The organism is Gemmatimonas phototrophica, assembly GCF_000695095.2.
Taxonomy (GTDB): Bacteria; Gemmatimonadota; Gemmatimonadetes; order Gemmatimonadales; family Gemmatimonadaceae; genus Gemmatimonas; species Gemmatimonas phototrophica.
Genome location: NZ_CP011454.1, coordinates 1,091,461 through 1,149,131 on the forward strand (window position 1 = coordinate 1,091,461; position 57,671 = coordinate 1,149,131).

The 57,671-nt window shown below is 64.5% G+C and carries 42 protein-coding genes and 1 pseudogene (2 of these 43 only partly in view); 11 read left to right on the plus strand and 32 right to left on the minus strand.

Features of this window, described 5'->3' with window-relative positions; genetic code table 11:
- Window positions 1–604 carry the end of a RagB/SusD family nutrient uptake outer membrane protein gene (locus GEMMAAP_RS04530; RefSeq protein ID WP_145979001.1) on the plus strand. The gene continues 899 nt to the left of window position 1, outside the view, so only the last 604 of its 1,503 coding nucleotides appear in the window; its start codon lies off the left edge, out of view; it ends in the stop codon at window positions 602–604.
- Between the two features lie 106 nt (window positions 605–710).
- Here the strand turns inward: GEMMAAP_RS04530 and GEMMAAP_RS04535 are convergent, their stop codons facing one another.
- From GEMMAAP_RS04535 to GEMMAAP_RS04545, 3 genes are all read right to left on the minus strand, one after another.
- Window positions 711–1,211, minus strand: a complete 501-nt coding sequence (locus GEMMAAP_RS04535) for a hypothetical protein (RefSeq protein ID WP_026850068.1) — start codon at window positions 1,209–1,211, stop codon at window positions 711–713.
- Between the two features lie 121 nt (window positions 1,212–1,332).
- Complete coding sequence (locus GEMMAAP_RS04540) at window positions 1,333–2,640, minus strand: 3-deoxy-D-manno-octulosonic acid transferase (RefSeq protein ID WP_026850067.1); 1,308 nt, start codon at window positions 2,638–2,640, stop codon at window positions 1,333–1,335.
- Between the two features lie 29 nt (window positions 2,641–2,669).
- Entirely contained in the window at window positions 2,670–3,440 is a 771-nt protein-coding gene (locus tag GEMMAAP_RS04545) for a DsbA family protein (RefSeq protein ID WP_082821060.1), read from the minus strand.
- Window positions 3,441–3,820: 380 nt separating this feature from the next.
- Between GEMMAAP_RS04545 and GEMMAAP_RS20715 the strand changes: the two genes are divergently transcribed.
- The 3 genes from GEMMAAP_RS20715 to GEMMAAP_RS04560 all read left to right on the plus strand — a co-directional run bounded on the left by GEMMAAP_RS20715 (window position 3,821) and on the right by GEMMAAP_RS04560 (window position 6,086).
- Window positions 3,821–4,690 carry a TPM domain-containing protein gene (locus GEMMAAP_RS20715; RefSeq protein ID WP_162493363.1) on the plus strand — a complete coding sequence of 290 codons (870 nt, stop codon included), beginning with the start codon at window positions 3,821–3,823 and terminating at the stop codon, window positions 4,688–4,690.
- The gene (locus GEMMAAP_RS04555; protein ID WP_145979002.1) at window positions 4,674–5,408 is read left to right on the plus strand and encodes a nucleotidyltransferase domain-containing protein; all 735 of its coding nucleotides are present in this window, start codon (window positions 4,674–4,676) and stop codon (window positions 5,406–5,408) included. Before GEMMAAP_RS20715 ends, GEMMAAP_RS04555 begins: the two co-directional genes overlap by 17 nt.
- A gap of 114 nt (window positions 5,409–5,522) precedes the next feature.
- Window positions 5,523–6,086, plus strand: coding sequence for a LemA family protein (locus GEMMAAP_RS04560; protein WP_026850063.1), 564 nt, complete (start codon window positions 5,523–5,525; stop codon window positions 6,084–6,086).
- A gap of 248 nt (window positions 6,087–6,334) precedes the next feature.
- Here the strand turns inward: GEMMAAP_RS04560 and GEMMAAP_RS04565 are convergent, their stop codons facing one another.
- From GEMMAAP_RS04565 to dnaE, 8 genes are all read right to left on the minus strand, one after another.
- Window positions 6,335–7,282 carry a PilW family protein gene (locus GEMMAAP_RS04565; protein ID WP_026850062.1) on the minus strand — a complete coding sequence of 316 codons (948 nt, stop codon included), beginning with the start codon at window positions 7,280–7,282 and terminating at the stop codon, window positions 6,335–6,337.
- Entirely contained in the window at window positions 7,282–7,713 is a 432-nt protein-coding gene (locus tag GEMMAAP_RS04570; protein WP_075071424.1) for a type IV pilus modification PilV family protein, read from the minus strand. The genes GEMMAAP_RS04565 and GEMMAAP_RS04570 overlap by 1 nt, the downstream gene beginning before the upstream one ends.
- Window positions 7,710–8,288, minus strand: a complete 579-nt coding sequence (locus GEMMAAP_RS04575; protein WP_158514732.1) for a pilus assembly FimT family protein — start codon at window positions 8,286–8,288, stop codon at window positions 7,710–7,712. Before GEMMAAP_RS04575 ends, GEMMAAP_RS04570 begins: the two co-directional genes overlap by 4 nt.
- A 10-nt stretch (window positions 8,289–8,298) precedes the next feature.
- Window positions 8,299–10,170, minus strand: a complete 1,872-nt coding sequence (locus GEMMAAP_RS04580; RefSeq protein WP_026850059.1) for a pilus assembly PilX N-terminal domain-containing protein — start codon at window positions 10,168–10,170, stop codon at window positions 8,299–8,301.
- A gap of 180 nt (window positions 10,171–10,350) precedes the next feature.
- Complete coding sequence (gene metG / locus GEMMAAP_RS04585) at window positions 10,351–11,883, minus strand: methionine--tRNA ligase (protein ID WP_043581069.1); 1,533 nt, start codon at window positions 11,881–11,883, stop codon at window positions 10,351–10,353.
- A gap of 48 nt (window positions 11,884–11,931) precedes the next feature.
- A complete protein-coding gene (locus GEMMAAP_RS04590; protein ID WP_158514733.1) occupies window positions 11,932–13,125 on the minus strand; it encodes a PSP1 domain-containing protein in 1,194 nt (397 codons plus the stop codon).
- 78 nt (window positions 13,126–13,203) lie between these two features.
- A complete protein-coding gene (locus GEMMAAP_RS04595; protein WP_026850058.1) occupies window positions 13,204–14,172 on the minus strand; it encodes an acetyl-CoA carboxylase carboxyltransferase subunit alpha in 969 nt (322 codons plus the stop codon).
- Window positions 14,173–14,202: 30 nt separating this feature from the next.
- Window positions 14,203–17,700, minus strand: coding sequence for a DNA polymerase III subunit alpha (dnaE, locus tag GEMMAAP_RS04600; RefSeq protein ID WP_026850057.1), 3,498 nt, complete (start codon window positions 17,698–17,700; stop codon window positions 14,203–14,205).
- A gap of 7 nt (window positions 17,701–17,707) precedes the next feature.
- Between dnaE and GEMMAAP_RS04605 the strand changes: the two genes are divergently transcribed.
- The gene (locus GEMMAAP_RS04605; protein WP_082821063.1) at window positions 17,708–18,787 is read left to right on the plus strand and encodes an aminopeptidase; all 1,080 of its coding nucleotides are present in this window, start codon (window positions 17,708–17,710) and stop codon (window positions 18,785–18,787) included.
- Window positions 18,788–18,897: 110 nt separating this feature from the next.
- Here the strand turns inward: GEMMAAP_RS04605 and GEMMAAP_RS04610 are convergent, their stop codons facing one another.
- Window positions 18,898–21,753, minus strand: a complete 2,856-nt coding sequence (locus tag GEMMAAP_RS04610; RefSeq protein ID WP_026850055.1) for a M16 family metallopeptidase — start codon at window positions 21,751–21,753, stop codon at window positions 18,898–18,900.
- Between the two features lie 211 nt (window positions 21,754–21,964).
- Complete coding sequence (locus GEMMAAP_RS04615) at window positions 21,965–24,073, minus strand: ATP-dependent helicase (protein WP_053334259.1); 2,109 nt, start codon at window positions 24,071–24,073, stop codon at window positions 21,965–21,967.
- A 630-nt stretch (window positions 24,074–24,703) separates the two neighbouring features.
- Here GEMMAAP_RS04615 and GEMMAAP_RS04620 point away from each other — a divergent pair.
- Window positions 24,704–28,084, plus strand: a complete 3,381-nt coding sequence (locus GEMMAAP_RS04620; protein WP_026850054.1) for a beta strand repeat-containing protein — start codon at window positions 24,704–24,706, stop codon at window positions 28,082–28,084.
- Window positions 28,085–28,252: 168 nt separating this feature from the next.
- Window positions 28,253–28,774, plus strand: coding sequence for a DUF3192 domain-containing protein (locus GEMMAAP_RS04625; RefSeq protein ID WP_145979003.1), 522 nt, complete (start codon window positions 28,253–28,255; stop codon window positions 28,772–28,774).
- Window positions 28,775–28,860: 86 nt separating this feature from the next.
- Here GEMMAAP_RS04625 and lipB read toward each other — a convergent pair whose 3' ends face one another.
- From lipB to lipA, 9 genes and pseudogenes are all read right to left on the minus strand, one after another.
- A complete protein-coding gene (gene lipB / locus GEMMAAP_RS04630) occupies window positions 28,861–29,562 on the minus strand; it encodes a lipoyl(octanoyl) transferase LipB (RefSeq protein WP_053334258.1) in 702 nt (233 codons plus the stop codon).
- Between the two features lie 244 nt (window positions 29,563–29,806).
- Window positions 29,807–31,210, minus strand: coding sequence for a dihydrolipoyl dehydrogenase (gene lpdA, locus GEMMAAP_RS04635; RefSeq protein ID WP_026850052.1), 1,404 nt, complete (start codon window positions 31,208–31,210; stop codon window positions 29,807–29,809).
- An 81-nt stretch (window positions 31,211–31,291) separates the two neighbouring features.
- Window positions 31,292–31,729, minus strand: a complete 438-nt coding sequence (locus GEMMAAP_RS04640; RefSeq protein WP_026850051.1) for a type II toxin-antitoxin system VapC family toxin — start codon at window positions 31,727–31,729, stop codon at window positions 31,292–31,294.
- Window positions 31,726–32,049 (minus strand): type II toxin-antitoxin system Phd/YefM family antitoxin, encoded by a 324-nt coding sequence (locus GEMMAAP_RS04645; RefSeq protein WP_075071428.1) that lies wholly within the window; start codon window positions 32,047–32,049, stop codon window positions 31,726–31,728. The genes GEMMAAP_RS04640 and GEMMAAP_RS04645 overlap by 4 nt, the downstream gene beginning before the upstream one ends.
- A 61-nt stretch (window positions 32,050–32,110) precedes the next feature.
- Window positions 32,111–35,914 (minus strand): hypothetical protein, encoded by a 3,804-nt coding sequence (locus GEMMAAP_RS04650; protein ID WP_026850050.1) that lies wholly within the window; start codon window positions 35,912–35,914, stop codon window positions 32,111–32,113.
- A 262-nt stretch (window positions 35,915–36,176) separates the two neighbouring features.
- Window positions 36,177–37,499, minus strand: coding sequence for a pyruvate dehydrogenase complex dihydrolipoamide acetyltransferase (locus tag GEMMAAP_RS04655; RefSeq protein WP_026850049.1), 1,323 nt, complete (start codon window positions 37,497–37,499; stop codon window positions 36,177–36,179).
- Window positions 37,500–37,524: 25 nt separating this feature from the next.
- Window positions 37,525–38,535, minus strand: a pseudogene (locus GEMMAAP_RS04660) (pyruvate dehydrogenase complex E1 component subunit beta); the annotation flags it as partial.
- Entirely contained in the window at window positions 38,519–39,538 is a 1,020-nt protein-coding gene (gene pdhA, locus GEMMAAP_RS04665) for a pyruvate dehydrogenase (acetyl-transferring) E1 component subunit alpha (protein WP_043581066.1), read from the minus strand. The gene pdhA and the pseudogene GEMMAAP_RS04660, both read right to left, overlap by 17 nt.
- A gap of 43 nt (window positions 39,539–39,581) precedes the next feature.
- Window positions 39,582–40,493 carry a lipoyl synthase gene (lipA, locus tag GEMMAAP_RS04670; RefSeq protein WP_026850046.1) on the minus strand — a complete coding sequence of 304 codons (912 nt, stop codon included), beginning with the start codon at window positions 40,491–40,493 and terminating at the stop codon, window positions 39,582–39,584.
- Between the two features lie 184 nt (window positions 40,494–40,677).
- Here lipA and GEMMAAP_RS04675 point away from each other — a divergent pair, with 184 nt between their 5' ends.
- A complete protein-coding gene (locus GEMMAAP_RS04675) occupies window positions 40,678–40,893 on the plus strand; it encodes a hypothetical protein (protein WP_026850045.1) in 216 nt (71 codons plus the stop codon).
- Window positions 40,894–40,936: 43 nt separating this feature from the next.
- Here GEMMAAP_RS04675 and GEMMAAP_RS04680 read toward each other — a convergent pair whose 3' ends face one another.
- Window positions 40,937–42,925 carry a glycosyltransferase family 2 protein gene (locus tag GEMMAAP_RS04680; protein WP_026850044.1) on the minus strand — a complete coding sequence of 663 codons (1,989 nt, stop codon included), beginning with the start codon at window positions 42,923–42,925 and terminating at the stop codon, window positions 40,937–40,939.
- A 171-nt stretch (window positions 42,926–43,096) separates the two neighbouring features.
- Between GEMMAAP_RS04680 and GEMMAAP_RS04685 the strand changes: the two genes are divergently transcribed.
- Window positions 43,097–43,663, plus strand: coding sequence for a hypothetical protein (locus GEMMAAP_RS04685; protein WP_026850043.1), 567 nt, complete (start codon window positions 43,097–43,099; stop codon window positions 43,661–43,663).
- Window positions 43,660–45,468 carry a BamA/TamA family outer membrane protein gene (locus tag GEMMAAP_RS04690; RefSeq protein ID WP_026850042.1) on the plus strand — a complete coding sequence of 603 codons (1,809 nt, stop codon included), beginning with the start codon at window positions 43,660–43,662 and terminating at the stop codon, window positions 45,466–45,468. The genes GEMMAAP_RS04685 and GEMMAAP_RS04690 overlap by 4 nt, the downstream gene beginning before the upstream one ends.
- 8 nt (window positions 45,469–45,476) lie before the next feature.
- Here GEMMAAP_RS04690 and GEMMAAP_RS04695 read toward each other — a convergent pair whose 3' ends face one another.
- Genes GEMMAAP_RS04695 through GEMMAAP_RS04725 form a run of 7 tightly spaced genes read right to left on the minus strand, consistent with a single transcriptional unit; the run spans window position 45,477 to window position 53,476 of the window.
- On the minus strand, window positions 45,477–47,006 hold the full coding sequence (locus GEMMAAP_RS04695; protein ID WP_026850041.1) for a peptide MFS transporter: 1,530 nt from the start codon (window positions 47,004–47,006) through the stop codon (window positions 45,477–45,479).
- Window positions 47,003–48,007, minus strand: coding sequence for an ABC transporter ATP-binding protein (locus GEMMAAP_RS04700; protein WP_043581064.1), 1,005 nt, complete (start codon window positions 48,005–48,007; stop codon window positions 47,003–47,005). The genes GEMMAAP_RS04695 and GEMMAAP_RS04700 overlap by 4 nt, the downstream gene beginning before the upstream one ends.
- Window positions 48,004–49,026, minus strand: a complete 1,023-nt coding sequence (locus GEMMAAP_RS04705) for an ABC transporter ATP-binding protein (protein WP_043581062.1) — start codon at window positions 49,024–49,026, stop codon at window positions 48,004–48,006. Before GEMMAAP_RS04705 ends, GEMMAAP_RS04700 begins: the two co-directional genes overlap by 4 nt.
- Window positions 49,023–49,901, minus strand: a complete 879-nt coding sequence (locus GEMMAAP_RS20900; protein WP_053334256.1) for an ABC transporter permease — start codon at window positions 49,899–49,901, stop codon at window positions 49,023–49,025. Before GEMMAAP_RS20900 ends, GEMMAAP_RS04705 begins: the two co-directional genes overlap by 4 nt.
- On the minus strand, window positions 49,898–50,863 hold the full coding sequence (locus GEMMAAP_RS04715) for an ABC transporter permease (RefSeq protein WP_145979005.1): 966 nt from the start codon (window positions 50,861–50,863) through the stop codon (window positions 49,898–49,900). The genes GEMMAAP_RS20900 and GEMMAAP_RS04715 overlap by 4 nt, the downstream gene beginning before the upstream one ends.
- A 41-nt stretch (window positions 50,864–50,904) precedes the next feature.
- A complete protein-coding gene (locus tag GEMMAAP_RS04720; protein WP_158514734.1) occupies window positions 50,905–52,620 on the minus strand; it encodes a peptide ABC transporter substrate-binding protein in 1,716 nt (571 codons plus the stop codon).
- 55 nt (window positions 52,621–52,675) lie between these two features.
- Window positions 52,676–53,476 carry a lipoate--protein ligase family protein gene (locus GEMMAAP_RS04725; protein ID WP_053334255.1) on the minus strand — a complete coding sequence of 267 codons (801 nt, stop codon included), beginning with the start codon at window positions 53,474–53,476 and terminating at the stop codon, window positions 52,676–52,678.
- Between the two features lie 269 nt (window positions 53,477–53,745).
- On the opposite strand from GEMMAAP_RS04725, the gene gcvP reads away from it, so the two are divergent.
- Window positions 53,746–56,652 carry an aminomethyl-transferring glycine dehydrogenase gene (gene gcvP, locus GEMMAAP_RS04730; RefSeq protein ID WP_026850038.1) on the plus strand — a complete coding sequence of 969 codons (2,907 nt, stop codon included), beginning with the start codon at window positions 53,746–53,748 and terminating at the stop codon, window positions 56,650–56,652.
- A gap of 281 nt (window positions 56,653–56,933) precedes the next feature.
- On the opposite strand, the gene gcvH is transcribed toward gcvP, so the two are convergent.
- On the minus strand, window positions 56,934–57,320 hold the full coding sequence (gene gcvH, locus GEMMAAP_RS04735) for a glycine cleavage system protein GcvH (protein ID WP_026850037.1): 387 nt from the start codon (window positions 57,318–57,320) through the stop codon (window positions 56,934–56,936).
- An 83-nt stretch (window positions 57,321–57,403) separates the two neighbouring features.
- Window positions 57,404–57,671, minus strand: partial view of a dephospho-CoA kinase gene (coaE, locus tag GEMMAAP_RS04740; protein WP_026850036.1) — the final stretch only. The gene runs 344 nt beyond the window's last position; only the last 268 of its 612 coding nucleotides appear in the window; the start codon falls outside the window, past its right edge; the stop codon is at window positions 57,404–57,406.

Genomic DNA, 57,671 nt, shown 5'->3' on the forward strand with positions numbered 1-57,671 from the left:
GCGTCTCGTGAACCGTATGGCCCCGAACGTTCCGGCCAAGTACGCCGGCACCAACGTGGCCCCGGTGCCTGTTGACCGTCGTTTGGGCGCGGTGACCACGCCGTGCACCGGCGCCGGTCAGCCGGCGGCTTGCCTCACCGGCATCACCACCGATTACGTGTATCTCGGCACGGTCATTGGTGACCCGGCGCGCGGTATCTACATGCAGTCGCCGTATTACCACCGCCGTTGGCGCGAAGTGTCGTTCGCGGTGGCCGGTTCCACCAAGGCCGGCAAGGCCATGCCATACGTGCTCGCTGCCGAAAACGATCTCATGATCGCCGAAGCGCTGGTGCGCACGAATGGTGACCTCAACCGCGCCGCGACGCTCGTGAACAAGACGCGTGTCACGCGTGGTGGTTTGGACCCGGTTGCTGCGAACTCCGCTGCGCTGCTCGCCGCCATCAGCTACGAGCGCGACGTGGAATTGCTCAACACGAACGGCTTGACGTTGTTTGATGGCCGTCGCCTCGAGCAGATCCAGGCGGGCACGTTCCGTCAGATCCCGATTCCTGCCAAGGAACTCGAGACGCTGCGTCTCCCCATCTACACGTTCGGCGGCTGAGCCTGACGTTCAGAGAACAGAAGGCCCCGGCAGAAATGCCGGGGCCTTCTTGTTTGTGGTGCACTGGGGCAACCGCGAACGGTATATCCTGCCACGACGGCTCGCCTTACTTGTCGTTCAACTTGAGGTTGGCACAGGCAATCACGCTTTCCAGCCCGGTGCCACCACGGTACACGTTTACGTGAACCGTCGATGAGTTCGGCGGAATGGAAAGCTGCATCTCAGGAATGTCGAGTTCGCCACGACCATTGGTACTCATCTCGATACCCTGAAACTGGGCAACGGGCATGAACGGTACCGATCCGCTCCCGCAGCGGCCAGGATTCACAGACCAGTTCAGGATCTCGGTCTGGTTCAGGCTGGTGTTGATCATGAGCGTGACCTTGGCCCGATCGTTGGATTCACGGGTCGCGATCTTGATCTGGCCAAAAACACGCTGTGACCCACGCATGCCAACGCCACCGGACGTCTGCTGAATGGGGCGGAACGGCCCTTCGTAGACCCGTGCCTGCATCACCTTGATGGAGTCCTGGGCCTGGACCGTTACCGTCACCCCACAGAGCGCCAGCCCTGCGATCACTCCAGGGAAATACACATTGCGTGACATCACGAAACTCCTGTTCTGACCGAGAAGGGGGACTGCACGTACTCGTCAGCGGTTGCGGAGAGTCCCGATACGTCGCTCCACACCACACCGCCCTAAAATAACCCGCGCCGCGCCAATCGTTTCAGCCAACGCCGACCGACAGATACTCGGCCACCAGCGAGACACTGCGCTGGGTTGCTCCACGTTCCCGCGCCACAATCTCCTGCGCTGCGTGACCCGCCTCCGCCCGTGCCGTCTCGTCCCGCAGCCAGCGCACCAGTGTATGCCGCATGGTCTCCACATCGTGTACTTCGGCGGCTCCCCCGGCCTGGAGCAAGAGCCCCGCTTCACGGCTCATGTGGTGCCCCGGGCCAAAGACCACCGGCGCCCCAAACGCCGCCGGCTCAATGGCCGAATGCAACCCAGCCGAGTGAAATCCTCCACCAACGTACGCCACGTTGGCGTTGGCATAGAGGTCGCCCAGCACGCCCACCCGGTCTACGACAATGACATCAGCCGTGCGCTCATCGCCCACCCGTTCAATATCGCTCAAGGTGGCGGCCCGGAATCCTGCTGCACGGGCCCAGCGCAGCAATGAGTCCACATGGCTTGGGGTGGGTTCGTGCGGAGCAATGATGAGCCGAACGTCGGGGATTTTCTTGCGCAGCTGTTCCCACGCCGGCAACAGCACCGTCTCGTCCGCCGGCCAGGTGGAGCCCGCCACCACGGTGGGACGCGAACTTGCCGTGGAGGATACCGGCGCGCTCCTCCGGCTCACCCGTTGCGCGCGCTGCCACACCTGATCAAACCGCGTGTCGCCGGTGGTTACGATGCGTTCGTATTGCACCCCCAGCTCTACGAGCCGAGCACCATGGTCCGCATCAATCGCTCCCACGCGCGCAAGAGCGCCATAGGCGTCGTGCAACAGTGCCCCCGAGAGTACACCGCGTCGCCCCGATGATGCTGCGAGCGTTGCGCTCAGCATGAGCACGGGAATACCACGCGCAGCCGCTCGCTCCACCAGTACTGGCCACACATCGAGCTTCACAAATACCAGCACCGACGGCCGTAACGCGTCCAGCATGGCGTCAGCGTCGTGGGCCGAATCGAAGGGCAGATAGCCGGTAAGGTCGGCGCCAATCGAGGCCGCAAACGATTCCGCGCTGGGCGAAAAGAAGGAATACGCCAGCTGTACCTGCGGGTGCTCCTCTCGCAGGGCATGAGCGACCGGACGGGCCTGCAGGCCTTCGCCCACGGATGGGGCGTGCATCCACACCAACGGCCGCTGCGTGTCGCGAGTTTGTGCTGCTTGCTGGCGCCAGCGCGCTAGCACACCGCGACGTGCGCGTAGCGAACGCCAGACCTTGTGGGGAGCGTCGGGTGCAATGAGGGCGGCAGCACGGGCGAGACTCACCGCGCCGGCGTACAGGGGGCGGAGCAGCGGATTCATGCGTCAGCGCACACGCGCGAGCCAGCGACTCAGCGCGAAGTGGCGCCTTTGGCCGCTTTTGCCACCGCCAATGCGGTGTCGATGGCCTTCCGGAAGTCCTTGTAGGGCATGGCGCCCTGCACCAGGAAGCTGCCCACAATGAACGACGGCGTCGACTGCACACCGGCCTGGTTGGCCTGCGCGATGTCGTTCGACACCAGGGCGGCAATGGGCGCCGAGGTACGGCACTTGTCGAAGGCGGGCACGTTGAGCGTCATGTCCTTGGCAATCCGCGAGAGCAGCGGTGACACGTCGCCCATGGTCTTCACGGTGTTGTAGCTCGCGAAGAGTGCGTCAGCATACTCCCAGAATTTCCCCTGCACGCCGGCACACAGCGACGCCTGCGCCTCGGCCCGCGCGTGCGGATGGATGCTCTCCAGAGGCAGGTGCATGTACGCAAACCGGATTTTCCCCGGATTGATGTAGTCACGCTTGAGCTGCGCCATGGAGGAGTCGTGCCACTGTTTGCAGTAGGGGCACTGGAAGTCACTGACCATGACCACCCACATGGCCTGCTCCGGGCCCAGCAGTCGGCTCTTATCGGCGGCCTGCATCATGGCCATGTTGGCCAGGGAGTCGGTGCCGGCGCCTGACAGGGACGGCGCACTGGTTACGGCGGAAGCGGGCGTTGCGGCGCCCTGCCCGGCGCTGGCGCTGGAGTCCATCTGCCGCGATGCCGCATCGGCCCGGCCACACGCCACGACCGCGCCGAGGGTCAACGTCAGGGCGACGGACCGGAAAACTGTAAGGGTGCGAGACATACCTGAAGCCTAGCGCCCAAGCCCATCCGGCGCATCCGGTACGTGCTGCGGGCCGCGGCGAGGTACGGTGTGGGGGGCGGTGCGGGCGCCGGGCCACCCCGGTCGTGGTACCGACGTGCGGGGCCACCGCCCCAAAGGCGCCGGTGTGGGGTACTCCCAACCGGACGCCAGCACCCGCCCCAACAAAGCGGACGCCAGCACTCGCACCTCTCATCGTCGTGGTCATCTCGACACTCTCACATTCGATATCCATCGCATTGTCTCGACTCGCAAAGTTCTCACATCGTCGTCCCACCTCTGGAGTCTCGCTGCCCGTGCGATTCTGACACTCCTGGCGTCCACAGCGCGTAGTACCTGTAGACATGCCTATACTTCATAGTGTGCCAGCTTCTGAGAACACGCTGATCAATCGCGCCTGCTCCCGCGCCGTCCGTATGGCGGCGTTGCTGACCGTGGCTTGCCTGGGCCTGCTGCCGCTCCGCGTGATGGCGCAGCCTCCGGCCTTGCCGCAGCCGGTTGGCTATGTGAACGATTTCGCCAACGTCATCTCTCCCGATGCCGAGGCGCGGTTGGTGTCGCTTGCCGAGCGGCTCAACGCGGCCACGCGCGGCGATATGGTGGTGGTCACCCTCCCCGATCTCGGGGGGCGTCCGGTGGAGGAAGTGTCGCTGCGCCTCGGCCGCGAGTGGAAGGTGGGCGCCAACGCGCAGATTGGGGATGCCGCGCGCAACGCCGGTGTGATCATCCTGATCGTGCCCAAGGAAACCGCGACAGATGGTCGCGGCCGTTGCCGCATTGAGGTGGGGCAGGGCGCCGAGGGGTTCATTACCGACGCGACCGCGGGCGAGCTGTGCCGCGAGCAGACCGACCGCTTCCGCGCCCAGGACTATTCGGGCGCCCTGGAGGGGTTGTCGTTTGCCGTGGCTGATCGATATGCGGCGGCGTTCAACGTCACGTTGGATGGACAACCGCGAGAGGTTCGTCGGTCGTCGCGCAGCCGCAATCAGGACGGCGGATTCCCGATCGTCCTGGTCATCATCATCGTATTCTTTGTGCTCAGCTCATTGGGCGGAAATCGCCGTCGTGGCTGTGTGGGATGCATTCCCATTCCGGTTCCGGGCCCCGGTGTGTTCACCGGTGGGTCCAGTGGCTGGGGCGGTGGTGGTTTTGGCGGTGGCGGTGGTGGTGGATTTGGCGGCTTCGGTGGTGGTGGTGGATTCAGCGGAGGTGGTGGTGGCTCAGACTGGTAAGCAGCCGGGACAGACGATGACGCTCGAGGCCCTGGTGGCCCAGTTGCGTCAGGCCCACGGTGATGCCCTGCGCGCGGTGGTGCTCTATGGCTCTGCGGCGAGCGGAGAAGACATTGCCGGGAAATCCGACATCAACGTACTGCTCATTGCCGATACGTTGCCGCTGGCGACGCTGCGTGCGCTGGGGCAGACCATGCGGGGCTGGCAGGAAGCGGGCAATCCGCCGGTGTTGGAGATGACGGCGCAGGAGTGGCAGTCGTCGGCCGACATCTTCCCCATGGAGTACGCCGACATTCTGGAGCGGCATAAGGTGCTCTTTGGCACGTTACCGCTGGAAGGCGTTGTGGTGCAGGCGGCGGATCTGCGTTTGCAGGTGGAGCAGGAAGCCATGGGCAAGCTGTTGCGGCTGCGCCGCGGCGTCATGGTGGCCGGCACGGATACGGAGCGACAGCAGGAGCTGCTGCGCGCCAGCCTCAGCACGCTGCTGGTCATCTTCCGGGCCGTCATGCGCCTGCATGGCGAACAGCCACCACGGGACGCCGGGCAAGTGGTGTCCTGGATAGGGGCGCGCTGCGGCTTTGCCGTAGAGTCGTACGACCGGGTCGCCGCGCTCAAGCGTGGCACGGTGCTCCCGGCGGGTGAGACCGAAGGGGTGCTCGAGGGGTATGTAGCCGGTATGACGGCGCTGGTGGCGTATCTCAACCAGTACGCCGGCTAGCTCCGGTCCAGCTGTAACCCGCGTGCCGCGGTGTCCGTAGTGTATCACACGTTCACATCTGTCATTTCCAAGGAGCAATCCGTGTCGTTTCTCCGTCAGTCCCGTCGTCGCGCCATGATGGTCGCGCTCACTCTGCCGCTCGCCCTTGGGGCGTGCGGGTACAACACGATTCAGTCGTACGACGAGCAGGCGGCGCAGGCCATGAAGAACATCGATGCGCAGCTGCAGCGTCGTGCCGATCTCATTCCGAATCTCGTGAACACGGTGAAGGGTTTCGCCGCCCAGGAAGAAAAGGTGCTCACCGAGGTCACGCAGGCCCGTGCCGGTCTGATGGGGGCGTTGCAGAAGCCGGGTGGTACCAATCCGGCCGAGCTGGCGAACGCCAATCAGCAGCTCACCGGCGCGCTGGGGCGTCTCACGGTGGCCGTGGAAGCGTATCCTGAGCTCAAGTCCAACGAGAACTTCCTGCGCCTGCAGGATGAGCTCACCGGCACCGAGAACCGGATTGCCGTGTCACGCACCGACTATAACGGCGCGGTGCGGCAGTACAACGAGTATATCCGGAAGTTCCCGGCCGTCATGACCGCCAAGGCCACCGGCGCGAAGCCCCGCGAATACTTTGAAGTCACCGACGCCGCATCGCGCGCTGCGCCAACGGTCGACTTCGAGAAGAAGTGAGATCTGAGCTCGCCGAATCGAGAATCAGAGGTCAGCGGTCTGATTCGCGAGTGTGCGATGGAAATCGAAGGTGAGAGTGTCGAGATAACCACGACAATGAGAAGTCCGAGTGCTTCATCCGCTGTAACAGCGGACCAGCACTCGGACTTCTCATTGTCGTTTTTGTCTCGCCGCTCATTGTCGATATCCATCACAACTCGCGACTCGCACCTCTCAACGTCTACGTCCCGAATCTGCGAGCTGACATCTCACATCCTGTTCTTCTCATAAAGCAGGTTGCGCGGGGCTACGCGCCATTCGTACCAGCGTGCGATGGGTTGCCCATCGTTCACCGTCGGATCACTTTTGGTGCTGCGAATCTTGGCCCGCACCTTCACGCCAATGATATCGTTGCCATCGTTGGTCGTATCGGCATCAATGCCATTGTAGGTCCCGTGTTCGGCGCCGGTGGTGAAGAGCAGCTTTGCCTGGAACGCCTCGACGTTGCCGGCCATTGTTGCGCCAACGGGCTGTCCACTCAAGTCGAGTTTGCTGGCCCGCATGAGATATTGCCGCGAGGGGTCCCGCCAATACATCACCAGATTGGCCTTCTGAATCGAGGTGCCCGCACGCATGAGCAGCAGACTGTCCAGCCCTGACGGTCTGTTCACCAGCTTCTCAATGGGGAGGAAGTTTACCCGGAAGAGATTGTTGGGGCGACTCACTACGGACGTGAGCAACAACAGCCGGCGGGTGCTTCCCACCTGCAATCGTGCCAGATCGCCCGACTCCAGATCAAACGCGCCGTTCACCCGCTGAAAATCAATGCAGGTTGCGCCGCACGTTCCACCCGGCGGGTACGTGGGTAGCGTGTCGCCATCGTTGTAAATGGGATACACGCCGGCCTCCGTGGGCTCGTATGGCACGGAGAGAATGGAAATGGTATCGCCGTACGTGTCGACCGAGGCAAAGACCGCGGTGCTTGTGAAGGCTATGCCCGCTTCCTGAACATCGCGTGCCAGCGAGAGCCCCACGAAGCGGGCGTCACGGTCTACCGTTTCGCGCACCGTCCATCCGCGTCGGGTGGTCCAGCTCTGCACGGAGAACGCCACGGCCCCACTGATGACCACCATGGCGACCGTGAGCGAAATGAGGACTTCCGGCAACGTGAAGCCGCCACGACGCCGACCACGGGCAGGAATACGAGGCGTAGACATCAGTTGGCTCCGGAGAGGCCGTTCCCGCGGAACAGCGACGTGGTGAGTTTCACCGGCTGCGTGGCGCGCGGGTAATCCAGGCGGACTTCAATCTCCACCAGATTGTTGCGCGTTTCGCGCACCGTCATGGTACGGACATAGGCGCCTGTACTGCTGGCCACCCCATCCGCGTTCAACCGCACGGCCCCTTCGCTTTCCACCAGCCATGGATCGCGAGTGCGCACTTCCTCCACGTAGCTGCGGGCCAGCGCAATGGCGTTCGTGCGGTTTTGGGCCAGCGTTTGCAGCGTGATCGTGGAGGCGTTGGCGGTCCCCAACGCCGATACCCCGACAATGAGCAACACCATCGCCACCATCATCGAGATGAGCGTAAAGCCTTTCCGTGCCCGACGTGCACGCGGCAGGCGCCGCCGCTGCGCATGAGCTGTCATTTCCATCCCTCCCCCCCTCGCCACGTCCAGAGTCGTGTGTTGCCCGACGGGGCCACGGAGATGGCCACCACGGCATCCCGTTCACTCTCGCTTTGCAGGTACACCACGCCGCCGGTCCCCTGGGGCGTCACCAGGCCGCGGGAATCGAATTCCACCCGACTATCGGCAAAGGTGATGGCTCCGCCCGATGGATCATCCGGAATGGATGGCAGCGACCCGCGACCGTACACCACGCCGCGGGGCAGGGCACGCTCACCAAAGCCGCGCAGCTCCTGCCACTCCACGGCAATCTCGCCAATGGTGCCATCGTCGTTGTGATCGAGGTAGCCACCATACGCTTTCAGCGACTGCCGGAACGCCACCCGTGAACGCTGCCGTGTAGACAGCGCGCGCGTGCGCGTGACGTCGATATCCTGCGCGAGTTGCGTGCCGGCCAACTGCACGGCTGTCGCGCCGCTCATCCGGAAGCGGGGCGCGACAATCCCCATGGTGATGCCCACGATGCATACCACCACGACCAGCTCAAGAATGGTGTAGCCACGCGGATGCCGGGACGTCAAAGGAGCTCGGGTCATGGTCATCACCTCAGTACAGCGGCCGGAACGCCGTCTGCAGAACGGTCCCCACCGATGGCGTGCCAGGCGGCAACCGCTCGGGGAACCGGAAATTCACATCGAAACTCCATTGACGCGTGGGCGCGGAGTAGTAGTTGCCCCCCGAGTTGTTGCCCCACAGGCCGGTGGCAAACTGGCTGGTGAAGAGCGAGACGAGTGATCCGGTGTAGCGGAAGGTGACCCCGCCCCAATTCTCGAGAAAGCGCGGAAAGTTTTCGAGCCCACCACCGTACTGCTGCGCGCCACCGGCGCGCATCCAATCCGCCACAGTGGCCGAATGCCCGGCGAGCAATGCGGCGTTCACCGTCGTGGGGCGCGCGGTATTCTGATCGGCTACCTGCTGGTTCACATCACACCACCCCGCGCTGCTACCGGTGCAGCGCGTGCCCGATGGCCACGTGGTGCGTGCATCCATGTTGGGGTTGGGCGGGTGCGACAGAAAGGTGATGGCGTCGCTGATGAGGGCGGCGGGGCGCCAGATCGTGGTGTTGTAATCTCCCAGGATGTACATGGGCCGGTCGGTGGCAACCGTCAGTCCACCGGTATCGGAGGACACACGTGACTTGGGCAACTGGGCGCCCTGGCGCAGGCGTACCGCCACGAAGTCCCGGCGCGTATCGCCGGCGTTGGCGTTGATGACATTGATGTACAGAATGCGCGGTGCGCGGCTCGCGGGAGCCGAATCACTCCAGATGCGCAACGAGTCCATGTGGATGTCAATCAGATCCGGGCGTACGGCCGTGGTCACGCCGGCAACGCGCGTATCTTCGCGCCCCTCATAGAACGCATCGCGGCGCGGCTTGAAGATCTTGCGGCACATGGCCACACTGGGCAGCGCCAGTCCGGCACTGCGCTCCTGCACGATGTTGTCGCAGAAGTCGTCCTTCATTTCCGTGGTATCATTCGTGGCGGTAAACAGCGACGCATCCACGGTGATATACCAGTCGGCCTTCCACGCCATCTTCACGTCCTGCACCATGGCGTTGTCGGTCCCGAGCCGCGGCTGCACGAGCGTGATGGGCGGCGTATTCACCGGCAGCGGCAACTTGAGCGGCCGAACGCCATGCGCCCCCGACATGAGCCGATTGTTGAACCGCTGCTGACTGCGAATCTTGAACTGCGGATTGGAATGGCTGCGCGAGTCGAAGTCGAGCAGTACCGGGGTGCCCGCTTCGTTGTTGATGCGCACGCCGTTAAGGCGTTCGGCACGATCCTTCCGTTGCCAGAACACACTGTCCGGTGTGGTGAGATTGCTCTGGAACGTGGCACTGGCCGATGACACGTACAGGTTGCCGTTGGTATGCACCCAACCCACGAAGGTCATGGGCGCGCCCGGGAGCACTTCCAGATCGCCTTCGTAGAAGACACCGAACTGGAAGAGCGGAATCGTCTGGGCGTTCACCGACAGCACCGTCGTGGCGCGATTGCCCGACGTGTCGCGCGCCGTGACCTCGATGTCGATGGGCTGATTGAGCGAGTACAACCCGCTGAAGGGCCCCGACGTGATGGTGCGGGTGATGGGAGCACCAGTGGTACGGGTGCTCTGTGTCATGCGGTAGCCGGTCACTTCCGGCCGCTGTATGGCCGCAATGTCTTCGCCGTTGATGATGCCATCCTGCATGGCGGCGTCGAGTTGCGACATCACGTCGTCCGCGCCCCCCTCCGCTGCGTACGAGGCGCGTGCCCCGCGATAGTCAGCGTTGGAGGTGCGGGAAATGGTCGTGACGGCCGATAACCCGGCCAGCACGATCACGGAGAACATCACCAACATGAGCAGCACGACTTCCAGGGCCATGCCGCGCCGGGGGCGCGTGATGGGGCCGGACACTCGACGAACGGTCATAGGAATCTCCTGCGCAAAGGCGTCACACAGGAAATACGACGTTCTCTTCATGATGCAACATTCATGAACTGGCATGCATAACACACTAAAACGCAAAAGCGCGCCACGTAACGCTCGTGGCGCGCTTTCTGATAGACATTGCTTGTGGTGTAACGGGCCCCGAAGGGGCAAACTCGCCGGTCAGGGCTGTGGACGCGGGAACAAGGGATCGCCCTTGGTGACCCGCCAGCCGGTGACGTCCAGCGTGTCCAGGGCATCAAAGCGCTGATCGGCGACCGCCCCCTGGCCACCCAACTGCGCCCATACCTGTTGCGTCTTGGTTGGCATAAAGGGGGCGAGCAACACCGTCTGTCGGGCAATGCGACGAATCAGCGAGGCCAGAATCTGCTCGAGCTCCGCACGCCGTGCCGGGTCCTTGGCCACGCCCCAGGGGACGGTCGCGGCGGTGTACTCATTCGCTCGCGACGTCATGCGGTAGACGGCCGTGATGCCATCGTGCAGCAGCCATCCATTCTCGCCGTGCATGGCGGCATGATACGCCGCGATATCCTCATCATCGCCCGCCTCAACCTCGGGACGGGTGGATGCCGGAACCACGCCATCGCAGTACTTCTCCACCATCGCCATCGCACGACTGGCCAGATTGCCGAACGCGTTGGCCAGGTCACTGGTGTACCGCTCTTCGAAGCGCTCCCACGAAAAGTTGCCGTCGCCATCGAAGGGCACTTCGCGCAGCAGCACATAGCGGAAGGCATCGGCGCCGTAGCGATCGATGGCTTCGTGCAAGTCCAGCTTCACCCCGGCGCTCTTGGAGAATCGCTCGCCCCCCAACTGCACAAAGCCATGCGCCCACACCTGTTTGGGCAACGGGAGTCCGGCCGCCTTCAGCATGGCGGGCCAGATCACGACATGGAAACGCGTGATGTCCTTGCCAATGATGTGCAGATCGGCTGGCCACCGTGTCTCATAGCCCGCATCGGGGAAGCCCGTGGCGGTGAGATAGTTGGGAAGGGCATCAAACCACACATAGGTGCCCTGCGTCTCGCCGTTCGACAGCGCGAGCGGAAACGGCACCGCCCAATCGAGTCGGGCGCGCGACGCCGAGATATCCTCGAGTCCCTGCGCCAGCAGCCCCAGAATTTCGTTGCGGCGACTCTCCGGTTCGCAGAACGACGGGTTGCTCGCCAGCAGCTCCTGCAGGAATCCCTGATACTTGGACAACCGGAAGAACCAGTTGCGCTCCTCCACCTCTTCCATGACCCGGGTGGGGTGCAGTACGCACTTGCCGTCCACGATATCGGCATCCTGCTTGAACGCCTCGCACCCGACGCAATACATCCCCTTGTACGACCGCTCGTAGAAGTCGTCGGGGCTGTGTTCGGCGATGCGGCGGATCAGCGCCGCCACCCCCGCCTTGTGATGCGCTTCGGTGGTCCGGATGAACTGATCATACGACACGTCCAGCTTGGCCCACGTGCCCTTGAAGCGCTCAGCGATCTGGTCGGTGAACGCCTGGGGCGCCACGCCCTCCTTGGCCGCCGTCTGCTGCACCTTCTGCCCGTGCTCGTCCATGCCAATGAGCAAGTGCACGTCGTCGCCACACAGGCGCCGGTACCGGGCAATCACGTCCGCGCCAATCTTCTCCAGCGCGTGTCCAAGGTGCGGGTCGCCATTCGCATAATCGATGGCGGTAGTCAGATAGAATCGAGCCATGGCACCAATCTAAGCCACCGGCCTCCCGGTGAGGCACCGGGCCGATGCCTAATCGCTGTCGCCGTCGCTGTCCCCGTCCCCGTCCTCTCCCTCGTCCACCGACCCGTCGGCCGCGTCCCCATCCGTCTTGCGGCGCTCCTCTGCCGCCCGAAGGCGTCGGCCGCCACGGCGGCCGCGGCGACGCTTCCGCCGCGGGGACCCATCCGCAGACGGGGCCTCGTCGTCATCCGGGCCAGCGTCTGCCTCAGGCTCACTCACGGCCGGCGCCGGTTCAACCGCGGCTACGGTGGCCGGCAGTTCGGGAAGAACAGGAGCAGGGGCGGACATGGGGCGCGGCGGCAGCAGATCCATCATGGACACGGCCTCGTACTCCGCCGTGTCGAGCATGGAGATGGTACCGGTGTCCATCATCGGGTCGGAGGCGGCGGCACCCTCGTGCGCCGTATCGCTGGCCGATTCCACCAGCACGGCCGATGCTTCGCCACCGACTTCCGATTTGAGTTCAGCCAGTGGAATGATCCGGGTGTCCCCTTCCACGCTGCGCAGCGTGACGCGCTCATGAAAGATGTCGCATGACACCACCTTCTCCTCGCCGCGCGACGTGACCAGAATCTTCCCTTCCTTGGGGAATTTCCGGCGGCTCTGCACGTAGAACTCGTGCTCGTAGCGCAGGCAGCACATGAGTCGCCCGCACGCGCCGGAAATCTGCTGCGGATTGAGTGACAGCTTCTGGTCTTTGGCCACGCCAAGATTCACCGGGCGCAGGTCTGGCAGCCACGATGCCGAGCAATATTCGCGACCACACCGTCCAATGCCGGAGAGCCGTTTGGCTTCGTCGCGGACGCCGATCTGCTTGAGCTCAATGCGCGTCTTGAATTGCGCCGCGAGGTCACGCACCAGACCACGAAAATCCACCCGTTTTTCGGCGGTGAAGAAAATCGTGAGCTTTCGACGGTCCCACTGCCATTCCGCATCGGTGAGCTTCATGACCAGGCCGTTGGCCTTTACCCGCTCCATGGACGCGCGGCGCGCCAGCTCATTCTCTTCCGTGAGGACGCGCTCCAGCTGTTCGTCGGCCTTGGTGGCGAGACGCAGCGCCTTCCGCGGTGGCGGCGCCGTGCCGCAGCCATGGGCGCACCCGTTGCAACGTACCGCCGCCAGTTCACCGGTACTGTGCACGCGCCCGAAGTCTTCGCCGCGATCCGCCTCGACAATGACGGCCGCGCGAAGCGGGGGCGGCACCTCGCCGTCCCACGAAAAAAACTCTTTCCGGTTCCCCCGGAATGCGACTTCAATGAGGTGTCCCACAACCACCAACGCCTATTCGGTAAACTGACCCATGCGCAGAAACTTCTCCCGACGACGTCGCACGAGCTTGTCCGGCTTGAGGCGTCGCAGCTCCTCAATGTTGCGCATCAGGCTGTCGCGCAGCGATCTGGCCGTGGCCACATGATCGGCGTGTGCCCCACCGGCCGGTTCCTTCACGATTTCGTCGATGATGCGCAGTTCGAGCAAATCGTTGGCGGTAATGCGCAGCGCTGTCGCGGCCTTTTCGCGCATCTCCGGACTCTTGCCATCCTTCCAGAGAATCGCGGCACATCCTTCCACGGAAATCGTGGAATACACCGAATTCTCCAGCATGAGGACGCGGTCGGCTACACCAAGAGCCAGTGCACCACCTGAGCCACCTTCCCCAATGACCGTGGCCACAATGGGGACCTGCAGATTGCTCATCTCCAACAGGTTGCGGGCAATGGCTTCACTCTGGCCGCGCTCTTCGGCGCCAAGACCAGGCCACGCGCCGGGCGTATCGATGAACGTGATGACCGGCACCTGAAACTTCTCGGCCAGCTTCATGAGGCGGAGCGCCTTGCGGTACCCCTCCGGATGCGGCATGCCGAAGTTGCGCTTGAGATTTTCCTTGGTGTCGCGGCCGCGCTCGTGGCCAATCACCATGACCGTTTCGCCGTCGAGGCGGGCCCACCCGGCCATGATCGCGGCATCCTCACGGAACAGCCGATCGCCGTGCAGCTCAATGAAGTCGGTAAAGACGTGCTTGAGGTAATCGGACGTGAACGGGCGACGCGACAGACGCGCCACCTGCACCCGTTGCAACGGCGTGAGGTTCTGATACACCTGAACACGCACCTCGGCCAGTTTCGACTGCAGTGGCGCGATTTCGCGCGACACATCGATCGACTGTTCGGAGGCGAGTCGCTTGAGCTCCTCGATCTGTTTTTCGAGTTCCGCAATGGGGCGCTCGAACTCGAGAACCGGGGCAGCAGCCATGGCTATCCTGGAAAGATCACGTGATGCCCGTCAGCCACCGGTGCGCACAAGACGCACCCGGTCGGCGCCAAGCAGCGCGCGAAGGTCGGAAAGAATTGCGGCAGACGCCGTGACGGTCAGCGATTTGGATCGGAATCGCACCGATCGGCCATTCGCGTCGCACCAGCGGAGCTCCAGCGGGGCCGATCCTTCATTGGCTTCCACCTTCGCCCGAACGTCGTCCATGATTGCAGCGGGAAGATCCAGCCCGGGGGCCAGATCGATCGCCACGGCCACTTCACCGTTGGCGCGCACTTCCTCGAAGCGCGTCACACCTTCCACGATGAATGTGGCGTTTTCGACACCCTGGTCCTTCTTGGAGTACCCGCCCTTAAGCAGGAGGGGAATGTCCGGACGCACCCGCTCCGCGATCACCCCCCAGGCCTCCGGAAAGACCAGCACCTCGGAAGATCCGGAAAAATCCTCGACTGTCAACCGGGCAAACTCATTCCCCGACCGCTTCGAGATCTGTTTTTTGATACTGGTCACCACCACCCCGATCATGACCGCCTCCGGGACCCACGTTCCCAGCTGCGCCACGGTGTGCGTGGCAAAGAGTTCGCACTCTGTTCGGTATTTCTCGAGCGGATGTCCCGAAATGTAGAAGCCCAGCAGCTCCTTTTCGCGCTGCAGGCGCTCGCTTTCCGTCCAGGTGGGGATATTGGGCAGGGTGGGAGCCCCTGATTTCCTGGGCGTGTCGCTGGCGTCCGGCCCGCCGCCCAGCAGATCTCCAAACAGAGAACCTTGCCCCTTCTCCGCCTCTTCCTGCTGCAGCGCGGCCTCGGAGATGGCGGCATCCAACGCCGCAATGAGCTGCGCCCGATGCCCACCCAGCCCATCGCAGGCGCCGGCAGCAATGAGCGCTTCAAAGACCCGCTTGTTGCACAGACGCAGGTCCACCCGCGAACAGAGGTCGTACAAACTGGTGAAGGGCCCGTCCTCACGCGCCGCCAGCAGGGAATCGATGGCGCCGCGCCCCACATTGCGGATTGCTCCCAGGCCAAAACGAATGCGCTTGTCCGCCACCACCGTGAAGCGCCATCCCGATTCGTTCACGTCCGGGGCCAGTACGTCCAGCCCCATTTCGCGCGCTTCGGCAATGTACTTGATGACTTCTTCGGTCTTCCCGATGTTCGACGACAACAGGGCCGCCATGAACTCGGCGGGGTGATGCGTCTTGAGGAAGGCGGTGTGGTACGCGACGACGGAGTAGGCAACGGAATGACTCTTGTTGAAGCCATACCGTCCGAACGTCTCAATCTGTCCGGCCAACTCCTCAATGATCTTGGGGTCGTAGCCCTTCGCGATCGCCTTCTCGGAAAACTTGCCGAGCTCCTTCTTGATGAGCTCCGCATCCTTCTTGCCCACGGCCTTTCGCAAGACGTCGGCTTCTGCCAGCGAAATGCCCGCCAGCACCTGAGCAATACGCATCACCTGTTCCTGATACGTGATGACGCCGTACGTATTGGAAAGAATGGGCTCCAGCTCGGGGAGCGCGTACACCGTGGGCTCTTCGCCCCGCTTTCGCCGGATGTACACATTGTGCATACCGGCGTCGAGCGGCCCTGGTCGCAACAGCGCGTTGGAGGCAACGAGGTCGTCAAACCGGTCGCAGCGCATGCGCTTGAGCACGTCGGTCGCGAGCGGTGATTCAAACTGGAAGACGCCGCCGGTCCGCCCGGCCCGCAACACCTGATACGTTTTTTCGTCAGTGAAGCCGCGCTCCTCGAGCGTGACTTCCACCCCTGTGCGCTGCTTGATCGCCTTGATCGTGTCGGTGATCACGGTGAGCGTCGTCAGCCCCAGAAAGTCCATCTTGAGCATGCCGGCCTTCTCCAGCGCCGTCATGTCGTACTGGGTCACGATCACCCGCTCGTCGCCGTCACCGCCGGATCCCTTCGACGCCTGCGTGCAGATGGGCACAAACTCATCCAGCGGGCCTGGTGCAATCACCACGCCGGCCGCGTGCACGCCCGTATGACGGGACAACCCTTCGAGCTTGATGGCAAAGTCGAGCAGCTGCCGGTAGCGCTCATCCTGATAGAGCTGCTTGACTTCCGGCACCTGCGTAACGGCTTCCGCTACCGTGAGCGAATTGTTCGGGGCGTTGGGAATGAGCTTCGCCAGCGCGTCGGTCTCCGCCGGTGAAAAGCCAAGCGTGCGCCCCACGTCCTTGACCGCCGCGCGCGACTTCATCGTCCCGAAGGTGACGATCTGCCCTACGCTGTCCTTCCCGTACTTCTGTCGCACATACTCAATGACTTCGCCGCGTCGTTCGAAACAGAAGTCCACGTCCACGTCGGGCATGGACACGCGCTCCGGATTGAGGAAGCGCTCGAACAGCAGGTCGAACTCCAGCGGACATACATCGGTAATGCGCGTGGCGTAGGCCACCAGCGAACCGGCCGCTGATCCGCGCCCCGGACCCACTGGAATGCCACGATCGCGCGCCGCCTTGATGAAGTCGGCCGTAATCAGGAAGTAGCCGGCGTAGCCGGTCTTCGTAATGACGCCCAACTCGTAATCCAGCCGTTCCTGCACGTTGGCCGGCAGCGGACTGCCATACCGCTCCTTGGCGCCATCCGTGGCCAACTGCACCAGCAGGTCGTTCTCGGTGGCCACACCCTCGGGCAGCGGGAACGACGGCACGTAATACTTCTTGGCAAACTGCACGTCCACGCTGTCGGCAATGGCCAGCGTGTTCGTGAGCACATCCTCGCGACCGGGAAAGAAGGGACGGATTTCGTCGGGACTCTTGAAGTAGAGCCCGTCGTCGTACTGCATCCGCTCCTTGTCGTTCCGGTCCTTCCCGAGGCCAATGCACAGCAGCACATCGTGCGCGTCGTGGTCCTCATGCTTGAGGAAGTGCGCATCGTTGGTGGCAATGACCGGCAGGCTCAGATCGTCCGCCAGCCCCAGGATCTTCGCGTTGAGACGTGCCTGTCCTTCGCTGGTGTGCGCCTGCACTTCCAGGTAGTAGCGGTCCTTGAACACATCCGCATACCACTCGGCCGCCTTCCGCGCTTCCTCCATGCGGTCGTCCATCAGGTGCCCGGCCACTTCTCCGGCCAAACAGGCGGACGACACAATGAGCCCTTCGGAGTACTTCGCCAGCAACTCGCGATCAATACGCGGCTTGGTGTAGAAGCCTTCGGTATAGGCCAGCGACGTCAGCTTGACCAGATTCTTGTAGCCCACCAGATCGCGGGCAAGCAGTACGAGGTGGTAATACGGCTTCACCCCGGGGGCAGGGCGCCCGCGCTGCTTGCGGTCACCCGGCGCCACGTAGGCTTCCATGCCAAGGATGGGCTTCACACCCGCCTTTTTCGCCTTCTCCTGGAACTCCCAGGCGGCGTGCATGTTACCGTGATCGGTGATCGCGAGCCCCGGCATTTCGTAATGCTGGGCGCGCTTGATCAGATCCTCGATACGGTTCGCGCCGTCAAGGAGCGAATATTCGGAGTGGCAGTGCAGGTGAACAAACGACATACCTCAAATGATACCTCAGCACGGTAGGCCGTGGCAGATCTTGCGCCGGCTGCTCAAACCACTTGGTACCGTCGCCGCCGCCGCGGTGGTGCTCTTCCTTGGCGTCACCCCCATGGGATGCTACATCTCCCGGGCGGCGTATGAAGAAGCGCGCATCCTCGCCCGACGGCAGCCCATTCCGAAACTCGTAGCCCGCGAGAGCACTGAACCTGCGCTGCGCGCCAAACTGGCTCTGGTGCTCGAGGCCCGGCAGTTTGCCGTCGATTCGCTGCGCCTCGATGCTGAAGAGAGCTTCACCACCTTCTCCCAGCTTGACCGGGATACGCTCGTGCTGGTGGTCTCGGCCGCCTATCGCGACCGGCTGGCGCGCAAAACGTGGTGGTTCCCCGTGGTGGGAAGCTTTCCGTACAAGGGGTTCTTCGACTTCGCCCAGGCCCAACGCACCGCGGAGCAACTGCGCAACGAGGGTTTCGATGTCACCGTGGGGCCCTCCAGCGCTTTCAGCACGTTGGGCTGGTTCAACGACCCGCTGGTGAGCACCACCGTCAAGGCCGACAGCGTCACGCTGGTGAACACCGTACTGCACGAACTGCTGCACACGACGTTCTTTGCCAAAGGGCAGGTGTCGTTCAACGAATCCTTCGCCACGTTTGTGGGCGGGCGAGGCGCCGAGCACTTCTTCCGCGCCAAGGGCGACAGCACGTTGCTCAAGCGGGCGCAGGATGACTGGCAGGACGATCTGGTACTGGGCGCGTTCTGGGAGCGCACGGCCAAAGAAATTGACAGTGTCTTCGCCACGCTTCCCGATTCGGCGAAGGCCCTGCGCATCGCCTCACGCGATACCGTGTACGCCCGCGCACGCCGCCGACTCGTGGACACCGTAGGCCCGCAGCTCAAAGGCTACCCGGCCGGCTGGGTGGAGCGTGTGCCGCTCAATAACGCCGTGCTGCTGTCGCGCCGTGTCTATGCGGAGCGCCTCGATCGCTTCGACTCGGTCTACGCCGCGGCCGGTGGTGACATCAAGGAAGCCATTCGGCGGGTCATTGCGGCGCACAAAGATTCGGTGCGATTAGCCGGGGGGCGGTGAACCGATGGCACGAAGGCATCCAAGGCATCCGAAGCATCCAAGTTTACTGATCTTCTTGGATGCCTCGGATGCCTTGGATGCCTTCGTGCCATCGGTTCCAGGAGCCAGGATTACTTCGACGTCTCCGGCAGCAACACAAACCGTGCCCGATTGGACTCGACCAGGAACTTCTGCGCGGCGGCCGAGAGCTTCTCCACGGTCAGCCCGTTGATGAGGGTGAGATAGTCACCCATGGTGTCGAGCGGGTCGCCGTTTTCCACCCGGGTGCGCATGGTGTTCAGCCAGTAGCCGTTCTGCTTCTGCGACACTTCAAATTCGCGGCGCTGCTGCTCCTTCACCCGCTCCAGCTCGGCGGCGGTGGGGGGCGTGGTGCGCAGCTTCTGCATTTCGTCGCGCACGGCGGCAAACATGGTGTCGGCCTTATCCGGCGCCGATCCGTATTGAATGGCCACCTGCCACTCCTGCCGCAGGCGACGGGAGAACGCCGAGGTGACGCTCACCGAATACGTCCCTCCCAACGATTCCCGCAGGCGATCGAGCAGGCGCATCTGCAACAGTTCGCCAAGCGACGACAACACATACGAATCCTCGCGATTCCAGGGTGCCGAGCCGGCCATGAGCACAATGGACTGGCTCTGCGGAGCGATCCCCTTCTTCACGGCCTTGTCGATCACTCCGGCAAACTGCGTGGGACCCACATCACGCGGCGTTTCCTTGCGTCCCGCAGTGGGGAGCGCGCCCAGCCACTGCTCCACCAGCGGCTTGAAGGTGGCAAGGTCAACGTTGCCTACGAAGAAGAAGGTAAAGTCACCGGCATCGCTGAACCGATCCTTGTAGATCGTAAGCAGTTCGTTGATGTCCAGTTCCTTGAGCATCTCCATGGAGAGCGGACGGGCGCGTGGGTGCCCACCGGCCAGCGTCTGCTGAATGGTGTCGCTGAACACCGCCATGGGGTTGGCGTCCTTGTTCTTCAGGAACTGCTCGAACTGCTGCAGCTGCGCCTTGAATACCGTGCTGTCGGCGCGCGGGGCGGTGAAGCGCAGGTAGATGAGCTGCATCAGTGTTTCGAGATCCTTCGGCGATGCCGCACCGGACATGCCTTCGCTCAGATCACTGATGGACGGAGTGGCCGAGGCCACTTTGCCAGTGAGCTTCTTGCGCAGATCAATCGTGGAGAAGCTGCCCACGCCACCGGCGGCAATGATGGACGGAGCCAGCGACGTCTTGAAGGCATCCTTGTCGGCCACGAGGCTCGCGCCTCCTGGACTGAACGACGACATGAGAATCTGGTCGGCGTTGAAGTCGGTGGGTTTGATGAGCACCCGCACACCATTCGATAGCGTCCAGTCGGTGATGTTCTGCGCGGCAATACGCGCTTCCTTCACCACCTTGCCGGCGGACGGGGTCGTGGGCACCAGAGCCCCTTCGGCTACCGTTTCCACCCACGGCGTGATGTTGGAGGCGACCACCGTACCAAACACGGCCCGTACTTCGCTTTCGGTGGGAACCCGCAATCCATCCTTCTCCGGGACCGTCACCGTGACCACGCGGTTGGCGGCGCCACCGCGCGCATTGGCTACCGCATTCACCTCAGCCAGCGTAATGGTGGGCAGCAACTTCTGTACGGCGGCGTATTCAAAGGCAATGCTCGGCGCGCCCTCACCGCTCAAATAGTTGGCGATGTACTCATCCACGAAGGCCCCACTGGGCGTCTTGTCACGCTCGGCAAAGCTGCGCTCGTAGCTGCGCAGGGTGTTGGTGCGCGCCCGCTCCAATTCGCTCGCAAGGAAGCCATGACGCTGCACGCGCTCCGCTTCGGTGAGCAGCGCCTGCAACGATTCGATGATCTTCCCTTCCTTGGCCCCGGCGTCGAGCGCATTGAGCTCGCTGCCACGCACGAACCCACCGCTGCTCGCGCCAGCGCCGGTAAAGGGCGTTTCCGGCTTGAGCGACAGCTCCTGAAAGCGCTGGTTGATCATGCCATTGTACAGGCGATTGATCAGATCCTCACGCATATCGCCAACGGTGCGCGTGCTCTTGCCAGGACGCTTCCACAACACTCCCACGCTCGACGTGGTGAGTTCCTTGTCCGTGGCGATGGTGACGAGGGTACTGTCGTGCGTCGGGACCGACGCCAGCGTGCGCGGGCGTGGCGCGGTACGCTTGGGAATTCCGCTGAACGTCGAACGGATAAGGCGTTCCAGTTCCGCCGGGTTGGCGTCGCCAACGGCAATCACCGCCATGAGGTCCGGTCGATACCAGTCGCGCCAGAACCGCTTCACCGGGCCCGGGTTGGCCTTTTCGAGAATCTCCGGTTTGCCAATGGGAAGCCGTTCGGCGTACCGGGAGCCGCGGAAAATCACGGGAAATTGTTTGTCACGCAGACGCTCGCCGGCACCCAGTCCATTGCGCCACTCGGAAAGCACCACCCCGCGCTCGGCCACGACTTCCGCGCTGTCGAACAGCACCCCGCTGGCTACATCGCCCAGGAAGCGAAAGCTCTTGGGGAGAATGCCGGCGCTGTCGGTCGGCACCGGGAGGATGTACACCGTTTCGTCAAAGCTCGTGTAGGCATTCAGGTCGGCACCGAAGCGCACGCCAATGCTCTCGAGATACTTCACGATGTCGTTCTTGGCGAACGACTTCGTGCCGTTGAAGGCCATGTGCTCCACGAAGTGCGCCAGTCCGCGCTGGTCATCATCTTCGAGAATGGAGCCGGCATTGATGACGAGTCGCAACTCGGCCCGCTTCTCCGGCTTGGCATTCTGCCGGATGTAGTAGCGAATGCCGTTGGGAAGCGTCCCGACCGTAACCGCCGGGTCCATGGGGAGTGGTGCGGTGAGCGCAAACGAGTCTGTCGCCGCGGGTTTGGCTGTGGGTTTGGCGGTCTGTGCCGTCAGTGCCACTGGCGCGGTGATCAACGCCAGCATTGCAGCAATCCGCTGTGCCGAGAGTGCGACTTTCATTCAGAGTGTTCCTGCTGACTGTGTTGGAAAACATTGGGGACCCGTGAACGATACACACGTGTCACGGTTTGCGGGGGCCCATTCGGTATTGGTCTCTGGCTTGGTTAGAACTGCCTTACGAGGACTGCTCCGATGTGGCGGACAGGGCCAGTCCTCGCAATGCAGTTCAGCGGTGCCAGCCCAGCAGCCGTAAGCAGCTCCGGCGCACCAATCAGAATTTGCCGCGTAGCAGCGCCCGCAAATCCACAATTGGCTCGATGACAGCCCCCTCGCGCGGGCCCGGCAGTGCCTGATGCGGGGGATTTGCATCGCCAAGGGTGACGCGTTGCATCGTCTGCCGCACGCCCTGGTCGAGAAAGCGCGTGAGCTGCGAAAAGGCAAAGTCGGCGCCCATGCGGGTGGCGTAGCTCTGCAACGGGTAGGTCACATAGAGCTCGTTGCGGGCGCGCGTCATGGCCACGTACAGCAGCCGCCGCTCTTCCTCCACCTGCGCTTCGTCGCTGGCGGCGCGGGCCATGGGGAAAATGCCGTCGGCGGCATGAATGACGAACACCGCGTCCCACTCTTTGCCTTTGGAGGAGTGCACCGTGGAAAGAATAAGTGCGTCGTCTTCGTCGGTGCTGCCCACGGCCAGATCCTGCGTGGCGGCTGGCGGTTCGAGGGCCAGGGCGGCAAGAAAGGACGTGCGGTCGGCGTAGCCGGCGGCGATAATCTCGAGTTGGTCGAGGTCGGCCAGTCGCGGCGGCGCGTCGTCGTAGGTCCCCTTGAGAATGGGGTCGTACAGCTGCCGCACCAGGCGAATGCTTTCTCCCGGGCTGTGCGGACGATCCTGCTTTTCGACCCGTCGCATCCCGTCAAAGAGCGCCGATACCGCGAGCAACGCCGGACGGGAGCGGGCGGCGGCCCGCACGCCGCCAATGGCCATGGGCTCCCAATGGTGGGCCATGAGCATGTCCACCGCGGCGCGGGCCGTGGCGTCCCCAACACCGGGAAGCAGGCGCAGAATGCGATACCAGCTCACCTCGTCCCGCGGATTTTCCAGCACCCGCAGGAACGCCAGCATGTCCTTGATATGCGCGGCCTCGAGGAACTTGAGCCCGCCCCACTTTTCGTACGGAATGCGGCGATTGGCCAGTTCGATTTCCAGGTCGGCGCTGAGGAAGCCGGCACGAAAGAGTACGGCCATTTCGCGCAGGGGCGTGCCCTGTTCGTGCAACTCCAAGATGCGGTCTACCACGAAGGCCGTCTGCGCCGCCTCATCGCGCACCGTGACCAGCCACGGCGCTTCGCCGCCATCGCGCTCGGTCCAGAGGCGCTTGGAATAGCGCTCGGTACTCCGGGAGATGATGGTGTTGGTGGTCTCGAGAATGGGCGCCGTGGAGCGGTAGTTCTGCTCCAGCGTCACGATGCGCGTGCCGGGAAACTGGTGCGGGAAATCGAGGATGTTTCGAATGGTGGCGCCACGAAACGCGTAGATGCTTTGCGCGTCGTCACCCACCACCGTGATGTTGCCGTTGGTGCAGAGCCCCCGGAGAATGCGGGACTGCAGCGGATTGGTGTCCTGGTACTCGTCCACCAGCACATGGTCGTAGAGCGCCCGGATCTGCTCGGCAATGGGCGGCGCCTGCTCCAACAGCAGGGCCCACGACAGCAGCAGGTCGTCGTAGTCCAGCAGGTTGCGTTCGCTCTTGCGCTTCACATAGTCGGCAAAGCAGCGCTCGATGTCGCCCGCCCAACTGATGAAGTGCGGCCACTGTTCGCCGAGGATGTTGGCCACCTCCTGCGACGTGTTGACGTGGCGGGAGTAGATGGAGACGAGCGTTTCCGCGCGCGGGAAGCGGGGCGCGCCACGGGGCGCGTTTTTGAGGTCCCCGTAGCCGAGGGCGGCGCGGGCCAGCCCCATGAGGTCGCCGGCGTCCGACTGGTCGAGAATGGTGAAGTCGGCCGGAAGGCCGGCAGCGGGGCCGAATTTTCGCAGCAGGCGGTGGGCAATGCCGTGGAAGGTGCCGCCCTGGACATGCTGGGAATCGGAGCCGACCAGCCGTTCGCACCGGCTGAGCATTTCCTGCGAGGCGCGACGGGTGAAGGTGAGCAGCAGGATGCGGCCGGGGGGCACACCGCGGTGAATGAGGGCGGCCACCCGGTGAATAAGGGTCCGCGTTTTCCCCGACCCGGCGCCGGCGACGACGAGGAGCGGCGAGTCCCCATGGCTGGCGGCGGCGGCCTGAGCGGCATTGAGGGCCGGGCCGTCGGGGGAGGGCGCCGGAGGAACAATGCGTCGGGCCGGGAGCGGCGTATGGATGCGGGGCAGGTCGGCCATGTACTTATGTAGTATGGGCGTCGGCGCCCGGAGTGGTAGGGTCGTCTGGCACGGGGGGGCATAGGGGGGCGTAGGCAGCGGGAAGAATTCCCGTTGTGTGACGTTTGACATGCCCGGCCGTCTTAGGCGAATGATAGCCCTTCTGCGAGGGGTATACGGTGTTTGTTTGGAGCTGGATGTGGATAACCTCACCGCAGTGGGGTGTTGTGACCGGATTGTGATAGCGGTGGTGGAGACCGGGGACCCTTTGGCGCTTGACCGTGCCGGAGGTCTGCCCTAGGTTTCCCGTCTGCTATTGTCGGGAGGAGTGTGTGCGTCATCCCATCCTGGGGTGTGCGCGCCATTTCGTGTCGACGATAGGTGTTGGGCTCGTGTGTTGACGGAGCTTGGACCGTACAGCGCGAGAGTAGGTGCAGGACTGCGCAAGCAGGTTGTTCGGGCGTCACGCTGTTTCGTACGACACTGAGCTCTTTTCGGCCGCTCCCCGATCCGAGGTCAGGTCCCCTGCGAAGGAGAGGTGACGACGCGCACGCCAGATCGGGTGAGCGCGTACCAGATGCAGTTCGTTGTCATGAGGCACCCGACCTTACTGACGGCAGCTACCTCCACGACCTCGAAAGAGGGGGATGAATGCAACTCTTTTCTCGGAACAAGGCGCTCAGCGTCCTGAGCCTCGGCGCCCTGGCGGCGCTCGGTGCTTGCGGCGATGACGTCACGGTGCCCGCCCCGGTGAATCCGCCGGTAGTGGTCACCATTTCGCCGTCCAATGCCAACGTGAACGTTGGCGCTTCCGTCGACCTCGCCGTGGCCATCACGGGCGGCACGACGACCCCGACGCTGACCGGCTGCGCGACGAGCAGTGCGGCAGTGGCGACGGCCGCGGTGCAGGGCGGTACGGCCTGCCGCGTGACCGGCGTTAGCACGGGTTCGGTGTCGATCACTGCCACCACGTCGGGCGGCCAGACGGCTGCCGCGTCGGTGACGGTGAACGCGCCGGTCGCGGCCATCTCGGGCATCGCGATCACGCCGGCTGCAGCCAACCTCCAGGTTGGTGGCACGACGACGATCACGGCTAACCCGACCACCACGGCGCCTGGCGCCGTTGTCGCTCGTGCGTATGTCTCGAGCAACACCGCGGTCGCCACGGTGACCTCGGCTGGTGTCGTTACGGCTGTGGCCCCGGGCCAGGCCACGATCACCGTGAGCCTCACGGGCACGGGCACGGGCCTTTCCACGGCCAACGTGACGGGCCAGGTGGCCATCACGGTTACCGCGCTTCCGCCGTCGGTGACGGGCGTGACGGCGACGCCGACCTCGGCGACGCTCATCACGGCTGGCACGCAGCAGATCACCGCTACGGCCACGTACGCCGCTGGCAACACGGGCACGATCACCTACGGCACGAACGCTCCTGGCGTCGCGACCGTGAACGCGTCGGGTCTCATCACGGCGGTTGGCCCGGGTGCGGCCATCATCACCGTGACGGCCTCGTCGGCTGGCAACGCGTCGTTCGGCGCCGCCTCGGCCACCGCGCAGATCCCGGTGACGGTCAACGCTCCGGCGCAGGTCTCCATCGCGAACATCACGGAAGGCACCACGAACAACCCGGTCAACATCAACAACGTTGCCGGCCAGATTCAGGTGCAGCTGAACCTCGTGACGAACAACAACAACGTCTCGTCGGTTTCGCTCTACGTCTGTGACGCTGCGGTGAACTGCACCATGACGGCCTCTCCGGCCGCTCAGCAGAACTTCGGTACGGCCGGCGCGGCCAACGGTCAGATCAACCTGTTCATCAACACGGCTGATTTCACCACGGACTTCGCGACCGCCACGGCCAAGTTCCTCAACGGTCAGAAGAACCTGATCGCGGTGCTCAACGTTGCGAACTCGAACGCCAACAGCAACCTGGCGATCCTGAACTTCAACAACACCGACGGTTTCGCGGCCAAGCACACGGCCCCGACGCGCTCGGCGGTGAACGCCTCGTCGAACACCACGTTCTTCGGTGGCCCGGACGCTGCTGGTCGCGGCCGTATCCAGATCGCTCCGGTGATCTACACGGCTGGTCGCTCGCTGGTGTCGGTCACGGCCGGCCTCACGGGCGTCTGCGGCGGCACGATCACGTTCAACTCGACGAACGCGTTCCCGATCGACTACACGTATGGCTACGCCACCACGGGTAACAACATCACGTGCGGCAGCGAATCGAACCCGAACGCTGATCCGGACGTGACCGCTCGCGTCGTTGCCTCGATCGACAACGCCCAGAACGCCGGCCCGTCCGCGTCGATGGCTTCGTCGTTCCGCACCACGACGTCCAGCATCCCCGCGGTGACCGCTCCGGCGATCATCCGTGTGGACTACGACACCCCGTCCATCGACTACGCCTTCGGCTCGGAGCTCCTCGCCCCGACCGGTGGTGAGCTCGGCTGGGTGAACGCGGCGTACAGCTTCGCCACGGGTGACATCGACGACAACGGCGTTGGCCCGCGTGCCAACAGCACGATCGTCTACGGCTTCGCCGGTTGCGGCACCAGCACCTACACCACGTTCACCACGAACACGGGTGCTGACATTGCCGAGTGCACGACGGACTTCACCGGTGGTTTGGTGAGCGGCGTGAACACGCGTGGCCCGTACACGGCCCGCGCGACGGGTCAGGACCTCCTGTCCAACGAGTCGTCGGCCACGACGGACAACTTCGGCGTCGACAAGACGAACCCGGCCCTCCGTTACACGGCCTCGTCCGACTCGCTGACGATCTACAACGGCACGGTTCCGACGGTCGGAACGGCTGCTGACACGATGTTCTCCTCGGAAGCGCTCGACGAGCGCGCCGGCTTCGCCTCGACGGCCGCCGTGCACATGCTCTCGCGTGCCAACCAGGCGCTCAACGCCGGTTCGTGCGTCGTTGGCACGGGCACGATCGGTTCGGCTTTCGTGACGGCCCCGGGCTGCACGATGGCGGCCGCTGCCTTCACGGGCACGGTCCTGGTCGACGGCTACAAGCCGATCGCCCCGGTGACCTACAGCTTCCTCGCGGGTGCTGAAGGCTACTGGACCTACCGCGTCCGCGTCACGGACCGCGCCGGCAACATGACGACTCGTGAATACCGCTACGCGCTCATCAACACGTCGACCCCGACGATGACGGGCATGGGCATTCCGAGCACGATCACGGCCGCTGGCACGAACACGTTCACGCCGAACTTCACGGAAATCGTGGAATCGCGCCTGAACAGCTTCCGCGTCGTCTACGGCGCTGGCGACACGCTGACGTTCCCGGCCACCGCGACGTACTCGCTGTGGGACGACGTCATCGGCTCGAACGGCAACACCACGATGGGCAAGCCGTTCACGTCGGGCGTGACGTTCTATACGAACATCCAGACCACGACGTCGACCAACACGATCGGCGATACGGCCTCCACGCGTCCTGACTCGGCCCTGGCCGCGGTCACGAACGTTGGTGGCATCGGCTCGGCCTTCTTCGGTGTGGCGCTCCTGAATGCCAACATTCAGAACGACGCGACGGCGTGGACCACGTCGACGACCGGCAAGGGTTCGCTGGTTGACTCGTTCTTCGTCGCGGCTTCGGCCGCTGCCTGGAACTCGCCGGCCGGTGGTGTGAAGGCTCGTGTGTTCGCCAACACGAACATCATCAACTCGCCGTTCACGCGCATCGACTTCTACTACCGCGCCGCTCCGGCCACGCCGTTCCAGTACGCTGGTACGGTTGACGCCACGGTGACGCCGGCTCTGTCCCCGGTGGCTGGTGCCCCGGTGTACATCGCCGACAACGGTACGCAGCGCGTCTGGACGTACGTCCTCCGCAGCGTGGCCAACACCAACACGAGCCTCACCGCTCTGGTTGGCGGCTACACCAACCCGCTCGGCACGATTGCGACGGGCTGCTGGCGTGCGATCGCCACCTCGAGCTCCAACGGCCGCGTGCTCAGCACGCAGAACGTTGACCTCGCTGGCGGCGCGGCTTGCGTGACGCCGTAAGGCATCGCTTGAGCTGACCACGTAGGGAAACGGCCCCGCCAGAAATGGCGGGGCCGTTTGTTTTTCAACTCACCGGGGGCACCATCCACTCCCGCCGGGGTTTAGCTATCTTATCCCTGCCGCGCCGCATCCTATGTGCGCAGCTTGTTCAACCTCGACATACATCCCATGAAGACTCGTTTCGTCCGCACGACATACATCACATTCGCTACGGCTCTCACGCTCCTCGGTGCCTGCGGCGACAGCGGCGCTGGTGACGTTGGCGCCGACAAGCTTGAACCCATTGCCGAAGGCACGTCGCGGGACTCTGTGTTGCTCGTTATGGGCGAAGGCCCACTCACGGCGCAATACTCCGATACCATGCGTCTCGAGCACGGCTTCCGCCGCGAGAATTACGTCATCGATGGCAAGTCCTACGAGGTGCTCTACTACCGTGAGCTTCAGGGCAACGTGGCTGAGCAGGTGCAGCAGGCCAAGGAAACGCCCGTCGTGCTGCAGAACGGCAAGGTCCTTGGCTGGGGGTGGAAGTACTACCTCGAAGCCATGGAATCGCTGAAGCTCCCCAACCCAACCGGAAACATCCCGGGCGGGAACGGCGCACCTCCGGCAATCATTCCCACTGATTCGAGCAACTCGGCCAAGGCCGATAGCGCGGCCCCCGCGGACTCAAGCAAGAAGTCGGGCGCCTGATCGCTTTGAGGAACTGATACGAAACACGACGGCCCCGCGATCTTCGCGGGGCCGTCGTGTTTTCAAGGTCGGCGCGCCAACGGATGTCACGCCAGTCGCGGGTCGTCGGCCGCCACAGCGTGCGGCGAAAGAGAAAAAACCGACGCCATACCGCGCACCACCGCCGGCTCCACCGCTGCCATGCACGGCACCGGCAGATTCGCTTCCGCACACTCCCGGGCCACCGTACTCATTTCCACCCCATCAATGCCGCAGGGCACGGTGTGGTTGAAGGTGGAGAGATCGTTCTCCACGTTGAGCGCCACCCCGTGCCAGGTGACCCAGTCACGCGCGTGCACACCAATGCTGGCCAGCTTCACGCGGCTCCCGTTGGGCCGGGTACGCCATACGCCGGTGAGTCCCTCAACACGACCGCACTCCAGGCCAAATTCGGCGAGCGCGCGAATCACCACTTCCTCAATCTGTCGCAGATACCAATGGAGATCCTTCTTGTGGCGCTTGAGATCCACAATGGGATACGCCACCAGCTGACCGGGTTCGTGAATGGTGACATCCCCGCCACGCTCCACCTCCCGCACCTGAATACCACGCGACTCCAGATACTCCGGGCTGGCCAGCAGGTGACCCGGTTTGGTGCTGCGCCCCAGCGTGACCACCGCTGGGTGCTGCACCAGAATGAGCAGGTCCTCCGGCAGCGCGCCCGATATGCGCGCCGCCGCCGCGCGTTTCTGCAACGCCCAGGCGTCGTCGTACGGCGTCAGACCGAGGTCGAGAGTGTAAAGGAGCACGCTGGAATATAAATGGCTGCCACTGTCTACCCCGAACACACAGCCGGCGGCGGTTCGTGCCCCCCGCAAGCGCGTGTCTGAGGGGCGACGCCGGCGCGCCAGCGCCCGGCCGCCCCGAAGCAACGCCCAAGGGGGTGTACGAACCGTCGCGGGCGGGTGATCGGAGACGTCCCCAAACACAAAACCCGGAACTGATCAGTTCCGGGTTCTGGGTTCGGGGCATGAGTTGTGAGTGCGCAACTGCTTACGCGTGCAACATCTTCCCGAGCGAGTCCAGCACCGCTTCGCCAATGGCTTCCGAGAGCGTGGGGTGCGCGTGCACCGCCAAGTCGATCTCTTCGACCGTGAACTCGTTTTCGCGGGCCACCACGATTTCGTGAATGATTTCCGTGGCGTGCGCACCCACAATGTGGGCGCCGAGAATTTCGCCGTGCTTGGCGTCGCGAATGATCTTCACGAAACCGTCGGTTTCGCCGCTGGTGCGGGCGCGACCGTTGGCGCTGAACGGGAACTTGCCCACCTTGTAGTCCAGCTTCTGGTCCTTGCACGCCTGCTCGGTGAGGCCAATGCTGGCCACTTCCGGATGGCAGTAGGTGCAGCTGGGGATGTTCTTGTAGTTCACCAGGTGGGCATGCTGTCCGCCCAGCAGGTCGGCCAACACGTGCCCTTCGCGTGATCCCTTGTGGGCCAGCATCTGGTTGCCCGCCACGTCGCCAATGGCATAGTAGCCCGGCACGCTCGTCTCGAACTTCTCGTTGATCTTCACGAAGCCGCGTTCGCTCTTCGCAATGCCCACGGCCTCGAGACCGATCTTCTCCACGTTGGGCGCGCGACCAGCCGCCACCAGCACCTTCTCCACCTCGAGCGTCTGCGTCTGCCCACCGGCTTCCACGGTCATGCTGGCGCCAGTCTTGGTGACCTTCACGTTCGAGATCTTCGCGCTCGTCATCACATCGATCTTGCGCTTCTTGAACGCCTTGGCCAACTCGGCGCTGCAATCGGCGTCTTCGATGGGCAGAATGTTAGCCGCGACTTCAATGAGCGACACCTTGGTGCCGAAGCTCGCGAACACGTCGGCAAACTCACATCCCACCGCGCCAGCGCCAATCACGGCCATCGTGGCTGGTGCCTTCTCGGCGATGAGCACTTCGTCGCTCGAGAGCACGACGTTTTTGTCCAGCTCGAGGCCAATCTGCGGCAGTCCCTTCACACGCGACCCGGTGGCAATGACCACGGCCTTCTTGGCCTCGTGCGTTTCCTTCTTGCCGTCGGCCGCGGTGACCGTGACCTTCTTGCCCTTTTCAATGACGCCTTCGCCGCGGATCCACTGCACCTTGTGCTTCTTGAACAGGAACTCCACGCCCTTGGAGTTCTGGGTGCTGACGGAGCGCGAGCGCTTCATGGCAGGGCCGAAGTCGAGCGTCACGCCTTCAATGGTGATGCCGTGTTCGGCCGCCTTGCCGATTTTCTGGGCGAGGCCGGCGCTCTCGAGGAGTGACTTGGCGGGAATGCAGCCCCAGAGCACACAGGTACCGCCCAGCGCTTCGCGCTCGATAACGGCAACCTGCAGCCCGAGCTGGGCGCAGCGAATGGCACAGACGTACCCGGCGGGGCCACCGCCGAGGACGATGACGTCGAAAGAAGCCATGGGGAGTCGGGGAAAGCGGTTAACGCCGGGATGGCCGGCGACGAGGAATCTAGTGGGAGGGTGGCGGACCTGCGCAGCCAGTTACTGGTGTAGCGTGCCGGTGAACGGATCGAGAACCGGCATGCCGCGCTGTGCACAGTCACGCACGTTGCGCGTGACGAAGATCAAGTCATGGCGAGCCGCCGTCGCGAGCATCAGTCCGTCAATAACCGGCAGTGGCCGTCCCATGTCCAACCCTTCTGCCTCCAGTCGGCCCCAATGCCGGGCGGTTGGCAGGTCTACCGGGAGCACTCGGTCCCGGAAATAGGTTGGCAGTTCCAGCTCCATCCAGTTGGAGAGCTCCGTACGTCTCGCCCCAGCTGGCAGGCGCGCCACGCCCTTTTGGATCTCGCCGAGTAGCAGGACACTGATAAACAGGGTAAGTGGGGCCTGATCCTGAATCCATGTCACGACCCGCGGATCCGCATGCGGGTGGGCGAGCTCGCTCACGATGTTCGTGTCCAGCAGATAGCGTCTCATGCAGGGATGTCCGGCTCTTCGCGAACCGTCCCCTCTTGGGCATCGAGCACGAAATCGCGCGCCAACTCCCTGGACCTGGGGAACGGATCGTGCCGGTCGAATACCCCTTCGGCAATTGCTGCAGCCAGTGGGGACCGCTGCATGGCAGCATATAAATCGACCGGCGGCGCCAGCAGCCGCTCGTAATCGTCCCGCGCAATGATCACGACCGCGTCCATGCCTGAACGGCCGCGGGTGACCAACTGGGGCTCGTGCGCCAGGGCAAGACGCACAAGTTCAGAAAAACCGTTTTTCGCTTTTTCCAAGGTCCAGGAGCGCACTAGATCCTCTTTGGCTAGTTTATTTTTCTAAAACTAGCCAAGTTGGACAGAAAGTGCACCCCTACCGCTTCACCGTACTTCGCACCCCGTCCGAGAACACCACTTCCACCGGCCGTCCGCCGGTGGCCACGGCGGCACCGTTCTGGCGCACGAAGCCCATGACTTCGCCGGTGTTGGCATCGCGCACCATGGCCATGGCGTAGCTGCTGTTGCGCCACGCCACCTTCACCTGTCGCGGGGCGCGCTCCAGGGCGGCGGCGGGGTCGGCCAGTTGAGCGGCCCGCGGGTCGGCGTCCTTCCCGAACGCCTGCGGTACGGCCACGGTGCTGCGACGGCTGGTGGTGCGCAACGGCACCCGCAGGTCGCTCACGCGCAGCTGGCTGAGCCGCTGTTCCAGCGTGGCGCTCCAGGGCACGACCACCGCAAACTGCCGTTCTTCATGGCCGGGTTGCACGTGGTCTACGGTGCTCGCTTCAATGGGCAGTTGCAGCAGCGATGCGCCGTTGTCGTCGAGCAGTTCCACGCGGTGGGTGGCCAGGCGCGCCGCGGGGGTGGCCGGAGCCGTCACACGGAACGCGGGCTCCAGACGGATGTCGCCGTCAACCACACGTCCCCATACCAGCAGGCCGTCCCCCTTCACGTTGGCCGACGCGACCAGGCTGCCCGCCGTCTGGCGGTAATTCATCACCGCGGTCCAGTTGTAGTCACTGATCCAGGTGTTGCCGCAGTAGCCCATCAGGTCGGTAGCCGTGGGGGCCACCAGGGTGTTGGTGCTGGGGTTCCAACCGTGGTTCCCAATGACACCACCGGCATACGGATAGTTGGCGTCTCCACTGGTCCCACAGGGGGCATGCGAGCGCGAGAAGTTGTGTCCCCACTCATGCGCCGCCACGCCGTCGCCGCTGGGCAGGCGGTCCCACCCCACGGCGGCCCGACCCGGTACGTAGCCGTAGCCGGCAATGCCGCTGCTGTACGACGTCCGCACCACACCGTAGTAGTAGGTGGACGAGGGCGCCCCGTCGGTGGCCCGCAACGTGTTCATCTCGCTGAGCGCGGTAAGCCAGTTGCCGTTGCCATCGTTGCTCTGAATGGCCGTGGCCGACGAGGTGAACGGCGCCCGCACGTCGGAGACGACCGTGCTGATGGGCCATACGCGGCGTGTGGTTGTGAGGAACGACTCCTTGTTCGATTCACTCACGCGACCGGTATCCGTGCCCACAATGATGGGCACGAAGCGCACGGTAAACGTGGGGGCCGTGCGCACGGTGATCAGCTGCGGCGATCCGTTGGACGGCCACACATTGTCGGCCCGATCGTTGTCGGGCACCGCGAGGGTGGGATCGAGATCCACCAGAATGCGCGTGTTGGTGCGGATGTTTGCCCCGGGAATGCTCACGTTCCACGTGGAACCCAGCGTGCCTTCGGCAATGCTGGTGCGCACGCTGGTTTCCGGGGCGGTAATCGTGTTGGTGGAGAGCAATGTTGCGCCGTCGTACACACGCACCCGTACATCAGGGCGCGCGGTGTTGCTGGCACTGGCGGTGACAAACACCCGCAACAACGCCGTGCGATTGGCGACCAACGCGACCGAGTTGTCGAGCTTCTGAATGGCCTGCGTGAGGTACACATTGCTGATCGTGTAATTCGTGCCCGCCGGCACCGCGGCATACGCGAAGGACGTATTCGACGTCACGTTGGCCGACACGGTCACGGCGGCCGACGTGGGCGTTGGCGAGTACGTGGTGCCGGAGGCTGACACGTTGGCGGCGGCCACGCTCCACGCACCAACAGCCAGCGCGGTCACCGTACCGACGCCATTCTGCGTGCGCGTAATGCCACCGGGACCGGTGAGCGTAAACACGGGGGTGGTTCCACCCGGCACGCCGCTCGCCGCAATGGCAATGGCGCCCCCAGGCAGGATGTAGGTCACCGTGGCGCCCGCGGCGACAACAGACGCCGATACCTGGACCGTCTGTGATGCACTGGTGGGCTGATAGGTGCCGCTACCCGTGCTCACGTTGGCCGCGGCCACGGTGTAGCTCCCCGGGGTGAGCCCGGTGATGGTGGTGGTGGCCGTCAGGGCGCGGGAATAGCCTCCCGGGCCGGTCACCGTCACGTTGCCACTGCTGCCGTTGGGCAACCCGCCAATGGTCACCGCGAGCGAGCCGGTGGTAATGGTGTACTGCACGCCGAACCACAGCGTATCACCAGCCAAAACGGTCTCGTCGTACGACGACGGCGACGGCGCATACACGCCAAACCCGGTGGTGACCGAAGACGCCGCCAACCGCCACCGTCCCGTCTGGGCTGGCACGGCGCGATAGCTCGCCGTGACGTTGCTGGTGGCGTTGCTCGGATCCGTCAGCACAATGGCGGCGCTGGTGCCACTCGGCAGACCGGTCACCGGGACATCCACCACCGTGGGCACGAGCACATACGTAAGCGCCGCCGCACTGGGGGTTGCGCCGGCAGATACATCGATCGTCGCGACACCCTGTGTGAGGCCGGACTGCACCCCGTACGCTTCAGCGCTATTGCGAACGACCCGCGGAGACAGCGTATAGCGCCCCGGCTCAAGGCCGCGCAGGGTCTGTGTGGCGCTAATGGTGCGGGCGAAGGTATTGGGGCCCGTGACACGCACATCACCGGCCAATCCCGTTGGCAGACCGTTCACCGTGAGCGTGAAGGCACCGGAGGCCAGGGCATAGCCAAAGGTGGCCGATGTGCTGGCGTTGGTGGCAATGGTGACCTGCTGCGACGACGGGGTGGCGGCATACCGATCGGTGCTGTCCAGCACGGCCAACGCCGACACGGTATAGCTGCCCACCGGCAGCGAGTCCACGGTGCCGCCGCTGGTGAAGTTGCGGTCAATGCCGCCGCCAACGACCCGGAACGACGGCGACGCTCCCTGCGGCAGCCCCGAGGCGGCGAGCACGAGGCGCCCAACCTGCGCCGCATACACCACCGGTGCCGGCGACGCCGTGAGCGACGCAACGACATCCAGCGTGAGGGTATCCGTAGCCGGCCGATACGTAATGCCGCCTTGCGACACGGCATTGCTCACGACGCGGTAGCGCCCAGGCTCAAGTCCCGTAATGGTCGTAGTGCTGCTGACCGACCGGCTGGTGGTATCGGGGCCAATGACCCGGACATTGCCATTCAGCCCGGCAGGGAGCCCCGTGACGGCCACGGCAATGCTGCCCGTCGCCACGGTGTACGCCACCGCCACCCGCGCAGTATCTCCGAAGCTGACAGTGGTGTCGAACGCGGTACGAGAGGGCGCAAAGCGCGCACCGTCCGAGGTGACTGGCTGGGCGGTCAGCGACCACGATTCAACGGCGGTAGGAACTCCCGTGGGGGCCGTGCCCGACAATGTGGTGCTCTGCGGTACCGTCGTGGCGCTCCCACCGGGAGGCGTCACCGAGATAGCGGCATCCACGCCAGCGGGAAGCCCGCTCGTAACAATGGCAAACGCCGACGGCACCGCGCGATACGCGGCACTGACCGCGACCGGCGCCCCCGACGGCACGGAGATTTCGTAGCTGGCGGGCGAGACGGCGAAGACGCCGAGGGCGGTCCGTACCGGACGCACAGTCACCGTGTATCGGCCGGCCGGGACATCACCCCAATTGGTGCCGTTCTGCGCGGTGCGTGTGAACAACGCCCCAGGCAGCGGTCCGCTGAGCTGGATGTCCGCGTTCACCCCTTCTGGCAGCCCACTGCTGGCCACACTGACGATGCCCGGCGGTACCGGCGCCGGTGCAATAGGCGGCGCGGGCGTGGTTGGCGAATCACCACCGCCGCCACAGGCGGCCGTGAACAGCAGAAAAGCGGCAGCGAAACGCTGCCGAACGGCATTGGTCATAGAGGTCGGGTGAAGTCTGCCTAATAGACGACACGACGTACCAGTCGCCACAGGCGTGCTACCACCAGAATAGTTGGGCCCGTCGCGTAACAGCGCGGTGGCGGGCGTCACACAAGAACAGCTCTCACGGAGAGTACGGAGGGGCGGAGGGCAGGGAGAAAGCAAATCACTTGCAGTTCTCCGTGCTCTCCGCCCCTCCGTGTTCTCTGTGAGAGCTGTTTACGGCTCCCGCAACTGAAGAAGACTCAGTCGCGGCGCGCGATCAGAACAGCATCATCATGGGCGCTTCCAGCAGCTGCCGCAGCGTCTGCAGGAACTTCGCCCCCACCGCGCCATCAATGATCCGGTGATCGCAGCTCATGGTCACGCGCATGCGTTGACGCGGGACAAACTGCCCGTTCTCCCACACCGGCTTCGTTTCCGTGGCGCCCACCGCGAGGATGGCCGCTTCGGGCGGGTTGATGATGGCGGTGAACTGGTCGATGCCGAACATGCCCAGGTTGGACACGCTGAACGTGCCGCCCGTGAACTCGGCCGGCTGCAGTTTGCGCTCGCGCGCCCGCTTGGCCAGTTCCCGCGCTTCCTTGCCGATAGCTCCCAGACCCTTGAGGTGCGCATCGCGGATGACGGGGACAATGAGTCCGTCGTCCGTTGCCACGGCCATGCCCACGTGCGCGGCGCTGAAGTAGCGAATGGAATCGCCCATCCAGTGCGCGTTCACTTCGGGGTGCCGCGTGAGCGCAATGGCCACCGCTTTGATCACGATGTCGTTCACCGACACCTTGAACTGATCGCCCGCGGCCACCATCTGCTCGCGCAGCTTGCCCACGTTCGTCATGTCGATCTCCGACGTGAGGAAGAAGGTGGGAATGGGGCCAATGGACTCGCCGAGGCGACGCGCGATGGTTTTGCGCATCTGCGTGAGTGCAACGTCCTTGTACTCGCCATCGATCTGCATGGCGGTGGCCGTCGCGGTGGGCTTGCTGGCACTGCTGGTGGCCGTGACCGCCGCTGCCGCTTGTGCCGCAACAGGCGCCGCCGAAGCCGCGGCCTCGATGTCACGACGAATGATGCGCCCCCCAGGGCCGCTGCCTTGAATGGCCGAGAGCGACAGCCCCTTCTCGGCGGCCATGCGACGCGCCAAGGGAGACGATCGCGTTGGACCCGCTGCCGACTCCGCGCTCTCTGTCCCCCCGTGCACTCCCACAGGCTGTTCCGCCACCGCCACCGGAGCCGGCGCCGGAGCCGCGGCGGCAGCCGCCGCAGGCGCTGCTGCTGCAGGTGCTGCTGCTGCAGGTGCTGCTGCTGCAGCCCCACCACCGGCACCGAATGCCGAAATGTCTTCGTCGGCCGCTGCAATCACGCCGATGAGGTTCCCGACCGGTGCCGTCGCGCCTTCCTCGATGAGACGCGCCCGCAACACGCCGTCGCCACGCGCGACGAGCTCCATGATCGCCTTGTCGGTCTCGACCTCGGCAATCGTGTCGCCCGACTTCACCACGTCGCCGACGTTCTTGGTCCACTTCGCCAGACGCCCCTCCTCCATCGTGGGGGAAAGCGCCTCCATCAATACTTTGGTCGCCATGTGATCGCCTTTGGGGTGAACCTGGTCAGTCGATGTAAAGAACCTGCTTCACCGCCGCGATCGTCTTGGGGACGTCGGGCTTGGCGGCCTTCTCCAAACTCTTCGTGTACGGCATGGGCGCATCGGCCTGATGCACGCGCAAGACCGGTGCATCGAGATCATCGAAGCAATGGCGCTGCACATAATCGACCACCTGCGCGCCGACGCCGCACACTTCCCACCCTTCTTCCACGACGACCGCACGATTCGTCTTGCGCACCGACGCGACAATCGCGTCAACGTCCATGGGCCGGATGGTGCGCAGATCGACGACGTCGCAGCGAATGCCTTCCTTCGCCAGTTGATCGGCCGCCTGCATGGCCACCAGCACCATCTTGCCATGCGTGATGAGCGAGCAGTGATCGCCTTCCCGCTTGAGATCGGCCTTGCCCAGCGGAATGATGTACTCCTCGTCGGGCACTTCGCCCTTGGTGTTGTACAGCATTTCGCCTTCGAGGAAACACACCGGGTTGTCGTCGCGAATGGCCGCCTTGAGCAACCCTTTCGCGTCGTACGGTGTGCCAGGCGCCACCACCTTGAGCCCGGGGATGTGCGCGAGCCACGATTCGAACGCCTGCGAGTGCTGCGCGCCGAGCTGCAGCGCCGCGCCGTTGGGGCCGCGGAACACCATCGGCATGGGGAACTGGCCGCCCGACATGTACAGCATCTTCGCGGCCACGTTCACCACCTGGTCGATGGCGAGCAGCGCGAAGTTCCACGTCATGAATTCGATGATGGGCCGCAGGCCGCACATGGCCGCGCCCACACCCACCCCGGCAAATCCGAGTTCGGTAATGGGCGTGTCCACCACGCGCATTTCGCCGAACTCCTGCAGCAGTCCCTTGGAGACCTTGTACGCGCCCTGGTAGACGGCGACTTCCTCACCCATGAGGAAGACGCGATCGTCGCGGTGCATCTCTTCGCGCAACGCCTGATTGAGAGCGTCGCGATATGTGATCAATGGCATGGTCGTGGCGCTCTCAGCTCGTGGTTTCGACGAGGATGTCTTCCATGAGCGCCTCGAGCGGCAACTCCGGGCTCGCTTCCGCGAAGTCGATGCTTTCCTGCACGATCTTCTTGATCTCTTCGTCCATGGCCGTCACTTCGGCGGCGGTGATTTCGCCCGCCTCTTCCATGCGCTGACGGTGCAGGGAAATGGGATCGCGCTTGAGGTACTGCTCCAACTCTTCCTTCGTGCGGTACGTGCCGCTCACCGCGTCGGACATGGAGTGACCCATGAACCGATACGTGCGGATTTCGAGCAGCGTCGGCATGCTTTCCTTGCGCGCGCGCTCGATGGCTTCGGCAGTCGCCTTGCGCACGGCCATCACATCCTGTCCGTCCACCACATCACGCGGCATGTCGTACGACGCGCCGCGCTTATAGATGTCGTGGATGGATGACGCGCGCTCGAGCGCGGTACCCATGCCGTAGCGGTTGTTTTCAATGATGAAAATGCACGGCAGCTTCCAGAGCGCCGCCATGTTGAGCGCCTCGTGAAACGCGCCCGTGTTCACCACCGATTCGCCCATGAAACAGGCAATGACCTGATCGCCGCCGCGGTAACGGATGGCGAAGCCCACGCCCGATGCAATCGGCACATGGCCACCCACAATGCCGTGACCGCCCAGGAACCCGAGCTGCTTGTCAAACATGTGCATGGAGCCGCCCTTGCCCTTCGCGCAGCCATCCTGACGGCCGAAGAGTTCGGCCATCACCGCCCGTGGCGTCATGCCACGCGCGAGCGCCTGACCGTGATCACGGTAGGTCGTGATGATGTAGTCGTCGGGACGCAGCAGCGAGATGATGCCCGTGGACACCGCCTCCTGGCCGATGTAGAGGTGGCAGAAGCCACCAATGCGGCCGATGGCATACATCTCGGCAGTCCGTTCTTCGAAGCGGCGCTGCAGGAGCATGCTGTACAGCAGCTCCTTGTGCAGGGCGGCGGTGTTGTCCGTCTTCACGGTCACCTGGGGGTCGGATTTCTTCTTGGGAGGCATCAGAACTGCAGAGGGGAGTGTTGGGTGGTGAGTTCTGAGTGAATCAGGCGAGCGACGCGGCCTGGACTTGCTCCCAGGCGTGGTAGCTGGAGCGCACCAGCGGACCACTTTCCACGTGTCTGAAGCCCATGCGCATACCGATCTCATACAGCTCGCGGAATTCTTCCGGCGTGACGTACCGATCGAGTGCGATGTGCGAGTCGGAAGGGCGCAGATACTGACCGAGGGTCAGGATGTCCACGTCCACGGTGCGCAGGTCCTTCATGACTTCCACCACTTCCTCGTTGGTCTCGCCGAGGCCAAGGATGATGCCGGTCTTGGTGGGGATATCAGGGGCAATGCGCTTGGCGGTGCGGAAGATCTCGAGGACGCGCTCGTACCGTCCGCCGGGGCGCGCCTTCTTGAAGAGGCGCGGCACCGTTTCGGTGTTGTGGTTGTAGATCTCCGGGCGCGCTTCGAGTACGGCGCGAATGGAGTCCACGTTCCCCTGGAAGTCCGGGACCAGCACTTCCACCGAGCATTCCGGGAGGCGCTGGTGAATTTGCCGGATGGTTTCGGCGAAGATGTAGGCGCCGAAGTCCGGGAGGTCGTCACGATCCACGGACGTGATGACGGCATGGCGGAGACCCATGCGGGCAATGGCTTCGCCCACCCGATTGGGTTCTTCGATGTCGTACTCCGGCGGCTTGCCGTGGGCAACGGCGCAATAGGCGCAGTTCCGCGTGCAAACGCTGCCGAGAATCATGAACGTGGCGGTGCCATGCTGCCAGCATTCGCCGATGTTCGGGCAATGGGCTTCTTCGCACACGGAATGAAGGTTCAGCTCCTTCATCATGTGCTTGAGGCGAATGTAGTTTTCTCCGCCGGGAGCCTTCACCTTGAGCCACGAAGGCTTCCGCTCGGGAAGCGCCTCGCGGCGGTGACGCCCCATAATCTGTACCAGCTGCTCAGCCATATCCGGCACGGTAGTGCCCGGGGGTGGCCCGGGACGTGAAGTTTGGAAGCTAGCCCCATGTACCGTTTCCGGAAACAGTTGGGTAACCACTTATCCAAAAATAGCCGGAATTCCCCTCTGGGATGAAACCTTCAGGCGGCTGGCTCGTAGGGCACGATGAATCCTTTACCGCGCTGAGGCGCCTATGCTCCGCACCTTGTTCACTGTTGGAATCGTTGCCCTGTTGGGGCTGGTGGCCCTCAAGCTGGTCTTTGGCCTGCTGGGACCGCTGGTGGCCCTGCTGTTCTGGTTGGTAGGCCTGGCCATCAAGGTGCTGCTGCTGGGCGCAGTCATTTACTTCGTGTTACGCGTCGTCAGTCCGGTCACGGCTGAGAAGATCGAACGCGCCATTCGCGGCTAAGCGCCGCGGGTCGCTGACATCGTGTGACGGGGGCGCGCCGGATTTACGGCGCGTCCCCGTCGTGCATTGGTTCCGTTCCCTGGTCGGGGGCACCTTCTCCGTCGGGGCGATCCTTTTTGCCGCGCGACCGACGGGCACCGCCGCGACGGCCCCGACGTCCCCGACGCCGCGGCCGGGGGGCACCTTCGGACATGCTTTCCACGCCGCCCGCCTCTTCCTCGTCGGCGTCGTCGGTCTCGTCGCCATCGTCTTCGACGTCTAGGCGCGCCGGACGCGCCTGGCGCACAGGTTCCCCGTCAACGTGATCGCCGGGGAGAAGGCGCACGCCAGCCTCCGCCTTGTCAGCGTCTGCGCTGCTGCCGGGAGTGCTGGCGTCGCTGTCAACTGGGGCGTCGGTCGTGTCGGAGGTTTCGCGGCCTTCCTTTTTTCGACGCCCGCGACGTGACCGACGGTTCCGCCGACGCTTGCGCCGCGGTTGACCGTCCGCATCCACTTCCCCAGCGTCCCCGTCGCCGTCCGGCTCGCCATCGGCCTCGACTCCGTCGGGGCCATCGAATTCGTCGTCGGATCCCTCGGCACTCCCGCCCATTGCCGCGTCACGAGGCGATGACAGGTCGGCAGTGGAGGGACGAGGCGCCGGGTTCGCATCGGTGGCGTCTTCGCGGCGTGCCGGTGCCGCCTCCGCCATCGGCGCAACCTCTGGCAGCGTTGGCTCGGCGGGCACCGGTTCCGACATGGCGGCCCCGGCATCGGCGGCGCCCATGATGTCATTGAGCGACCGAGTGTCCCGCCGCGCTGACGGGGGCGCGAAGGGATCATCGAGTTCAAGGGTGGCATCGGCGTACGGCGACCGCGGCTCATCCCGCCGCCGAGGGGGGCGGGCATCAGCGGTGCGATCCCCCGACCGTTCCGGCCGCGGCGGGCGAGGTTCCCGGACGTCACGCGGGGGCCGATCGGCACGCGGCGCGTCGGTGCGCTTCTCGCGTTCCGGGCGCTCGCCACGTGGCAGGCGCTCGGGACGTTCCGGACGTTCCGGCTTTTCCGCGCGGGGTGGGCGTTCCGCAGGCTCCAGGCGCAACGCTGGGCGCTCCGCCTCGGTCTCGGGCGTGCGTTCACGAGGCCGGCGACGCCGCGGGTCGGGCGCTGGTTCCCCGTCAATGCCCCGGGAGCCATCGCGCTCCCGCACTTTTTCACGAATTCGTTCCACCGACAGCTCGGCCGGCTCTTCACGGCGCTTACCACCCTGGCGAGCGCCCCGGCGATCGTCCGGGGCGGCATCCACAGGGGAGGAGCCCACCACCGCGCGGCGTCCACGGGCCCCCCAGGCCCACTTCAGGGCACCGATGGCGTCGGTCATGGCCACCCGGCGGGTTTCGCGCATCCGCACGCCGTACGTGGGTTCCATGGGCACCGACTCCACTTTTCGTGCGTGCGGCGCCAGGCGCAGCAGCAGATCGGTGTTGGCGGTCCAGCTGTCTCCGCTGACCAGGGCGGTGGCCCCCGCGACCCGGATGGCCTCGCGCAGTGCGGAGATCCGGACCAGTCGCATGGTAGCGGTGAGATCCTTGACGCCCTCCACCTTCACGAAGGGACGCATGGCCCAATGCCCGTACTTGAACAGCCGCTTCACGGCCGTGGGAGCGTCCGCCACGGTGAGTCGCTCGCCCACCACCAGATCGGCACCGCCCTCGAAACGCCGGGCAAACTCCGGCACAATACCGGGCGGGTCGGTGAAGTCGCCCTGCAACAGCAGGACGGCGTCGCGCCGGGGGTACCGCGTCAGTCCGGCGACATGCCGCAATAGGGCATCCACGGCGCCGGCATAGCCCAACCGGGTCGCCCCCCGAATGACGGAGACGGGCATGGCGCGTTCGTACTGCTCGGCCACAGCGGCCGTTTCGTCGGTACTCGCATCGTCGTACACCACCACTTCGTACTCGCGCGGGAATTCGGCCAGCACTGTGCGGAGCCGCCAGAGCAGCACGCCAATAGTGGCAACTTCGTTGTGCGCGGGAATTGCGAGGTAGAGCACAGGAGCGGCGAGAGGGTCGTTCAGGCGAGTCGTCTGGCGCCAGTCGTCCGAGAGGCTGTCGTACTGGCGTGCGTCGATAATAACAGAGAAGAGGCCCCAATGGGGTATACGAAGAGGAACGGCCGTGCGGGCCGTATCGCGTTCATCACGACAGACCCCTACCTTTCCTTCATGTTCGACGAGCTCCGCGACTCCCTCCGTCATCTCTCCTCCCGCCTCGACCCCGACGAACGTCGCCGGATGAGCGGCGGGATGCGGGACGCCATGGTCCATGCCAAGCTGGCCATCCAGGACCTGCGGACGGCCCTGACGACCACGGAAGCGCGACTCCGGACAGAACAGGCGGAGCTGGAGACCGTGCGCCGTCGCCAGGGACTCGCAGCGCAAATTGACGACCAGGAAACGGTGGCCATTGCGGAGCGGTTTGCCGCGCAGCACGCCGAACGGGTTGCGGTACTCGAGGCCAAGCGCATGGTGCAGCAGCAGGAGCTCGACCTGGCGGAACGCGAGTACGAGTCCATGAGCGCCGACCTCAAGCGGATCATGTCGGGTTTTGCGCCTGAGGCGTCGTCGCCGGACGCTGCCGCCCGTCGCGAGGTGGAGGCGCTGCTGTCCGATGATCCACTGGCCGCCGTGGACGGGGCGGAGCTTCCCCCCGCACCGCGTCGCAGCCGCGCCGAACGCGAGGCCGACGCCGAAGCGCGGTTGGCCGATCTCAAGCGACAGTTCGGGAAATGACCGCCGGCGGTCCACAGCGATGCTCCGCGTGGTTGCGGGCGCCGCTGGCCGTGTTTGGCGTGGCCGTGTGCCTGGCGAGCAGTGCCATCCCCGCACGCGCGCAGCAAAACACCAGAGTGGAGCCCCCACGACAACCACCGGTCTCCAGTCAGGGACGTTTGCCGGTGACCGGCTGTTCGGGGCAGGTGATCAGCGATATCGTGGTCATCACGCAGCCTCCGTTCACGGACAAGTTGCCGCGGGACCTGGAGTGGGTGCGCCGGACAGTGCGTGCGATGCACGTGAACACCCGAGACGAGGTGGTCCGGCAGTTCCTGCTGCTCAAGGTGGGCGAACCCTGCAATCAGATCAAACGCGCTGAGTCAGAGCGTATTCTCCGTGCGCAGCCGTATCTCGTTGATGCGCGCATCCGGGCGTATGACGACGAAGAAGGGGGCGTCCGGCTGGAAGTGGAAACGCGGGATGATTTCAGTCTGCTGTTTGAGCCCATCCTGCGTGGTTCGTCGCCGCAGTTCCGTGGACTGCGATTGGGGGACAACAACCTGGCCGGCTTTGCCACGCAGGCGGCGGTGGAGTGGCGCGATGGCCTTGCCTACAACGACGTGCTGGGCGTGAAGTACACCGATTACCAGTTCTTCGGTGGCCGCGATGAATTGCGCATGGAAGCACGCCGCGATCCGTTTGGCCAACGTCTGAATCTGGAGGTCGTGAAGCCGTACTATACCGACCTGCAGCGATTCGCGTGGGTCGCGTCGGTTGGAGGCACGCGCGAGCCCCTGCGCCTCTTGCGTGGCGACGTGGAGCAGAACGCAGTCAACGTCCGACGCGCCTACGGAAATGTTGGCGCGCTGACGCGTGTGGGGTCGGTGGGGCGACTGAAACTGCTGGGGCTTTCGCTGACGCGCGAAGATGAACGCACGGATTCAGCCGCGCTGCTGTTGACGCGTGACGGTGTGCGTCCGGACACGCTGGGCGCGCCGCCCGCGCCGTATATCCGGCAGAATGTGATGCGGGCCAATCTGCTGATGGGGATACGCGCCATCCGCTTCGTCCGCGTGCAGGGGTTCGACGCGCTGACCGGTGCGCAGGATATTCGCGTCGGGGTACAGGCGGGGATCTCGGCCGGTCATTCCCTGCGTATCGGTCCCGCCGTGGACAACGACCGCTTTGTGTCCACGAACATCTACATCGGTTGGGGCGGTGAGAAATGGTTTGCCGGCGCGCAGGGCATTACGGAGGCGCGCTACAGCAAGGATCGCGACCGGTGGGAGAATGTGATTGGCAGCGGTCGGGCCGCGTGGTATTTCCGCCCGGCGGTACGGCAGACCACCGTGATCCAAACTGAATGGGCCACCGGTCGTCGCATGCAGGCCCCCTTTCAGCTGTCGCTGGCCGATCGTGAGGGGGGACTGATGGGGCACCGGTTATCACAGGAACCTGGAGCTCGCCGTCTGGTCGTGCGGGCCGAACAGCGACTGGTTGTGCCCACGCGATTGAATGTCGCCGACGTGGGTTTGGCCGGATTCGCTGAGGCAGGGCGGTTATGGTCGGAGCGTTCCGTGCCCTACAGTTTGGATACGCCGTGGCGTGGCGCCGTGGGCATTTCGCTACTCGCCGCGGTGCCGCCGCGCTCACGACGCCTGTGGCGCCTCGATCTGGCGTTCCCCGTGAGCAACGACCCCAACAAGCGCGTGGAGCTACGCCTCACGGGACTCGATCGCAGCCGCACCTTCTGGCGCGACACGCGCGACGTGGAGCGGAGTCGGGAGCGGACCGCGCCAACGTCGTTGTTTACGTGGCCGTGAGCACCAACCTACTTCACGTTCGCCATCATCTTGCGAATGGGGATCACCATGGCGAGCAGGATGGCTGTGCTGACGAAGAGCGCAATGGCGGTGCCACTGAATACCGCCGGTGTCTGCTCCAGCTTGGACGGATCCACGTGACCGCCCACGAGGCCGGCGACGAGGTTGCCGACTGACGCGGCCAGGAACCAGATGCCCATCATCTGTCCCACATACCGACGCGGTGCCAGCTTGGTCATGGATGACAGACCGACGGGGCTGAGACACAGCTCACCCCACGTCTGGAAGAGATAGCTGAAGATCAGCCACCAGGGTGATACGAGCACGCTGCCACCACCGGCCACTACCTTGTTGGCCGCAAACACCATGAGCTGGAAGCCGATGCCGGCGAGCGCGAGCCCCAAGGCAAACTTGGCCGGGCTCGAGAGCTCCAGATTCTTCTTGGCAAGTCCGAGCCACAGCGCGGCGAAGATCGGCGAGAAGAGAATGATGAACAGCGAATTGACAGACTGAAACCACGTGGCGGGAATGCTGAAGCCGAAGAGGTTCCGGTCGGTAAAGTCGTTGGCGAACAGCTGCAACGACGTGGGAGCCTGTTCGAATGCCGCCCAGAAAATGGCCGCAAAGACGAACAACACGAAAATCACGCCACTGCGCTTCTTCTCGTCGCTCGTGAGGCCGCCGAAGGCGAAAATGTAGGCGAAGAACGCCACGGCAATACCGACCAAAACAAAGGTCATGACACTGCCAATGGCCAGGGGATCGATGTCGACCACGCCGCTCGACGCGAGCGCAAATACCAGCGCCAGCACACCAAGCCCGGCGAAGGTGCTGGTGCGCACCATCGATTCCTGCTTTGCCTGCGCCGTGGCGTCCGGATTCCGCACGATATCTTCTCCAATGGGGCCCAGCAGCTTCTTCGCAAAAAACCAGAAGCTCAGCAGACCAAAGGCCATGCCAATGCCTGCAGCGCCAAAGCCCCAGTGCCAGCTGACGCGCTCGCCGAGATACCCGGTGACGAGCTGTCCTACAAAGGCGCCGGTGTTGATCCCCATGTAAAAAATGGAGAAGCCGGCATCGCGTCGCGCCCCGCCTTCCGGATACAAATCACCAACAATGGCGGAGATGTTCGGCTTGAGCAGTCCCGTGCCCAGGACGATGAGCACCAGTCCCAGAAAGAAGAACGACTTGCCGATGCCCGGCCCGGCAAATCCCGACACGCCAATGGCGAGGTGTCCCCCGGTAATCAGCACCGCGCCAATCAGAATGGCCCGACGCAATCCCAGCCAGCGGTCGGCTATCCATCCGCCAGGCAACGAGGCGAGGTACACACTCGCGGCATAGATGCCCACAATGGCCGAGGCCTGGGTGCGTTCAAACCCGAAGCCTCCTTCGTTGAGGGCGGCGGCCATGAACAGTACGAGCAGCGGGCGCAATCCATAATACGAAAAGCGTTCCCACATTTCGGTGGCGAAGAGCAGACCAAGCCCCTTCGGATGGCCAAAGAACGAGCGGTCGTTGGTGACGGCGGTGCTCACGGGGTGGGGACTGAGGTGGGAAGTTCCTTGATGCACGCCACGAAATGCCCTGGGGCCTTTTCTTCGAGTGGCGGCACGATGGTGGTGCAGGCGGCATCCTTGAGCGGATGTGGACACCGCGGATGAAACACACAGCCGCTGGGCGGGTTGGCCGGTGACGGCGGGTCGCCCGGGAGCAGAATACGCTGGCGCACGGCGCCGGGCTCCGGCACCGGGACAGCCGACAGCAACGCCTTGGTGTAGGGCATGCGCGGCATGGCAAACAGCTGCGCCCGCGGCGCCAGTTCGACAATCCTGCCCAGATACATCACGGCTACCCGATCGGCCATGTGCGAGACGACGGCCAGATCGTGCGCAATAAACAGATAGGAGAGGCCGCGATCACGCTGCAGGTCGCGCAGCAGGTTGACCACCTGCGCTTGCACGCTGACATCGAGTGCCGAGACCGGTTCGTCGCAGACAATGAACGACGGCTCAACGGCCAGTGCCCGCGCAATGCCGATACGCTGACGCTGCCCGCCGGAGAACTCATGGGGATAGCGTGCGGCGTACTCGGCGCGCAGCCCCACTTCATCAAGCAACTGGGCTACCCGACGGTCTGCTTCGGCACCTTCTGCCAGAGCATGCACGATGAGCCCTTCCTTGATGGCGGTGCCCACCGTCATGCGCGGGTTGAGTGACCCGTAGGGATCCTGAAAGACGATCTGCATGTGCCGGCGCATGCGCCGTAATGCCTCTCCCTTCAGGGCCATGACATCGGTGCCGTCAAAGTGCACGGTGCCGCTGGTGGGCTCAATGAGCCGCAGCAGGGTGCGCCCTGTGGTCGTCTTGCCGCACCCCGATTCGCCGACCAGGGCGAGCGTCTCACCGCGCCCCACGTCGAAAGACACATGGTCCACCGCCTTCACGGCCCCCGTGACGCGCTGCAGGATGCCGCTGCGAATGGGGAAGTGCTTGGTGAGCCCGCGTACGGAGAGCAGCGGCGTAGCTGACGCGGTCATGTCTGCTGCTCCATGGCCATCACCCGGTGCTCCGGTTCCTGCACGAGGTGGCAGCGGGATCGGTGCGCGGGCCCTACCTGATAGAGCACCGGCTCTTCGGTGGCGCAGCGGGCAAAAGCGTGCGGACAGCGATCGCGGAATGCGCAGCCGCTTGGCAGGGCACCCAACGGGGGCACCGAGCCACGAATGGTCGTGAGGCGGTCGCGTGTGCTGCCCAATCGTGGCATGGCCGCCAGCAAGCCTTCGGTGTACGGGTGCGACGGCGCGGAAAACAACGAGGCGACGGGCGCCTCTTCCACCACGCGCCCGGCGTACATCACGATCACCCGGGACGCCATCTCGGCGACTACGCCAAGATCATGTGTGATGAGCAACAGCGCCATGCCGGTGCGTTCCCGCATGTCGCGCAACAGTTCCAGGATCTGCGCCTGAATGGTGACATCGAGCGCCGTTGTGGGCTCGTCGGCGATGACCAGGCGCGGCGACAGCACCAGCGCCATGGCGATCATCACGCGCTGCCGCATGCCACCAGACAATTCGTGTGGGTACTGTTTCGCGCGCGCGGGCGCATCGGCAATGCCCACCTGTTCCAGCATGGTCACCGCCTGCTGCCACGCGTCGGCCCGTCGGCACTTGGTGTGAACTCGCACCACCTCGGCGATCTGATCGCCCACGGTCAACACCGGATTGAGCGCCGTCATGGGCTCCTGAAAAATCATGGCCATCTGGCGGCCACGAATACTGCGCAACGACGGCTCGTCGAGCGTGAGCACATCGCGCCCGTCGAATCGGATCTGACTGCTGCCCGTGATGCGCCCCGGTGGCGGCACCAGGCGAAGCAGCGACAGCGCGGTGAGCGACTTGCCGCACCCCGACTCGCCCACGAGGCATACCGTTTCCCCCTGCGCGACCGTGAACGTGATACCGTCCACGGCACGGACATCACCGGTTTTCCCGGGGAATGCCACCTGCAGCGATTGAACGTCGAGCAGGGGCTGGTCAGTGGTGGGTAATGTCACGGGCGAAGCGCAGGGGAAGCGGCCGCCGGAGCAGACGGCGCGGACTCGGCAAACTGGACCGGCGCGAAGCGGTCGCGCAAGGCGTCGCCCACGGCATTGCAGGCGAGCACAGGAAGGACGGTGGCCAGGCCGGGAAAGACGGTGAGCCACCATTCGGTCTGAATGCCCCCCGCGCCGTCACGCAGAATGTTCCCCCAGCTGGCGGTGGGCGGTTGGATGCCGAGCCCAAGGAAACTCAGCCCGGCTTCGAGGCCGATGGTGTTGGCGACACTGAAGGCGCCGCTGATCATCAGCAGCGGCCCCAAATGGGGGAGCAGGTGACGCTGGAAAAGTCGCGGCAGCGGCACGCCCGTGGCGCGCGCGGCCAGCGAAAACTCCCGCGTGGACAGCGCGGTCAGCTCATCCGCCACCAGTCGGGCCACCGCATACCAGCCGGTGAGACTGATGAGGAGGATGAGCACGGGGATGGTGAGGGGGCCGGCTACCCCGGCCACCGCCAGCAGGACCAGCAGGCGCGGCACGGAGAACGCCACATCCAGAAGGCGTCGCAGGGTGGCCGACAGCGGCGAAGGGGCAAAGGCCATGGCCGCGCCGTAGGCGGTGCCAATGGTCAGGGTGAGAATGACCGACGTCAGCGCGAACCCCAGGGAGACTCGGGCGCCGTAGAGCACGCGACTCAACACATCGCGGGAATAGGCATCGGTACCAAACCAGTGCGCGGCCGAAGGAGCACGGCTCTTCAGGGCGACGAGGTCAAGCGTGTCGTTGGGGGGATACGGAGCCAGCCACGGCGCTGCCACAGCGACGACGCCCAGCATAATCATGAGCAGGGCACCGGGCTTCCACGCGGCGCGCTCGTGTCGGGGTGCGTTCATGCGGCCGGCGCTGAGGATGGCACCACCGACCGCGATCGCTCGCCCATCCGGAGGCGCGGGTCGGCCACCTCGCGCAACACATCCACCGCCGCCCCGGAAAAGGCAATCACGGCGCCGCCCACAATGACACAGGCCGCCACCACATCGTAATCGCGCGCATTGATGGCATTGAACAGGGTGAGCCCCATGCCCGGCCAGGCAAAGACCTGCTCCACAAACACCACGCCCATGATGTTGAGCGGCAGCAAGATCCCCAGCACGGTGAGCACCGGCAGCAGCGACGCGCGCCACGCCTGCACGTACACTCTCCCCCACGGCAGCCCCGCCGCTCTGGCGGTGCGCACAAACGGCTGTTCCAGCGTGTCGCGCATACTCTCCCGCTGGTAGCGCGCCAACGCCGCGGTATCAAACAGCGCGATCACCAGACACGGCAGCACCAGGTGACACAGGCGATCCCGCCACTGATCCGTTGGCGGCATGTACACGTGCAGGTCGCTTACCATGCCGCCGCTGGGGAATACCGGCCAGATCACACTGAAGAGCAGCAGGAGGAACAACGCGATCCAGAATTCGGGGAGCGCGTAGAGCAAAAACACCGCGGCATTGCTGAGGCGGTCACCCATGGAACGCGCATGAATGCCCTGCCACGCCCCCAGCGCTGTTCCTGCCAGCACGGCGAGCAATACGCCGGGCAGCACCAGCACGAGGCTGTTGGGAAGCGCATCAAGCACCACGGCCACCGCCGGGCGCTGCTGCGACACCGACCACCCGAGATCCCCCTGGGCGGCGGCGGAAATCCAGCGCACGTACTGCACGATGACCGGCGCGTCGTAGCCGTACACCGCCCGTCGGCTTTCACGAACCGACGCTGGAACACCTTCTCCCAATGCCGTCGCCGGGTCACCCGGCGCCAACTGCAGGCAGAAAAACGCAAAGGTGGCCGCGGCAAATGTCGCGACCACGCCTTGCAGCAACCGGGCGCCAACGCGCCGGGTCAGGGAGTTCAGCGCCCGCCTCCGGCAGGCACCAGTCCGATGCGGTCGCGATCAATGCGTTGCGTCGGATCGACACGCCACTCGGCAAGATCGCTGTACCAGCCGTCGGCACGCAGTGGTGGTACCACAAAGCGCTTGTGCAGTACGACCGGTGCCTGCAGCTCAAACAACCAGAGTGCCGGGACATCGTTCACGGCCTGTTGAAACGCACGTGCCCACAGGCGACGGGTCTGGGCCGTGTCGAATGAGGAAAGCGCACTGTCGGCAAAAGCGTCGAAGGCGCGACTGCTGTACTTCACTTCGTTGCTTTCGCCGTTCGACATCCAGCTCTGTCGCATCCCCACCAGTCCGGGGTTGGCGGCGATCCCTCCCAAATAGCTGTCGAACCGTTTTTGCGGAATACGTTCCTGCAGCGCATTGATTTCCAGCAACACCGGCGACGCCTTCACCCCCACGGCGCGATATTGCTCCTGCAACAGCACGGCAAAGCGCTGGCGGGTCACGCTGCTGATGGGGACAAAAATGTCGAAGGCGAGTTCGCGTCCGTTCTTCTCCCGGACGCCATCATTGTTGCTGTCACGCCATCCGGCCGAATCGAGCAACGCTCTGGCGCGCGCCACGTCGTATGGCAATTGGGAAAATGCCGCCGTGTCCGGCATGAGGGCCCGGGGCGCCGGTCCAAAAGCCACCCGGCCAAGCGAGTCGAGCACATTGCGGACGAGGGCCTTCCTATCCACCGCCATGGCCAGGGCGCGCCGCACGAGGGAATCGCCAAAGACCGGGTGAGGTTGGGTATTGTCGGTTGGGTTGCGCTGGTTGAACGCTACGAAGTTGTAGGTCAGTGCGGGATTCAGGACCATGCGCAGCGACGGAGACTGCGCGACCTGCGCTACGTTTTCGAGACCGATCGTCTCCAGAAAATCCGCATCGCCGGCAAACAACTTGACCGTGGCCGCTCCGAGATCCGGCGTAATGCTCCAGATCACCCGATCGAGCTTCGCCCTGCCACGCGCGTTGGTGGTATCCGCCACCACTTCAATCCGCTGTCCAGACTCCCAACGGGCAAAGCGGAAGCGGCCGCTGCCCACCGGGGTGCGCGCAAACGCCGCCCGGCCCAGCTGCGCCATGGGAATGGTGTCGAGCAGGTGCGACGGCAGGATGTACATGTTGTACGTCGCATCGTAGAACTGCTGCGGCATGCGGCGCTTGAACCAATAGTCCACCGTGCGTTCGTCGCGTACGGTGACGGAATCGATGTTCCCCAGTAACGACCGGATACTGGCACCGACACTGTCATCGGTGTACACCCGGAAGGTGTAGGCCACATCGGCCGCGCGCACGGGCTTCCCGTCGTGCCAGCGGGCGGCCGAGTCAATGGAAAAGGCAATGGAGAGGGAGTCGGTCGCCCACGTCCACGAGGTCGCGAGTCGTGGCTGAAATCCCGCGTCGCCGTTGGTTTCCAGCGCCGGACCGATGTCGGCCAGCTTGTCGAAGATGGCGCTGACGACAGCGCCTCCCTGCGTGCCAACGATTTGCGGCGGAAACAGCGTGCTGGGTTCGGCCGGCACCACCACAATCAGCGTGCCGCCATTCTCTCCGCTTGCCTGATCCGACTGGTCGTCACCGCCGCACGCTGCGGCCGCAGCCAGCGCGAGCGTGCCCAAAAAGGTCGCGATTTGCCTGGTGGGCGAGGAGCGCGGTCGGAAAGCGGGAGCTGGGAGCATTGCAGCCGTTTGAGAGTGGAGGGGAATCACGACACCGTACGATGCGGAATGCACCCTACCGGCGCCAGAGCCATTCGGGACTGGCAAAATGCCCGTGCTGTAACGCGAGTACGCTGTCCCACGCACGATCGGCAACAAACGGTGTAACCGTACCGATGCCCGCCAGCGCGTGATGCGTGGCGGCATAGACCAGGCGACGCAGCTCGTGGTCGGCATGGTGTGGAAAGGCGCTGCCCAGTGTGGCGGCCGCTGGCGGGGCCGGGCTCGGGGCCCCGGGGATTGATGCCAGCCGCCCCTGATCATCGTGCAGCAGCAGGCTGCCGTGCTGGAGATACGCATCGCCCTGCCTCCAGACGGCACTGCCCACCAGCTTGCGGCCGTCCACCGTGATTTCCCCTTCGGCAGGAAGGTCAAAACAGACCGGGCCATCCGGCATGACCGGTTTGCCGGCTCCGGCCAAGCGGGCGGGTAGGCCGAGGGCCGTGAGGGCGCCGAGCAGCATGCTGTTGATGGCATCGTAGGCGCGGCGCCACGGCACCTCAGCCGGCAGCGGCAGCGCCACGCTGTAGGTGAGTTCGCGCCAGTGGAGCAGGGCCCGGCCGCCGGTGGGTCGACGGACGGCGTCGAGTCCGGCCGCCGCCAGTCCGTCCGGGGGGAACCGACCGGCCGTGCGTTCGTTGCGACCAAACGACACGGTGGGTCGGCTCCAGCCATACCACCGCCAGGTGCCGGCTCCAGGACGGACGGTGGCCAGCAGCGCCTGATCGGTGGCCATGTTAGTGATCCCATCGTGGGCGCCATCCTCCCACCAGCGCCACTGCGCGGGCAGCACGGGGGCGAGTCCGGACTCAGACATGGCGGATCTGGGGCAAAGGGCCTGTCATGCGGGCCGGTTGGCGGATGGTTCGGCGGTGGAGCATTGGCGTTAAATTATCAGGGCTGGGCGCTTCCATGCGTTGTCCGATCCGGGCACTTCGTGGTTGTCCGCGCGTTGATTTGTGGCTGGACCGCCGGCCATCTGTTTGCCTGCTGTTCGTTCTTCGTTTTCCCTCCGTTTGCTCTCCGTCGCCGGCGGGTTGTGTTACCGCCGCCGCTGCCTGCATTTGCTGCCCGTATTACTCGAGGATGGTCATGGTACCGCGCACCATCTCGCCCGCGCCTGTCGCGGTCGATTCATTCATTCCGCGCCACGTGGGACCGAGCCCTGCCGACCAGCAGGTCATGCTCGCCACGCTTGGCTACGATTCGCTCGACGCGTTCATTGACGCGGTGGTTCCGGAGCAGATCCGTTTTCGGGGGACGCTCAACACGGGAGCCCAGCAGAGCGAGGCCCAGGTGCTGGCGTCGCTCAGGGAGATGGCGGCGAAGAATCGCGTCTGCCGCAGTTTCATCGGCATGGGTTACTACGGCACGCATACGCCCAATGTCATCCTGCGCAATGTGATGGAGAATCCGGCGTGGTATACCGCCTATACGCCGTACCAGGCCGAGATCGCGCAGGGGCGACTGGAGGCACTGCTCAATTACCAGACCATGGTGATCGATCTCACCGGTCTCGAGATTGCCAACGCCTCGTTGCTCGATGAAGGGACGGCCGCCGCTGAAGCTATGGCGCTGGCGTTCGCGTCCAGGGGCAGCGCCACGAAGAACGTGATGCTCGTGGCGTCGGATTGCCATCCGCAGACCATTGCCGTGGTGGAAGCGCGGGCGTCGGCGCGTGGCGTCACGATCAAGGTGGCCGACCCCCGCACGTTCGTGATGGATGAGACGGTGTTCGGCGTGCTGCTGCAGTACCCTGGCACGGACGGCGCGGTCGTGGACTATCGCGGTCTGGCCGAGCAGGCGCATGCGGCCAATGCCCTGGTGATCGTGGCCAGTGACCTGCTGGCGCTGTGTGTGCTCACGCCGCCGGGTGAATGGGGCGCGGACATTGTGGTGGGGAATACGCAGCGGTTCGGGGTGCCGATGGGCTACGGTGGGCCGCACGCGGCCTTCTTCGCCACGCGCGATGAATACAAGCGGTTGCTGCCGGGGCGCATCATTGGGTTGTCGCGTGACGTGGAAGGGGCACCGGCCCTGCGCATGGCGCTGCAGACCCGTGAGCAGCATATCCGTCGCGAGAAGGCCACCTCGAACGTGTGTACGGCGCAGGTCCTGCTGGCGGTCATGGCGAGTATGTACGCCGTCTATCACGGCCCCGACGGACTGACGCAGATTGCCCATCGTGTGCATACACGTGCCGTGACGCTGGCGGCCGGCCTGGAGCGCCTCGGCTTCGCGATTACGCACGAGCACTACTTCGACACCGTGCGGGTGGAAGTGGGGGCGCATGGCCAGGAGGATATTCTGGCCGCTGCGGCGCGTCACGACATCAATCTGCGGGTGCTCGAACCCGGTACCATCACGGTCGCGGTGGACGAAACGACGACCGAGCAGGACATCGCCGATCTCTGGCAGGTGTTCAACAATGATGCTCCGGCGGATTTCGGATACGCCGACGTGGCGACCGACGCCGATGCGCGTTACGACGAGCGGTTCCGCCGAGTCACCCCGTTCCTCACGCATCCCACGTTCCACCGCTACCACAGCGAAACGGAGATGCTGCGCTATCTCTACTCGCTGCAGGCGAAGGACTTCTCGCTGGTGCATGGCATGATCCCTCTCGGGTCGTGCACGATGAAACTCAACGCCACCGCCGAAATGATTCCGGTCACGTGGCCGGAGTTTGGCGCGCTGCATCCGTTCGCCCCGCGTGAGCAGGCGGCCGGTTACGCGCAGATGTTCCGCGAGCTCGAGCATGATCTGGCGGAAGTGACCGGCTTTGCCGGTGTCTCGCTGCAGCCGAATGCCGGCTCGCAGGGGGAGTACGCCGGGTTGCTGGTCATCCGGGCGTATCATCACGCGCGCGGCGATGCGCACCGCACGGTGTGCCTCATTCCGCAGTCTGCGCACGGTACCAACCCGGCGTCGGCGGTCATGGCGGGCTTCTCCGTCGTGGTCGTGAAGACGGACACCGATGGCAACATCGATGTTGACGATCTGCGTGATAAGGCTGTGCAGCATTCGGCCAATCTCGGGGCCCTGATGGTCACGTACCCGAGCACTCACGGAGTGTTCGAGGCACGCATCAAGGAAATCACGGCCATCATCCATGAGCACGGCGGTCAGGTGTACATGGACGGGGCCAACATGAACGCGATGGTTGGCGTGTCGCGTCCGGGCGATCTGGGTGCCGATGTCTGCCACCTCAACCTGCACAAGACGTTCTGCATTCCGCACGGCGGCGGCGGTCCGGGGATGGGGCCCATTGGTGTGGCCTCGCAGCTGGTGCCGTTCCTCCCCTCGCACCCGGTGGTGGCGTCGCACGAGGTGTCCACGGCCATCGGACCCATTTCGGCCGCGCCGTGGGGCAGTGCGAGCATCCTGCCGATTTCGTACGTGTACATCAAACTGATGGGCGGCGAGGGGCTCGCCTACGCGACCAAGGTGGCAATCCTCAACGCCAACTACATCGCGAAGCAACTCGAGGCGCATTACCCGGTGCTGTACCGTGGCCAGAACGGTTTGGTGGCGCACGAGTGCATTCTGGATACGCGCGGGCTCAAAACGGTGGCGGGCATTGAAGCCGAAGACCTGGCCAAGCGGCTCATGGACTACGGGTTCCACGCCCCCACGCTGTCGTTCCCGGTGGCCGGCACGCTCATGGTGGAGCCCACGGAGAGCGAATCGAAGGAGGAGATTGACCGGTTCATCGAGGCCATGATCGGCATGCGCCACGAGATCGCAGCCATCGAGCGTGGTGAAGCGGATCGAGAGGACAACGTGCTCAAGAACGCGCCGCACACGGCAGGGCATTGCACGGCGGACGTCTGGACGCACCCGTACTCGCGTCAGCAAGCCGCGTATCCCACGCCGTGGACGCGTGACCGGAAGTTCTGGCCCACCGTGCGGCGCGTCGAAAGCGCCTTCGGCGACCGCAACCTGGTGTGCGCCTGCCCGCCGATCGAGTCGTACGCGCCGGCCTCGGCGTAACTCCTCGGCGTTTTGGTCTCAAGCGGCGCGCTCACCCCGGTGGGCGCGCCGCTTGCTTAACGGAGAGGTCCGGCGCGAGAGGCGAGACGGTGAGGCGAGAGCGCTGCGAGGCCAGACGGTGCGATGGATATCGAGTGTGAGAATGCCAGATAACCACGACAATGAGAGGTGCGGGTGCTGGCGTCCGCACGGGGGCAAACGGCGCGGGCGGTCGCCGCACCTGCAAACGAAAGGGCCCCGGCGCACGAAGCACCGGGGCCCTTTTACATGGCGCGCGCGGGTTACTCGCCCAGCTGCGTGCGATAGTCGTCCGCGCTCATGAGCCCCGCGTCGCCGCCGGGGGCGACTCGCACCTTGATCATCCAGCCGTCGCCGTACGGGTCGTTGTTAATGAGCGCCGGTTCACCGTCCAGGCGTCCGTTCACCTCTACGACCTCTCCTGCCACCGGCATGAACAGCTCGGAAACGGCCTTCACGGCTTCGACCGTGCCGAACACATCATGCGACCCATAGGTGGCGCCTACTTTGGGCAACTCAACGTACACGATATCGCCCAGTTCGCCCTGCGCATAATCGGTAATGCCGATAACCACCACGTCACCCTCCGACGTGGACTGTACGTACTCATGTTCCTTGGTATAGCGCAGATCGGCGGGGATGTTCGACACGATGACTCCAGATGGGATTGGGAAACACGAACAGCCGAAGTATCCCCTCGTGGCGCCCGGAGCGGAAGTCTGCGAGCCCCGATTCAGCGGCGCGCGCGCTCAATGGCGTCCCAGACCGCTGCCACTTGGGTCACCAGGGCCTCCCGGGGGCCGTCATTGTCGATGATCCAGGTCGCCCCCGCCCGCTTCCGCTCCGACGGCCATTGGGCATCGATCATGCGCTGCGCCTCCTCGGCGGAGAGCCCCCGGTCGCGCACCAGACGCCCCAGTCGTACCGCCGGCGCGGCGTCCACCAGGATGACCCCGTCGAACTGCTGCTCCAATCCCACTTCGAACAGGAGCGGAATGTCC

Coding starts and splice junctions, on each gene's coding strand:
- GEMMAAP_RS04535 (WP_026850068.1), bottom strand. CDS start 1,211: ATGTCACGCAATGTGTATTTCCCTGGAGTGATCGCAGGGCTGGCGCTC.
- lpdA (WP_026850052.1), bottom strand. CDS start 31,210: ATGGCTTCTTTCGACGTCATCGTCCTCGGCGGTGGCCCCGCCGGGTAC.
- GEMMAAP_RS04610 (WP_026850055.1), bottom strand. CDS start 21,753: ATGAAAGTCGCACTCTCGGCACAGCGGATTGCTGCAATGCTGGCGTTG.
- GEMMAAP_RS04560 (WP_026850063.1), top strand. CDS start 5,523: ATGATGGTCGCGCTCACTCTGCCGCTCGCCCTTGGGGCGTGCGGGTAC.
- gcvP (WP_026850038.1), top strand. CDS start 53,746: ATGGTCATGGTACCGCGCACCATCTCGCCCGCGCCTGTCGCGGTCGAT.
- GEMMAAP_RS04615 (WP_053334259.1), bottom strand. CDS start 24,073: ATGGCCGACCTGCCCCGCATCCATACGCCGCTCCCGGCCCGACGCATT.
- GEMMAAP_RS04685 (WP_026850043.1), top strand. CDS start 43,097: ATGTTCGACGAGCTCCGCGACTCCCTCCGTCATCTCTCCTCCCGCCTC.
- GEMMAAP_RS04620 (WP_026850054.1), top strand. CDS start 24,704: ATGCAACTCTTTTCTCGGAACAAGGCGCTCAGCGTCCTGAGCCTCGGC.
- GEMMAAP_RS04690 (WP_026850042.1), top strand. CDS start 43,660: ATGACCGCCGGCGGTCCACAGCGATGCTCCGCGTGGTTGCGGGCGCCG.
- GEMMAAP_RS04640 (WP_026850051.1), bottom strand. CDS start 31,729: ATGAGACGCTATCTGCTGGACACGAACATCGTGAGCGAGCTCGCCCAC.
- pdhA (WP_043581066.1), bottom strand. CDS start 39,538: ATGCCTCCCAAGAAGAAATCCGACCCCCAGGTGACCGTGAAGACGGAC.
- metG (WP_043581069.1), bottom strand. CDS start 11,883: ATGGCTCGATTCTATCTGACTACCGCCATCGATTATGCGAATGGCGAC.
- GEMMAAP_RS04575 (WP_158514732.1), bottom strand. CDS start 8,288: ATGACCCGAGCTCCTTTGACGTCCCGGCATCCGCGTGGCTACACCATT.
- GEMMAAP_RS04650 (WP_026850050.1), bottom strand. CDS start 35,914: ATGACCAATGCCGTTCGGCAGCGTTTCGCTGCCGCTTTTCTGCTGTTC.
- GEMMAAP_RS20900 (WP_053334256.1), bottom strand. CDS start 49,901: ATGAACGCACCCCGACACGAGCGCGCCGCGTGGAAGCCCGGTGCCCTG.
- dnaE (WP_026850057.1), bottom strand. CDS start 17,700: ATGTCGTTTGTTCACCTGCACTGCCACTCCGAATATTCGCTCCTTGAC.
- GEMMAAP_RS04605 (WP_082821063.1), top strand. CDS start 17,708: ATGATACCTCAGCACGGTAGGCCGTGGCAGATCTTGCGCCGGCTGCTC.
- GEMMAAP_RS04540 (WP_026850067.1), bottom strand. CDS start 2,640: ATGAATCCGCTGCTCCGCCCCCTGTACGCCGGCGCGGTGAGTCTCGCC.
- GEMMAAP_RS04545 (WP_082821060.1), bottom strand. CDS start 3,440: ATGTCTCGCACCCTTACAGTTTTCCGGTCCGTCGCCCTGACGTTGACC.
- GEMMAAP_RS04720 (WP_158514734.1), bottom strand. CDS start 52,620: ATGCTCCCAGCTCCCGCTTTCCGACCGCGCTCCTCGCCCACCAGGCAA.
- GEMMAAP_RS04595 (WP_026850058.1), bottom strand. CDS start 14,172: ATGGCTGCTGCCCCGGTTCTCGAGTTCGAGCGCCCCATTGCGGAACTC.
- GEMMAAP_RS04675 (WP_026850045.1), top strand. CDS start 40,678: ATGCTCCGCACCTTGTTCACTGTTGGAATCGTTGCCCTGTTGGGGCTG.
- GEMMAAP_RS04570 (WP_075071424.1), bottom strand. CDS start 7,713: ATGACAGCTCATGCGCAGCGGCGGCGCCTGCCGCGTGCACGTCGGGCA.
- lipA (WP_026850046.1), bottom strand. CDS start 40,493: ATGGCTGAGCAGCTGGTACAGATTATGGGGCGTCACCGCCGCGAGGCG.
- GEMMAAP_RS04700 (WP_043581064.1), bottom strand. CDS start 48,007: ATGACCGCGTCAGCTACGCCGCTGCTCTCCGTACGCGGGCTCACCAAG.
- GEMMAAP_RS04655 (WP_026850049.1), bottom strand. CDS start 37,499: ATGGCGACCAAAGTATTGATGGAGGCGCTTTCCCCCACGATGGAGGAG.
- GEMMAAP_RS04565 (WP_026850062.1), bottom strand. CDS start 7,282: ATGTCTACGCCTCGTATTCCTGCCCGTGGTCGGCGTCGTGGCGGCTTC.
- GEMMAAP_RS04580 (WP_026850059.1), bottom strand. CDS start 10,170: ATGACCGTTCGTCGAGTGTCCGGCCCCATCACGCGCCCCCGGCGCGGC.
- GEMMAAP_RS04625 (WP_145979003.1), top strand. CDS start 28,253: ATGAAGACTCGTTTCGTCCGCACGACATACATCACATTCGCTACGGCT.
- GEMMAAP_RS04725 (WP_053334255.1), bottom strand. CDS start 53,476: ATGTCTGAGTCCGGACTCGCCCCCGTGCTGCCCGCGCAGTGGCGCTGG.